General features: G+C 69.1%; 56 protein-coding genes (2 of these 56 cut by a window edge). 31 read left to right on the top strand and 25 right to left on the bottom strand.

Annotated elements, in window-relative coordinates:
- Together ACFYRU_RS32950 and ACFYRU_RS32945 are read right to left on the bottom strand one after the other, a co-directional pair.
- Window positions 1-388: the 5' end (the start) of a serine hydrolase domain-containing protein gene (locus ACFYRU_RS32950; protein ID WP_387665898.1), read on the bottom strand. 890 nt of this gene lie to the left of the window's left edge; the window shows 388 of its 1,278 coding nt (coding positions 1-388); it begins with the start codon at window positions 386-388; its stop codon lies off the left edge, out of view.
- 9 nt (window positions 389-397) lie between these two features.
- The gene (locus ACFYRU_RS32945; RefSeq protein WP_387665896.1) at window positions 398-1,123 is read right to left on the bottom strand and encodes a Clp protease N-terminal domain-containing protein; all 726 of its coding nucleotides are present in this window, start codon (window positions 1,121-1,123) and stop codon (window positions 398-400) included.
- A 200-nt stretch (window positions 1,124-1,323) separates the two neighbouring features.
- Between ACFYRU_RS32945 and mug the strand changes: the two genes are divergently transcribed.
- Complete coding sequence (gene mug / locus ACFYRU_RS32940; protein WP_387665894.1) at window positions 1,324-1,824, top strand: G/U mismatch-specific DNA glycosylase; 501 nt, start codon at window positions 1,324-1,326, stop codon at window positions 1,822-1,824.
- Here mug and ACFYRU_RS32935 read toward each other — a convergent pair.
- A complete protein-coding gene (locus ACFYRU_RS32935; RefSeq protein ID WP_387665892.1) occupies window positions 1,817-2,746 on the bottom strand; it encodes an alpha/beta hydrolase in 930 nt (309 codons plus the stop codon). The genes mug and ACFYRU_RS32935 overlap by 8 nt on opposite strands.
- A gap of 101 nt (window positions 2,747-2,847) precedes the next feature.
- Between ACFYRU_RS32935 and ACFYRU_RS32930 the strand changes: the two genes are divergently transcribed.
- Window positions 2,848-3,420, top strand: coding sequence for a TetR/AcrR family transcriptional regulator (locus ACFYRU_RS32930; RefSeq protein ID WP_387665889.1), 573 nt, complete (start codon window positions 2,848-2,850; stop codon window positions 3,418-3,420).
- A 26-nt stretch (window positions 3,421-3,446) separates the two neighbouring features.
- Window positions 3,447-6,731 carry a hypothetical protein gene (locus ACFYRU_RS32925; RefSeq protein ID WP_387665888.1) on the top strand — a complete coding sequence of 1,095 codons (3,285 nt, stop codon included), beginning with the start codon at window positions 3,447-3,449 and terminating at the stop codon, window positions 6,729-6,731.
- Here the strand turns inward: ACFYRU_RS32925 and ligD are convergent, their stop codons facing one another.
- The 5 genes from ligD to ACFYRU_RS32900 form a co-directional block, all read right to left on the bottom strand.
- A complete protein-coding gene (ligD, locus tag ACFYRU_RS32920) occupies window positions 6,732-7,703 on the bottom strand; it encodes a non-homologous end-joining DNA ligase (protein ID WP_387665885.1) in 972 nt (323 codons plus the stop codon).
- 525 nt (window positions 7,704-8,228) lie between these two features.
- Window positions 8,229-9,296 carry an aminotransferase class V-fold PLP-dependent enzyme gene (locus ACFYRU_RS32915; protein ID WP_387665882.1) on the bottom strand — a complete coding sequence of 356 codons (1,068 nt, stop codon included), beginning with the start codon at window positions 9,294-9,296 and terminating at the stop codon, window positions 8,229-8,231.
- Complete coding sequence (locus tag ACFYRU_RS32910) at window positions 9,293-10,072, bottom strand: acetylxylan esterase (RefSeq protein ID WP_387665879.1); 780 nt, start codon at window positions 10,070-10,072, stop codon at window positions 9,293-9,295. Before ACFYRU_RS32910 ends, ACFYRU_RS32915 begins: the two co-directional genes overlap by 4 nt.
- 69 nt (window positions 10,073-10,141) lie before the next feature.
- Window positions 10,142-11,068, bottom strand: a complete 927-nt coding sequence (locus ACFYRU_RS32905; RefSeq protein WP_387665877.1) for an acetylxylan esterase — start codon at window positions 11,066-11,068, stop codon at window positions 10,142-10,144.
- A gap of 38 nt (window positions 11,069-11,106) precedes the next feature.
- Complete coding sequence (locus ACFYRU_RS32900) at window positions 11,107-12,414, bottom strand: hypothetical protein (RefSeq protein ID WP_387665875.1); 1,308 nt, start codon at window positions 12,412-12,414, stop codon at window positions 11,107-11,109.
- 153 nt (window positions 12,415-12,567) lie between these two features.
- Between ACFYRU_RS32900 and ACFYRU_RS32895 the strand changes: the two genes are divergently transcribed.
- From ACFYRU_RS32895 to ACFYRU_RS32875, 5 genes are read left to right on the top strand one after another with little or no spacing between them, the layout of a single operon-like run.
- Window positions 12,568-13,416: a helix-turn-helix domain-containing protein gene (locus ACFYRU_RS32895; protein ID WP_387665872.1), complete on the top strand. Its 849-nt coding sequence runs from the start codon at window positions 12,568-12,570 to the stop codon at window positions 13,414-13,416.
- Window positions 13,417-13,426: 10 nt separating this feature from the next.
- Window positions 13,427-14,623 carry an FAD-binding oxidoreductase gene (locus ACFYRU_RS32890; RefSeq protein WP_387665870.1) on the top strand — a complete coding sequence of 399 codons (1,197 nt, stop codon included), beginning with the start codon at window positions 13,427-13,429 and terminating at the stop codon, window positions 14,621-14,623.
- 4 nt (window positions 14,624-14,627) lie between these two features.
- Complete coding sequence (locus ACFYRU_RS32885) at window positions 14,628-15,551, top strand: NAD-dependent epimerase/dehydratase family protein (RefSeq protein ID WP_387665867.1); 924 nt, start codon at window positions 14,628-14,630, stop codon at window positions 15,549-15,551.
- A gap of 11 nt (window positions 15,552-15,562) precedes the next feature.
- A complete protein-coding gene (locus ACFYRU_RS32880; RefSeq protein WP_387665864.1) occupies window positions 15,563-15,946 on the top strand; it encodes a PPOX class F420-dependent oxidoreductase in 384 nt (127 codons plus the stop codon).
- Between the two features lie 33 nt (window positions 15,947-15,979).
- Window positions 15,980-16,474: an AAA family ATPase gene (locus ACFYRU_RS32875; protein ID WP_387665861.1), complete on the top strand. Its 495-nt coding sequence runs from the start codon at window positions 15,980-15,982 to the stop codon at window positions 16,472-16,474.
- Window positions 16,475-16,756: 282 nt separating this feature from the next.
- Here ACFYRU_RS32875 and dusB read toward each other — a convergent pair whose 3' ends face one another.
- The 4 genes from dusB to ACFYRU_RS32855 are packed head-to-tail and all read right to left on the bottom strand — an operon-like array spanning window position 16,757 to window position 20,274.
- Window positions 16,757-17,878: a tRNA dihydrouridine synthase DusB gene (dusB, locus tag ACFYRU_RS32870; protein ID WP_387665859.1), complete on the bottom strand. Its 1,122-nt coding sequence runs from the start codon at window positions 17,876-17,878 to the stop codon at window positions 16,757-16,759.
- 1 nt (window position 17,879) lies between these two features.
- Complete coding sequence (locus ACFYRU_RS32865; RefSeq protein WP_387665856.1) at window positions 17,880-18,524, bottom strand: hypothetical protein; 645 nt, start codon at window positions 18,522-18,524, stop codon at window positions 17,880-17,882.
- 2 nt (window positions 18,525-18,526) lie between these two features.
- On the bottom strand, window positions 18,527-19,912 hold the full coding sequence (locus tag ACFYRU_RS32860) for a glycine--tRNA ligase (RefSeq protein ID WP_387665854.1): 1,386 nt from the start codon (window positions 19,910-19,912) through the stop codon (window positions 18,527-18,529).
- A gap of 47 nt (window positions 19,913-19,959) precedes the next feature.
- Complete coding sequence (locus ACFYRU_RS32855; protein WP_387665851.1) at window positions 19,960-20,274, bottom strand: antibiotic biosynthesis monooxygenase family protein; 315 nt, start codon at window positions 20,272-20,274, stop codon at window positions 19,960-19,962.
- A 66-nt stretch (window positions 20,275-20,340) separates the two neighbouring features.
- Between ACFYRU_RS32855 and ACFYRU_RS32850 the strand changes: the two genes are divergently transcribed.
- Genes ACFYRU_RS32850 through ACFYRU_RS32840 form a run of 3 tightly spaced genes read left to right on the top strand, consistent with a single transcriptional unit; the run spans window position 20,341 to window position 24,717 of the window.
- Window positions 20,341-23,307, top strand: a complete 2,967-nt coding sequence (locus tag ACFYRU_RS32850) for an ATP-binding protein (RefSeq protein ID WP_387665849.1) — start codon at window positions 20,341-20,343, stop codon at window positions 23,305-23,307.
- The gene (locus ACFYRU_RS32845; RefSeq protein WP_387665846.1) at window positions 23,304-24,398 is read left to right on the top strand and encodes a class I SAM-dependent methyltransferase; all 1,095 of its coding nucleotides are present in this window, start codon (window positions 23,304-23,306) and stop codon (window positions 24,396-24,398) included. Before ACFYRU_RS32850 ends, ACFYRU_RS32845 begins: the two co-directional genes overlap by 4 nt.
- A 22-nt stretch (window positions 24,399-24,420) precedes the next feature.
- On the top strand, window positions 24,421-24,717 hold the full coding sequence (locus ACFYRU_RS32840; protein WP_387665843.1) for a DUF6703 family protein: 297 nt from the start codon (window positions 24,421-24,423) through the stop codon (window positions 24,715-24,717).
- Window positions 24,718-24,734: 17 nt separating this feature from the next.
- Here the strand turns inward: ACFYRU_RS32840 and ACFYRU_RS32835 are convergent, their stop codons facing one another.
- Window positions 24,735-25,274 (bottom strand): TetR/AcrR family transcriptional regulator, encoded by a 540-nt coding sequence (locus ACFYRU_RS32835; protein WP_387665840.1) that lies wholly within the window; start codon window positions 25,272-25,274, stop codon window positions 24,735-24,737.
- A 90-nt stretch (window positions 25,275-25,364) separates the two neighbouring features.
- Here ACFYRU_RS32835 and ACFYRU_RS32830 point away from each other — a divergent pair, with 90 nt between their 5' ends.
- On the top strand, window positions 25,365-26,588 hold the full coding sequence (locus tag ACFYRU_RS32830; protein ID WP_387665837.1) for an FAD-dependent monooxygenase: 1,224 nt from the start codon (window positions 25,365-25,367) through the stop codon (window positions 26,586-26,588).
- On the opposite strand, the gene eboE is transcribed toward ACFYRU_RS32830, so the two are convergent.
- On the bottom strand, window positions 26,547-27,686 hold the full coding sequence (eboE, locus tag ACFYRU_RS32825; protein ID WP_387665834.1) for a metabolite traffic protein EboE: 1,140 nt from the start codon (window positions 27,684-27,686) through the stop codon (window positions 26,547-26,549). The genes ACFYRU_RS32830 and eboE overlap by 42 nt on opposite strands.
- Window positions 27,687-27,758: 72 nt before the next feature.
- Complete coding sequence (locus tag ACFYRU_RS32820; protein ID WP_387665832.1) at window positions 27,759-29,051, bottom strand: YibE/F family protein; 1,293 nt, start codon at window positions 29,049-29,051, stop codon at window positions 27,759-27,761.
- 52 nt (window positions 29,052-29,103) lie between these two features.
- Between ACFYRU_RS32820 and ACFYRU_RS32815 the strand changes: the two genes are divergently transcribed.
- The 7 genes from ACFYRU_RS32815 (at window position 29,104) to ACFYRU_RS32785 (ending at window position 34,351) form a co-directional block, all read left to right on the top strand.
- Window positions 29,104-30,021 (top strand): metal ABC transporter substrate-binding protein, encoded by a 918-nt coding sequence (locus tag ACFYRU_RS32815; protein WP_387665830.1) that lies wholly within the window; start codon window positions 29,104-29,106, stop codon window positions 30,019-30,021.
- On the top strand, window positions 30,018-30,773 hold the full coding sequence (locus ACFYRU_RS32810; RefSeq protein ID WP_387665828.1) for a metal ABC transporter ATP-binding protein: 756 nt from the start codon (window positions 30,018-30,020) through the stop codon (window positions 30,771-30,773). The genes ACFYRU_RS32815 and ACFYRU_RS32810 overlap by 4 nt, the downstream gene beginning before the upstream one ends.
- Window positions 30,770-31,768 (top strand): metal ABC transporter permease, encoded by a 999-nt coding sequence (locus ACFYRU_RS32805; protein ID WP_387665826.1) that lies wholly within the window; start codon window positions 30,770-30,772, stop codon window positions 31,766-31,768. Before ACFYRU_RS32810 ends, ACFYRU_RS32805 begins: the two co-directional genes overlap by 4 nt.
- A gap of 52 nt (window positions 31,769-31,820) precedes the next feature.
- Entirely contained in the window at window positions 31,821-32,213 is a 393-nt protein-coding gene (locus ACFYRU_RS32800) for a Fur family transcriptional regulator (protein ID WP_387665824.1), read from the top strand.
- A gap of 50 nt (window positions 32,214-32,263) precedes the next feature.
- Window positions 32,264-32,737 (top strand): MerR family transcriptional regulator, encoded by a 474-nt coding sequence (locus ACFYRU_RS32795; protein ID WP_387665822.1) that lies wholly within the window; start codon window positions 32,264-32,266, stop codon window positions 32,735-32,737.
- Between the two features lie 63 nt (window positions 32,738-32,800).
- Complete coding sequence (locus tag ACFYRU_RS32790) at window positions 32,801-33,778, top strand: aldo/keto reductase (protein ID WP_387665820.1); 978 nt, start codon at window positions 32,801-32,803, stop codon at window positions 33,776-33,778.
- A gap of 78 nt (window positions 33,779-33,856) precedes the next feature.
- Entirely contained in the window at window positions 33,857-34,351 is a 495-nt protein-coding gene (locus ACFYRU_RS32785; protein WP_387665818.1) for a GNAT family N-acetyltransferase, read from the top strand.
- On the opposite strand, the gene ACFYRU_RS32780 is transcribed toward ACFYRU_RS32785, so the two are convergent.
- Window positions 34,337-35,278: a sigma-70 family RNA polymerase sigma factor gene (locus ACFYRU_RS32780; RefSeq protein ID WP_387665815.1), complete on the bottom strand. Its 942-nt coding sequence runs from the start codon at window positions 35,276-35,278 to the stop codon at window positions 34,337-34,339. The genes ACFYRU_RS32785 and ACFYRU_RS32780 overlap by 15 nt on opposite strands.
- A 130-nt stretch (window positions 35,279-35,408) precedes the next feature.
- Here ACFYRU_RS32780 and ACFYRU_RS32775 point away from each other — a divergent pair, with 130 nt between their 5' ends.
- The gene (locus ACFYRU_RS32775) at window positions 35,409-36,788 is read left to right on the top strand and encodes an MFS transporter (RefSeq protein WP_387665812.1); all 1,380 of its coding nucleotides are present in this window, start codon (window positions 35,409-35,411) and stop codon (window positions 36,786-36,788) included.
- Here the strand turns inward: ACFYRU_RS32775 and ACFYRU_RS32770 are convergent.
- Window positions 36,739-37,833 carry an S-(hydroxymethyl)mycothiol dehydrogenase gene (locus tag ACFYRU_RS32770; RefSeq protein ID WP_387665810.1) on the bottom strand — a complete coding sequence of 365 codons (1,095 nt, stop codon included), beginning with the start codon at window positions 37,831-37,833 and terminating at the stop codon, window positions 36,739-36,741. The genes ACFYRU_RS32775 and ACFYRU_RS32770 overlap by 50 nt on opposite strands.
- Window positions 37,834-37,952: 119 nt before the next feature.
- Between ACFYRU_RS32770 and ACFYRU_RS32765 the strand changes: the two genes are divergently transcribed.
- From ACFYRU_RS32765 to ACFYRU_RS32750, 4 genes are read left to right on the top strand one after another with little or no spacing between them, the layout of a single operon-like run.
- A complete protein-coding gene (locus tag ACFYRU_RS32765) occupies window positions 37,953-38,834 on the top strand; it encodes an ABC transporter ATP-binding protein (RefSeq protein ID WP_387665808.1) in 882 nt (293 codons plus the stop codon).
- Window positions 38,831-39,640 carry an ABC transporter permease gene (locus ACFYRU_RS32760; protein ID WP_387665805.1) on the top strand — a complete coding sequence of 270 codons (810 nt, stop codon included), beginning with the start codon at window positions 38,831-38,833 and terminating at the stop codon, window positions 39,638-39,640. Before ACFYRU_RS32765 ends, ACFYRU_RS32760 begins: the two co-directional genes overlap by 4 nt.
- Complete coding sequence (locus ACFYRU_RS32755) at window positions 39,640-40,968, top strand: sensor histidine kinase (protein WP_387665802.1); 1,329 nt, start codon at window positions 39,640-39,642, stop codon at window positions 40,966-40,968. The genes ACFYRU_RS32760 and ACFYRU_RS32755 overlap by 1 nt, the downstream gene beginning before the upstream one ends.
- Entirely contained in the window at window positions 40,965-41,606 is a 642-nt protein-coding gene (locus ACFYRU_RS32750; protein ID WP_387665799.1) for a response regulator, read from the top strand. The genes ACFYRU_RS32755 and ACFYRU_RS32750 overlap by 4 nt, the downstream gene beginning before the upstream one ends.
- Here ACFYRU_RS32750 and ACFYRU_RS32745 read toward each other — a convergent pair.
- The 3 genes from ACFYRU_RS32745 to ACFYRU_RS32735 all read right to left on the bottom strand — a co-directional run bounded on the left by ACFYRU_RS32745 (window position 41,603) and on the right by ACFYRU_RS32735 (window position 43,714).
- Window positions 41,603-42,610, bottom strand: coding sequence for a hypothetical protein (locus ACFYRU_RS32745; protein ID WP_387665796.1), 1,008 nt, complete (start codon window positions 42,608-42,610; stop codon window positions 41,603-41,605). The genes ACFYRU_RS32750 and ACFYRU_RS32745 overlap by 4 nt on opposite strands.
- On the bottom strand, window positions 42,610-42,771 hold the full coding sequence (locus ACFYRU_RS32740; protein ID WP_387665794.1) for a hypothetical protein: 162 nt from the start codon (window positions 42,769-42,771) through the stop codon (window positions 42,610-42,612). The genes ACFYRU_RS32745 and ACFYRU_RS32740 overlap by 1 nt, the downstream gene beginning before the upstream one ends.
- Window positions 42,772-42,850: 79 nt before the next feature.
- On the bottom strand, window positions 42,851-43,714 hold the full coding sequence (locus tag ACFYRU_RS32735; RefSeq protein ID WP_387665792.1) for an isoprenyl transferase: 864 nt from the start codon (window positions 43,712-43,714) through the stop codon (window positions 42,851-42,853).
- Window positions 43,715-44,061: 347 nt separating this feature from the next.
- On the opposite strand from ACFYRU_RS32735, the gene ACFYRU_RS32730 reads away from it, so the two are divergent.
- The 4 genes from ACFYRU_RS32730 to ACFYRU_RS32715 all read left to right on the top strand — a co-directional run bounded on the left by ACFYRU_RS32730 (window position 44,062) and on the right by ACFYRU_RS32715 (window position 46,742).
- A complete protein-coding gene (locus tag ACFYRU_RS32730; protein WP_387665790.1) occupies window positions 44,062-44,457 on the top strand; it encodes a hypothetical protein in 396 nt (131 codons plus the stop codon).
- A 308-nt stretch (window positions 44,458-44,765) separates the two neighbouring features.
- Window positions 44,766-45,452, top strand: coding sequence for a hypothetical protein (locus ACFYRU_RS32725; RefSeq protein WP_387665787.1), 687 nt, complete (start codon window positions 44,766-44,768; stop codon window positions 45,450-45,452).
- Window positions 45,453-45,489: 37 nt separating this feature from the next.
- Window positions 45,490-46,065, top strand: a complete 576-nt coding sequence (locus tag ACFYRU_RS32720; RefSeq protein WP_387665785.1) for a hypothetical protein — start codon at window positions 45,490-45,492, stop codon at window positions 46,063-46,065.
- Window positions 46,062-46,742 (top strand): hypothetical protein, encoded by a 681-nt coding sequence (locus ACFYRU_RS32715; RefSeq protein WP_387665782.1) that lies wholly within the window; start codon window positions 46,062-46,064, stop codon window positions 46,740-46,742. The genes ACFYRU_RS32720 and ACFYRU_RS32715 overlap by 4 nt, the downstream gene beginning before the upstream one ends.
- 43 nt (window positions 46,743-46,785) lie before the next feature.
- On the opposite strand, the gene recO is transcribed toward ACFYRU_RS32715, so the two are convergent.
- From recO to ACFYRU_RS32700, 3 genes are read right to left on the bottom strand one after another with little or no spacing between them, the layout of a single operon-like run.
- Window positions 46,786-47,529 carry a DNA repair protein RecO gene (gene recO, locus ACFYRU_RS32710; protein ID WP_387665779.1) on the bottom strand — a complete coding sequence of 248 codons (744 nt, stop codon included), beginning with the start codon at window positions 47,527-47,529 and terminating at the stop codon, window positions 46,786-46,788.
- A 12-nt stretch (window positions 47,530-47,541) separates the two neighbouring features.
- Window positions 47,542-48,384: an SDR family oxidoreductase gene (locus ACFYRU_RS32705; RefSeq protein WP_387665777.1), complete on the bottom strand. Its 843-nt coding sequence runs from the start codon at window positions 48,382-48,384 to the stop codon at window positions 47,542-47,544.
- Window positions 48,381-49,370 (bottom strand): aldo/keto reductase, encoded by a 990-nt coding sequence (locus ACFYRU_RS32700; protein WP_387665775.1) that lies wholly within the window; start codon window positions 49,368-49,370, stop codon window positions 48,381-48,383. The genes ACFYRU_RS32705 and ACFYRU_RS32700 overlap by 4 nt, the downstream gene beginning before the upstream one ends.
- A gap of 153 nt (window positions 49,371-49,523) precedes the next feature.
- Between ACFYRU_RS32700 and ACFYRU_RS32695 the strand changes: the two genes are divergently transcribed.
- From ACFYRU_RS32695 to ACFYRU_RS32685, 3 genes are read left to right on the top strand one after another with little or no spacing between them, the layout of a single operon-like run.
- Window positions 49,524-52,616: an FtsX-like permease family protein gene (locus tag ACFYRU_RS32695; protein WP_387665772.1), complete on the top strand. Its 3,093-nt coding sequence runs from the start codon at window positions 49,524-49,526 to the stop codon at window positions 52,614-52,616.
- Window positions 52,613-53,440 (top strand): ABC transporter ATP-binding protein, encoded by an 828-nt coding sequence (locus ACFYRU_RS32690; RefSeq protein ID WP_387665770.1) that lies wholly within the window; start codon window positions 52,613-52,615, stop codon window positions 53,438-53,440. Before ACFYRU_RS32695 ends, ACFYRU_RS32690 begins: the two co-directional genes overlap by 4 nt.
- Entirely contained in the window at window positions 53,437-54,084 is a 648-nt protein-coding gene (locus tag ACFYRU_RS32685; RefSeq protein ID WP_387665768.1) for an ABC transporter ATP-binding protein, read from the top strand. Before ACFYRU_RS32690 ends, ACFYRU_RS32685 begins: the two co-directional genes overlap by 4 nt.
- Here the strand turns inward: ACFYRU_RS32685 and ACFYRU_RS32680 are convergent.
- Together ACFYRU_RS32680 and ACFYRU_RS32675 are read right to left on the bottom strand one after the other, a co-directional pair.
- Window positions 54,062-55,081, bottom strand: coding sequence for a GNAT family N-acetyltransferase (locus tag ACFYRU_RS32680; protein WP_387665766.1), 1,020 nt, complete (start codon window positions 55,079-55,081; stop codon window positions 54,062-54,064). The two genes, ACFYRU_RS32685 and ACFYRU_RS32680, sit on opposite strands and share 23 nt — an antisense overlap.
- Window positions 55,082-55,121: 40 nt before the next feature.
- Window positions 55,122-55,385, bottom strand: partial view of an ABC transporter substrate-binding protein gene (locus ACFYRU_RS32675; RefSeq protein ID WP_387665763.1) — the end only. Its footprint extends 1,605 nt past the window's final position; 264 of the gene's 1,869 nt are visible here — the last part of the coding sequence; its start codon lies off the right edge, out of view — the gene reads right to left on this strand; it ends in the stop codon at window positions 55,122-55,124.

The raw sequence follows: 55,385 nt of genomic DNA, 5'->3' as shown, positions 1-55,385 counted from the left end.
CCGCGAGCAGGCCGACGTACCGCTGCAGGCAGTCGTCGCCGCGGCCGGTGTCGGTGAACAGGTCGCCGTCGATGCCGCTGGTGTGGGTGAGCAGTTGACGGACCGTGACCCGCGTGTCGACCGGTGCCTCGGGCAACAGTTTGACGATCGGGTCGTCCAGGCCGAGCCGGCCCTCGGCGGCCAGCTGGACGATCATCGACGCGGTCCACGACTTGCTGATCGAGCCGAGCTGGAACAGCGAGTCGGCGGTGGTCTCCACCCCGGTCGTGGTGTTCAGGACGCCGTACGGCGCGAGCGTCGTCTCGCCGTCGTGCCAGATGCCGAGCACCGCCCCGGTGACCTCGGCCGCCACTGCCAACTCGTTCAACCGCGCAGACCAGTCAGGCATGCACCAAACCTACTTGCCGAAGCCGTCCAGGGCCGCACGGATATCCGCCCAGGCCGCCGACTCGTCGAGGCCCTGCTCGAGCAGGATCTTCGTGGCGATGCCCGCCTGGTCGCGGTAGAAGGCGAGCAGGAGATGTTCGGTGCCGACGTAGTTGTGGCCGAGCGTCAGGGCCTCCCCGACCGCGCCTTGCAGGACGTGGGCGGTCCGGCGGGTGTACGGCGGATTCTCCGCGTCGAGCGCCTTCTTGGCACTTCTCGCGTCAGCCGCTGGGGCGGCGGGACTCTTCTCGTCCATCGCGGACCGCACCGTCTCCTCCGTGATGTCGTGAGCCAGCAGCACCTTCGTCGCCACCGAGCCGGGTTCGGTGAAGAGCGCGAGCAGCAAGTGCTCGGTGCCGATGAAGGCATGATTCCGCTCGCGGGCGACTGCCGCCGCGGCCCGTACAACATTGCGGGCTCGCTGGGTGTAGCGCTCGAACGCTGGGCGCGCGGTCCAGGAGTCGGCGAACCGTTTGTGGGCGGCTTGTTTGCTGACGCCGAGGACGGCGCTGATCTCCACCCAGGACTTGCCGGCGCCGCGGGCGCGGTCGACGAAGAAGCCGAGGGCGGCATCGCTGGTGGTGGTCAGTTCGTTGATCGTCGCCGCCGCGGTCGCGAGCTGCGCGAGCTCGTCGTCGCTGCCGGCGTCGGCCTTGATCGTGTTGATCAGTTGCTGCAAGTCAGGTCCCGGAGTCATGCCGTCAACCCTAGGTTGACAACCTCGCTGCGTCAACCTTGGGTTGACGCAGTGGGTCGTGTGCCGAAGAACGGGTAGTGGTGGCCCGATCCAGCCGGGTCAAGCGGCTGGCCGGCGGCCGTGGCGCCGCCGACCGGCACCACTGTGCCGCCCGGCCGGCACCACTGCCCGTTGTTCGGTACAGGTCTAGGGTGTCGCGCGTGGACGGCATTGCGGATGTGATCGCGCCCGGGTTGCGGGTGCTGTTCTGTGGGATCAATCCGGGGTTGATGTCGGCGGCGACCGGGCATCACTTCGCCCGGCCAGGGAACCGGTTCTGGCCGGCGCTGCACTTGAGCGGGTTCACCCCGCGGCAACTGAAACCCGCCGAGCAGCAGGAGTTGCTGGGTTTCCGGCTCGGGATCACCAACGTGGTCGACCGCCCGTCCGCGAAGGCGGCCGAGTTGTCGCGGGCGGAGTTCCTCGCCGGCGGCGAGAACCTGGTGAAGAAGGTGCTCGACGCCCAACCGGAGTGGCTGGCCGTCCTCGGCGTCACGGCATACCGTGACGCGTTCGGCGAACGTACAGCCACAGTGGGCAAGCAGGACCGCACCATCGGCACCACCCGCGTTTGGGTCCTACCGAACCCGAGCGGCCTGAATGCCCACTACACGTTGCCGAAGCTTGCCGCGGCGTTCGCGGAGCTCGAACGGGTTAGTTGAGCGCCTTGCGCAAGGTCGTGATCGCCAGCTCGATCGCGGCGTTCGCGGCGTGGGTGTCACGGAGCGCGTCCAGCATCACGAAGTCGTGGATGATCGCGGCGAACCGCACTGCGGTCGTCGGCACCCCCGCCTCCAGGAGCTTGGCGGCGTACGCCTCGCCCTCGTCCCGCAGTACGTCGGCCTCACCCATGATGACCAGCGCGGACGGCAGGCCCTGCAGCTGCTCGGTCGTGGCGCGCAGCGGTGAGGCGGTGATCTGGTTCCGCTCGTTCTCGTCGGTCGTGTACTGGTCCCAGAACCACTTCATCCCGTCGAGCTGCAGGAAGTACCCCTCGCCGAACTCCTTGTACGACGCGGTGTCGAACGACGCGTCGGTGACCGGGTAGAACAGCACCTGCTGGACGAACTTCACGTCGCCGCGCTCCTTCGCGAGCAGCGTGACGGCGGCCGTCATGTTCCCGCCGACCGAGTCGCCGGCGATCGCCAGCCGCTCCGCGTCCAGACCGTGGTCCTTGCCCGAGGCAATGATCCAGCGGGCGACGGCGTAGTTCTGCTCGAGCGCGTGCGGGTACCGGACCTCGGGCGAGAGGTCGTACTCCGGGAACACGACCGCGGCGCCCGCGCCGACAGCGAGCTCACGGACCAGCCGGTCGTGGGTGTGCGCGTTGCCGAACACCCAGCCGGCGCCGTGGATGTAGAGGATCACAGGCAGTACGCCGGTCGCGCCCCGCGGCTTGACGATCCGTGCCTTGGTGCCGTCCGCGGCGGTCACCCACTCCTCGTCGACCGGGAGCTTCGGGTAGTCGGTGGTCTGCACCTCGTCGACGGCCTTGCGACCCTCGTCCGGGGTGAGCTGGAACAGGAACGGGGGCTTCGCGGTCGCGTCGGCGAAGGCCTGGGCGGCGGGCTCGAGCACAGTCATTTTCTTCCTCCCATTGATGTGAGAACGCTCGTTCTCTCCGGTACTGTAGGAGAACGTTGGTTCTCCGCGCAAGGTGGCACGGATCACGGGAGGTTCGGGAGATGGTGCTGGACACTGCGACGGCGCAGCAGCAGGTGCTGGACGCGGCCGACGCGCTGTTCTACGAGCGCGGCGTGCAGTCGGTCGGGATGGACGCGATCCGGGCAGCGTCCGGGGTCTCGCTGAAGCGGCTCTACCAGCTGTTCCCGTCCAAGGACACGCTGATCGAGGCGTACCTGGACCGCCGGGACGCGCTCTGGAAGTCGATGCTGGCCGAGCACGTCGACGCGGCGATCGACCCGCGCGCGCGGATCCTCGCGGTGTTCGACTTCCTCTACGACTGGTTCCAGCAGCGCGACTACCGGGGCTGCGCGTTCATCAACTCGTTCGGTGAGCTGGGTACGGTCTCGCCGCGGGTCGCCGAGCTGGCTCTCGAGCACAAGGAGGGCTTCCGGCGCGCGCTCGGCGACCTCGCGACCGCGGCCGGCGCCCGGGACCCGGAGGCGCTCGCGGACCACCTGATCCTGCTCAGCGAGGGCGCGATCACGCGCTCGGCGATCTCCGGGACGGCCGACCCGGCGGTCCGCGCGCGCGAGGCGGCGACGATGATCCTGGATGCCTCACTCGGCAGCTGACACCGGTCGTTCGGCAGGATGGGCTCATGCGTCTGCCGGAGCTGCTGCGATCGATCGACGGACTCTCGTACGGGCAACGCGTACGGTTGCTCGCGGACCGGGCGCCGGAACTGGCCGGGCTGCTCGGTGAGCTCGGCCGTGGCAGTTCGTTCGAGCGGGTTCTCGGTCTGCAGATCGCGGAGGTCACGCGGGACACGGCGTACGTCAATCGGATGCTCCGCGACCCGGACCCGTTGGTCCACGGCCGCGCGATCGCCGCTGTACTGCGGGGCGTACCAGTGCCGGACGACGACCTGCGGATCCTGTACGACGACGCGCCGGCGGCTTTGCGGTCCAAGCTGGTGGCGCTGGTACGGCGGCAGCGGCGGGAGCATCTCGCCGTACGGCTGATCGACGAGCACCGGGCGCGCTGGGGTGACGTCGCGGCGACCGGTCTGCTCGACGCCGTGGACGGCGCGACCCTAGCGCGGTTGCTGCCGGAGCTGGCGTACTGCGTGACGCCGGGCAACTGGCGGCGGCTCGCGCGGCATCATCCGGAGCAGGTGCTGACCTTTGCGCGGGAGACGCTGCCGAGCGGTGCGGATCGCGACGAGTGGTGGCGGGGCGTCGGGCACGGCGTGGCTGCCGCCCTTGACTTCGACTTGATCAAGGAGGCGCTGCCGGCGCACGACCTGCCGGTGGCGGTGATCGACGTCATCGGGCCGCTGGCCGATCGCGATCCGGCCGGGGTGCTCGCGTTGTTGCTCGCACCCGACCGGCGGGGCGCCGTATACAAGGCGTTGACCCCGGCGTTGCGGCGTCGGCTCTATCGGTACGCCGACGACGAACTGGTCGAGCTCGGCCGGATCCTCTGGCCGTCGCTGACCGAGCTGCTCCGTGAGCTGGCTCCGTCGCGGCGTGGCCGGTTGTTCGAGGCGGTGACGAAGGACGTCGACCTCGGGCAGGCGCAGTTGCCGCCGGAGTTGCTGCAGGTGTTGCCGTACGCGGTCCGGATCGGCGAGGCGCGGCGAATGCTGGCGTTGCCGGTGGTCGCGGAGGACGGCGCACTGCGGCGGCGGGTGACCGCGTACCTGCCGTACGACGAGGCGTTCGAGTTGCTGTCCGGTGAGGTCAGGGATCCGGAGGCGGCGGTACGTTCGTCGGTCTATCAGGCGGTCATCCGGTCGGCGACGCGGCCCGAGCAGGTTGTGGCGGCGGTGACCTGGGCCGCGGAACGGGTACGGAACGACCAGGACCTGGTCCGTCTCGCCGTCCTGCATACCGTCGCGGATGTGTCGCCGACGCTGTTGACCGCGGCGCTGACGGAACCGCTCGAGATGCTGCTCGAGGATGGGTTGAACGCGCGCGACACGTCGTGGGCGACCCGGCGAGCGCTCGGGCGGATCGCCGAGCGAGCCGTCGTACATGGTGCCCTGGGCAACGAGTCGCGTGTGCTGGAGTGGGGCCTGCGGGCGCACGCGCGGTTGTCGGAGAACATCGGCGAGCTCTCGCTCGACAGGATTGCCGACAATCTTCCGCGTGGGCGTGAGGCCGCCGTCTACGCCGTACTGCGGCCCGCGATCGAGGCGGCGGCTCGGCGGAACGAGTTCGCACTCGCGTTCGCGGTCGCGCAGGCGTTCGGGCGGCGGGCGTGGCGGATCGACCACTTGCAGGACGTCCTCGAGCAGGCGGTGTGGTCGAACCAGGAGTACACGGTCGAGCGCGCCTGCCGGTACTGGCTGGATGCGCCGTCGACCCGGTCGGAGCGGGTCGAGCGGATCATCCGCCGGGATGTGCGGCTCGCGCGATGGCACCCGGTGTGGTGGCTGGTGACCGAACTGCGTACCGATCTGCTCGATCCGGTGTTCGACGCCGCGGACACCATCCGGCGGTTCGATCGGAACAGTCCGTCGTGGGAGGTGCCGGACTACGCGCTGCGGTTGTGGCTTCCGCGACAGCAGGCCCGGTACGCGGCGTTGCTGGTCGGCGTTGCTCGTGATCACGGGATGCCCGAGTGGTACCGGGCGGCCGCGGTGAAGACGCTCGGGCATGTGCCGACCGCCGGTCGGCCGGTATTGGACGAGTTCTTGGCGAGTGACGATGTGCTGCTGCAGGAGGCTGCGCTGGCAGGACTCGCGTGGACGAACCGCCCGGACCAGGCGCTGCCGTTGTTGCTGTCGCATGCGGGCGATGATCGGGCGCGGATCGCTGTGTATGCGGCGGCCCGCGCGGCGCGGTTCGTACGGCCGAGCTTGTTGCCTGGGTTGTTGCAGCCGGTGCTGACTCGCGACGGCGTGAAGGTGACGGCACGGAAGGAAGCAGTACGGCTGCTGGGCGAGCTGCGGGCGCCTGGGGCGGGTGCGGTGCTCACGGAGACGTGGGCTGGAGCGCATCGGGATGTGCGGGCGACGATTGCTCGTACTGTGTCGCAGTACTTGCTGTACGACCCCGCGGCGTGGGCCGTGCTGGAGCAGGCGGTGCATGACTCGCCGGCGACTGCTGTGGTGCTGGGTGCACGGTCCGCGTACGACGTGCCGCTTGCCTATCGGTCGCGGTACGCCGACCTGCTGATCGCGGTGACGACCCGCTCGGAACCGGAGGTCGTCGGTCCGACGTTGCTCGCGTTGCGGGGGTGGGCACGGTACAGCCCTGCTGCTGCAGGGGTTTGCGCGGACTTCGTCACCGACCTGTCGCTCCGCAGCCGCGTGTGGTCGGACGCGATTTACGCTCTGGTGTCGATCGTTGCGTCGAACCCGCCGGACGGTGTGCGGGAACTTGTCGACGCCGTCCGGCTACTGGTTCGGCTCGAGGAGGATCCGGCTCTTCCGAACGCCGCCGCGGACCGGGATCGTCCAGCGCGCCAGCGGTTGAGGCAGCTGGTGGGCCAGCTCACCGGTCAGCTGGCGGGTCGCTCGGCCTCCGCTCGCAGCCACCTGTCGCCGGTCGCCGCTGAACTCGCCGCACCCGACTACCTCGGGTTGCGGTTGCCGATGCTCCTGCTGGCAGCACCTACTGCTGCCGACGCCGTACCCGCACTACACGAGGCCGTCGCGGACGACCTGCTGGCCGCGAGTGCCGCGGCCGAACTCCTGCGCGCGCGTCTGCAGGCAACGGACGCCAACTGGGAGCCGGCCGACCTACTCCCCCTGACCGAGTCCTTGACCCAGGCAACCGATCCGGCAGCTGCTCTGCTGGCCCACGCCTTGCTGACCACCGCGGCTCCCCGGGCAGGCTGGCCGGTCGCCTGGCGCCGGCTGCTAGTTGCCTTGCGCAACAACCCGGATCCGGGAGTCCGCCGTGCCGCACTCGACCTGACGAACGCCCCGGAGTAGTCAGCTGTCCTTTGCCTGTGCCTCGCGGGCTCGTTTGCGGCGCTTGCCTTCGTGCATGGCCGCGACCCGGGCGACCGGGATGGCGCGGCCCTCCTCGAGTACGTCCGCGGGGATCTCCTGCGGCGCCGGCAACGCCTCCGCCCACGGGTCGCGGTCCCCGAGCAGCTCAGGCGCCGTACGTACGGTGAAGTCCCGCGGCGACACGTTCTCCAACTCGTCCCAGCTCACCGGGAACGACACCGTCGTACCAGGGCGGACCCGCGGGCTGTACGCCGCCACGATCGTCGCGCCGCCCGAACGGGTCGAGTCGACGAACACCTTCCCGTGCCGGTCCTCCTTGATGTACGCCGTGGTCGCGACCTCCGGATCGAGCTTCTCCGCCCGGGCTGCGATCGCCCGCGTGGCGGCCGCGGCGTCCTCGATCGTCACCGTGTCGACGATCGGGACGATCACGTGTACGCCCTTCGCGCCGCTCGTCTTCACCGCACCTGACAACCCGGAGTCGGTGAGCGCCTGCCGGACGAGCAGCGCCGCCTGGACCGCCATCGTGAACGTCTCGCCCTCCGGCGGGTCGAGGTCGAGCACCAGGTGCGTGACGCGGTCCCAGCGGTCGGCGCGCATCAGGGTCGGGTGGTACTCGACGGCGCGCTGGTTGGCGAACCACAGCAGCGTCCGTCGGTCGTCGCACAGCGCGTACGACACTTCGCGCTTGGACGCCTCGGCCCACACCTGCACGGTCTTCACCCACTCGGGCGTGTACTTCGGGACGTTCTTCTGCATGAACTTCGGCTGCCCCGGGCGGATCCGCACCACCGACAGCGGCCGCTCCCGCAGCTCGGGCAGGATCCGCCCGTGCACCGCGTCCAGGTAGTCGACCAGGTCCCGCTTGGTCGCCTCCGCCCCGTCGAACAGCGGCTGATCCAAGTTGGTCAGGTCGACACCGTCCCGCACCTCATCCGGCTTACTCGCCATCCCCCGAGCTTAAACGCCCCCCACCCCACCCACCGGAACCCCACCCGCCGCAACCCACCCGCCAGGCAACCCACCCGCCAGGCCCACCCTCGCCAGCAAGCCCGCTCCACTGGCAGGTTGTTGCGCGCCTACCGCGTTGTAACCCGCTGGCAGGTTGTTGCGCGCCTACCGCGTTGTAACCCGCCACCCGTCAAACAACCCGCCACCGAGGACCCCGGCACGTACCGCAGCACGTGCGGGGTGCGGCGCAGGCGGGGGTGCACCGCGGGACCGGGCGCACGACGGAGGCGCGCGGTGCGGGTGGCCCGCGGCGCAGGCAGCGCAGGCGGAGCAGGTGGGGCAGGCGGCGGGGGCGGGCATACGGCGGGGGCGGGAGCTGGCGGGGGTGCACCGCGGGACCGGGCGCACGACGCAGGCGCGCGGTGCGGGTGGCCCGCGGCGCAGGCCGGGCAGGCGGGGCGGGCGGCGGGGGGTTGGGGGGTGGGGCATACGGCGGGGGTGGGAGCTGGTGGGGGTGCCTGAGGGTTAGTGGGGTGGGGTGAGGTGGTTGAGGAGTGCTTCGAGGACTTGTTTTTCTTCGCCGGGTTGGAGGGTTTGGGGGTTGAGGGCGATGGCGTCGGCGGGCAGGCCGTAGGTGCCGACGGAGATTCGGGGGTCGCCGGCGAAGAGTTGTTGGACCAGGTCGTCGCGGTTTCTGGTGAGCCGGAGTACGGCGCGGCTGTGCGGTTGACCCGCCTCGCTCGGGTAGCCGCGCTCCACCACCACGCCCGGGAGACCTTGGAGCCCGGCGATCCAGCCGTCCACCACGCGTTCGTAGCCGGCGAGCAGTTCTTCCTCGTCCTGCTGCAGCGTCCACTCGACCGCGGCGAGCAGACCCATCAGTTCCTCCTTGCCGACCTTCATCCCACGCCCGATCTCGTGCAGCGGGGACGTGTGCGCCCGTACTCGTTCCACCAGCCACCGCTTCCCCAGCACCAACCCGCTGGCTTGCGGTCCGCGGAGCCCTTTCCCGCCGCTGACGAGAACCGCGTCCGCTCCGAGATCCCGCGTGAACCGCCACAGGCTAGCCACCGGCGGGATCTGCGCGGCCGCATCGACCAGTACCGGTACGCCGGCCTCCCGGGCAACCCGCACCACGTCCTCGATCGGCAACGCACCCGCGGCGTAGTGCGCACCGGCGAACCACAGCACACACGCCGGCTTCCGGGCGAGCGCCGTACGCAACGCGTCCTCCGTCGGCCCGATCTCGACGATCCGCACCCCCAGGAACCGAGCCGAGTAGTCGTAACCGTTCCGCTGACTCGCGAACATCACCACCTCAGCCCCGAGTGGGAAGGCCTGCGAGTCGGTCGTGATGCAAGCGGCGACCGCCAGGGTGATCGCCGCGGCGGCGCCGGAGGTCACGTAGGCGGCCTCGTTGTGGGTCAGCTCAGCGAGGCGCTCCCCCACGCGCGTGTTCAGCTCCGGCAGGTCGACGAACTGCGCCGCCGCGTCCGCCATCGCCTGCACCACCGGCGGCGGCATCAGCGAACCGCCCAGCACCGTGACCGTCGCGTTGGCGTTGATGACGGGCCGCACCCCCAGCGGATTCATGCGACGAACTTCGACATCGCCGGCACACCGGACCGCCCCGCCAGCCACGCATCGAGGAAGTCGTTGTCCGTCCCGTCGAGATGCGTCGCCTTGTAGACCTCAGCATCAGGCAATGCCGTGATCAACGCCTGGCACCAGTCCTCGTCGTCCACGGACAGCAACGTACGCCCCGCGACCGCCGGAGCATGCCGCGCGGGATCGTAGTACGAAAGGGTTGTCGACAATCCGATTGTCGACGCTCCACCGCGCACGTGGTCGTTCAGCTCCTCCAGCGGATACAGGCACGACCTGAGCCGCGCCTCCATCGCCCGGTAGAACAACAGGTCCGTCACCCGTACCGAACTGAACCCGGGCCGCCGCGCCGCCGTCAGCACCGCGAGGTCGTCACCGGTCACCGCGACCCGCGCCGGATCCACCTCCGCCAGCCCTGTCAGGAACTCGGCGGCGCGGAGGCAGTCGGCCGCGATCCCGCGGTAGATGTACGTCGACGGGTCGTCGATCCCCATCGTCAACAGTCCCGGGTACGCGGCCGCGAACCCCTCGTCGGCGAGCCGCTGGCCACGGTGCATCAGGCTGAGGACGACGTACCGGCTCCGGTCGTTCGGGTGCGGGATGTTGTTGACGCTGCCGTACCGCGGCGTGATCAGCAAGCCCGGGAACGGTCCGTCGCCGGTCGGGATGCTCAGGTTGCCGTACACGCGGTACGGCCCGGTGCTGGTGATCCGCAGCGAGTAGAACGTCGCCTCGTCGGTCGTACGCGCCGGTACCACGTCCATGACCGGCCGGCCGGGGATGGCCGCGACTCTTCGTCGACCGCGGCCCAGTAGGCATCGAAGGTCATCAGGTCAGCGTCCCGGGGTGAGGTGTTCGGCAAGGAAGTCCTCCACGACTCGCATCACGTCCGGCAGACCGGCGTGGTGCGCGCAGTGCGGGTACGTACGCAGGGTCTTCTCGCACGTCAGCACCCGGTGCAGCGCGAACCCGGTCTCGGGCGGGCAGACGTCGTCCTCGAGGCCGAGGTACAGCAGCGTCGGCGCTTGTACCTTCGGGGCGAAGTTCAGGCCGTCGTAGTACGCGACGGTTTCGCGGACGCGGTCGACGTCCTTCGGGTGGATCCGCAGGTACTCGTTGATCTCCTCGTACGGGTACGACCGCGTGAGCGTCGGCGCGGTCATGATTCCGCACAGGTACGGCGCGCCGGCCGCGACGCAGCGCATCACGCCGGGCATCAATGCGGCCGTGGAGATCCCGAGACCGCCGCCCTGGCTGGAGCCCTGGAGACCGATGCGCTGATTGTCGATCTCCGGACGATCCAGCAGTACTTCGACGGCGCGGACGACATCGAGGTAGAACCCGCGGTACCCGTACGTGTTGTGGTCAACGATGTTGTGCGTGAGCAGACCCGGGTAGCCCGGGTTGAAGACGTCGTTCGAACGGAGCTTGCCGCGCGGGGCGATCGCGAGCGTGGCGTAGCCGAGCTCGGCCCATTCCTTCGGCACGGTCGGCTCCGAGATATACCCGGGGATCGTGACCAGGCCCGGTAGTGGTCCGGGGCGATGGCGCGGCACCGCGTACCAGCCGGCGATCCGGAGACCGCCGTAGCTGGTGAAGCGCAGATCGTAGACAATCAGACGATCCGTGGACAGGGCCGGGATTTCGGTGAGCACCGGGTCGAGCGGGTACGACGCGCAGTCCGCGAGGCCGGCCGCCCAGAAGTCGTCGAAGTCCTCGGGCAGGTCGACCTCGACGGTCGTGTTCTCGGGGTCTCTCAAGGGCGTTCCTTTCACCGGGGCACTTGGGAGCCGGCGGGTCAGCTCCATGGTTGTGCCTCCAACGCTTGGGCGATGCGCAGTCGGTACAGACGCGTCGGGCGTCCTTTGGGGTGGTGCTGGGCGGTTCCCTCGGCGCTCACCAGGCCGCCGGCGTCGAGGGTCCGGATCAGGCGGCGTCCGCTCTGGTCCGTGATTCCGAGATGACCGGCAAGCTCTCCAGGCGAGAGCGTGCGGCCTTGTAGTTCGTGGTCCAGCGCGGCCAGCCGCGACACGGTGACGGCGCTCAGACCGACGTACTTCGCGAGGTGTTCGACGTCGTCGCCGTGGGAACGGTACGAGTACCGCAACGCCTCGCCCGCCGTTCCCATCGGGCCGATCACGACGCCGCTGTCCTCGAACAAGTACGCGCAGGACTCGCCGGCCAGCTCGGCCCGCGCGGCGGCCTGCTCAGCGAGCAGGACACAGTTGCGGGCTGAGACACCGACGCCGAAGCCGGCCGAGAGCTGCGCGCCGAGTGCCGTGGCGGCCTCGGCGAGCGCCGGTACGGCGACCCAGTTGCGGGTGATCCGTTCGAACAACGCCTTGTGGGCGAAGACGACGACACCACGGCGTCCGCGGTTCTCGATCCAGGCGCCGGCGAACTCGGGAGTGTTGTGCACGTGGTTCATCAGCCCGATCCGGGCCCGTTCCACGTCCGCCGCGTCCGAGATCAGGAAGACGCCGGCCGCGAACCGTTGCGCGCCGGCCCGCTCGGACTCGATCCGCAACGCGAGCTCGTGCAGCTCGGTCCGGATCGTGGCCGGCACCGGCATCCCGCTGATGATCGGGAGCTGCCCGGCGAGTTGCTCCCGTACGGCGGCCCGCACGCTGATCACATAGCTGGTGCCGCCGAACCGGGCGTACGCATCCCGGTGGAAGGCGGCGATCTCGTCAACGGTCTGGGTCGGTGCATACGGCAAACAGTCGATCTGGTCCTGATCGAGGTCCAGCGCGCTGGCCACCGCTTCGACCGCTTCGGCCGGGAACGTATCGATGCTGACGGGCGTACGGCCCCAGCCGTGTTCGCGGGCGCGGTAGAGCGCGAGCGTCAGGTCGAGCGCCGACGATCGGATCACGCCGACCGGCAGGCCGGGTGGAAGGAGTTCCTGGCTGGCGGTGTACGGCACGGGACCGGCGAGGAACCCATCGAGGTGCGTCGTGCTCAGGAACTCGGCGACCCGGTCGCGGATCTCGTCCTCGTGGTCGTAACTGACCCATTCGACGTCCACACCGCTCAACGTGCGCGCGGCGTCGTGAAACAACTCGCGATGCGTCACGTGCATGACGACGCCGATCACGATGTCCACGGACACTCCTTTTACGAACCACGTTCGGAAGTGATTCGTAATTGCGTTGCCGTCCAAGGTCCCTGGAATCCGCTGCCAGGTCAAGGGATCGGCAGCTTTCGAGCACAGTCGAACCCTTTGACACGTCCCCGCTGACAGCCGTTGAGTGCGAACGTGTATCTCGAACGAGCACCGGTCCCCGGGCTGTCCGCGGTGGTCCGGACGGTCTGGATCCAGCGCACCGGGGCGACCGACCACGTGCACCGGCACCTGCCCACCGGCGGCGTCGAGCTCCACTTCCCGATCGGCGGGCGCCCGCACCTGCTCGGTCCGTTGACCGGGCCGGCGATCGAGGTCATCCCGGCGCGGACCACATTGGTCGGCGTACGTTTCCATCCCGGGACCGCGCCGCCGCTGCCGGCCGTACTCGACGACCTGGTCGATCAGCGGCTGAGCTTGGCCGATCTCTGGGGCGCCACGGTGGAACGGCTTGTGGATGCGATCGCCCGGGCGACGACTCCCGAGCGGGCGCTGATGTACCTGCAGGCACACCTGCTGAACGAGTTCCGCATCGCGGGCCGGCCCGATCGGCTGGTGCGGGAGGCCGTACGGGCACTGATGCCTTGGCAGCCGGTCGCCATCGACTCGGTCGCCTCGCAACTGTCGCTTTCCACCAGCCAGCTGCGCCGGCGCTGCCTGCACGCGGTAGGTACAACGCCCAAGGTCCTGCAGCGGACCTTGCGCTTCCAGGGTTTCCTGGCGCTCGCGCAGGCCGGTGCGACACCTTCCGGCCGGCGCGGCGTCGACGGTACGGCGGGGCTCGCGATCGACGCCGGCTACGCGGATCAGGCGCACCTCAGCCGGGAGTGCCTGCGGCTGACGGGTCTGACCCCGACCCAACTGCTCGGCGAGAACCTCGACCGCTGCGCCTGCGAACACGACCACTCGGGGTCGTACCTGCCGTTCCTCGCGGGCCTGAGCATGCACGATTTGTTCAAGAATCCGAGGGTGCGCCGCTCCTAGTCTCGGGCACATGATCTCGCGACAGACCCGGGCGACCACCGTGGCGGAGGTCGCCGCCGCCGTCATCCAGGCTCATGCCGCGGGTGAGCACCTCGTGCCACGGGGCGGCGGCCACTGCTTCGCCGGGCGGTCCTCGGCCGGCGACGTCATCTTGGACCTGACCGGACTCGACACGATCTCAGTAGCTGCAGACGGGACAGCAACCATCGGCGCCGGCGCGCTGCTCGCCCAGGTCTACGACGAACTGCACGCGTACGGCCGCGCGCTCCCGGCCGGCTGCGGTCCGACCGTCGGCATCGCCGGACTGGCCCTCGGCGGCGGCATCGGGCTGATCGGGCGCAAGTACGGTCTCACCTGCGATCGGTTGGTCGGCGCGCAGCTCGTGCTCGCCGACGGCAGCGTCGTCGAGACCGACGAGACCCGCGAACCCGACCTGTTCTGGGCGCTGCGCGGTGCCGGTGGAGGGCAGTTCGGCGTGGTCACCGTGCTGCGGTTCGACACCGTGTCGGCCCGGCCGATGACGCGCATCGCTGCGGACTGGGTCGTACGTGCGCCGGAGGAGTTGGTCGCCGCGTGGCAAGCCTGGGCGCCTGACACACCTGACGACCTGACAGTCAACCTCACGCTCGTCTCCCAACCGGGTCGAACAGTCCGGGCCGTCGTCACTGGAGCCAGCCTGCTCGCGGAGGACCCGACCCGGGAACTGCTGCAGGAGCTCGGCGACCTGAGCGGTACGCCCGTGCCGTTCGAGCTTCACGGCGGAATGTCGCTGCGCGACCTCAAGCGCAGCCTCGCCGATCCGTCGGATTACACGACCCGTCGGATCAGGTCGGAGTTCTTCGGACAAGCGCTGACCGACGGCGTTCTCTCCGCGCTGCTGACCCAGCTGCGAACCGGCGGAGAACGTCAGCTGTCGTTCACCGCGATGGGCGGCGCGTACAACCGGGTCGGGGTGCACGCCACGGCATTTGCCCACCGCAACGAACGCTTTCTGCTCGAGCACGTCGCCGTACGGGCGGATCCCTGGATCGACGCGTCGTGGACGACAGCGCATGCCGACGGCAGCGGGCACGTCTACCCGAACTTCCCCGATCCGGCGCTGGCCGACGCACCCACGGCGTACCACGGCGCGAACCTGGCGCGTCTGCGCGCGGTCAAGAACGCCTACGACCCCGAGCACTTCTTCCACTTCCCACAAGGACTGTGAGCCAATGACGATCCTCATCACCGGCGGACTGGGCATGATCGGCGCCCACACCGCCCGCGCACTGACCGACCTCGGCCACCAGGTCGTTGTCACTTCGCACCGCGCCGCCGACGTACCGTCGTTCCTTCGGGGACGCGTCACGGTGCAGTCCCTGGACGTCACCGACCGGGAAGCGTTCCTTGCCTTGGGCAAGCAGTACGACGTCACGGACATCGTCCACCTGGCCGGCAGCATCCCCGGCGACGATCCGGTCGCGTACTTCCGGACCGACCTGACCGGGCTGCTCAACGCCCTCGACGCGGCCCGTGCCTGGGGCGTCCGGCGGTTCGCGGTCGCCAGCAGCATCGGCAACTACCTCGGCCAACCGGACGTCCCCTGGCATGAGGACCTTCCGCTGCCGACTGTGGACCTGCCGCTGCTCATCGTCGCGTTCAAGAAGGCCGTCGAACCGCTTACCACGCACAGCCTTCAGGACACCGGTGTACAACCGGTGCTGCTGCGCATCGGTAGTACGTGGGGGCCGTTGATGGACCCGGAGTCTCCGTTCAACCCGATGCCGCCGTACATCAGCGCCGTACTGCGCGGTGAGAAGCCACCGGCCCTGTACGCCGACGACGGCGGCGACTGCTGCTACGCGCCGGACGCCGGCCGGGCGATCGCGCTGCTCACCGTGGCCGACAACCTGCCCCACACGGTCTACAACGTGTCCAGCGGACGGCCCGTCACGAACCGCGGGTTCGTCGAAGCCGTCCAGAGCATCCGCCCGGACCTACCACTCGATCTGCTCCCCGGCCGCTCCCACGGCCCTGGTCAGGACCCGTACCTCGACATCACCCGGCTCTCTCGCGACACCGGGTTCGCACCCGCCTACGACATCACCACCGCCGTCGCCGACTACGCCGCCTGGCGCACCGACAACGCCCGCTGAAGGAGTACGCCATGCTCGACCCCGCTGTCCGTGCGGTCCTCGAGACCGCCTCGTACGGTCACCTCGCCACCCTGCTGCCCGACGGATCGCCGCACAGTACGCCGGTCTACGTCGGCGCACACGACGACCACATCGCCTTCTTCACCGGACCCGGCATGCGCAAAGCCCGCAACCTACGCCGCGACCCACGCGTGGCACTGTCCATCGTCCCGGCCGACAACCCGTTCGAACCAGTCACCATCCGCGGCCGAGTCGTCCAATGGATCGAAGGCGACGAGGCCTGGCCAATCATCGACCACCTGGTCGCAAAGTACATCGACCTCAAATACCCCCGCGACCAGGAGCGAGTCGTCCTACTCATCCAACCCGACCACCAAAAGACCGGCATGAGCTGAGGATCCGCGCCGGCGGGATGGTTGGATGCAGGTGTGCTGGTCTTGTTGTGCGGGCTCTCGTTCTCGGGGAAGAGCACTGTTGCGCAGAAGCTCTCCCGGCAGCTACCGGCGCACGTCGTGAGCCTCGACGAAATCAACGCGCGCCGCGGCCTGTGGGGCGGCGACGGCATCCCCGTCTCGGAATGGGCCCAAACCCATCAGATCGCCTCAACCGAGGTGCGGGAGTTGTTGACTTCGGGCGCGACGGTGGTGGTTGACGACACCAGCTCCCCACGATTCCTACGCGACGCGTGGCGCGCACTGGCGGCGGAGACCGGCGTCGAGTTCGCCCTGGTGTACGTCAAGGCCGACGAAGCAACCATCCGCACCCGCCGAGTCCAGAACCAAGCCTCCCCCTCCCGCCCCGACGTCACCGACCCCGTCTTCAACCACCACCTAACCACCTTCGACCCCCCCACCCCAGACGAAGCCGCCCTATCCGTCGACCAAGTGCTGACCAGCAGATGCGGCGTACCGAAGGACGGGTAGTCGTCAACAACCCCACCCCAACCGCGCAACTCCTCACCCTGTACCACCACCCGCCCCCACCACCACTACCCGCCCTTCGGTACACAACCTGACGGACGCACCACAACACGCATACCCAGCACCTTCCCCACGAACCGGCAGCACACCACCGCAGGCCGTGACCGCTCGGCCACCAGATCCCCAGGACGTAGAACAGCCACACGCACGCCGGTGCTTCACGGGCGAGGCGGTAGCACGCCGCCGGAGGCGGCCAAGAGAACAGCCGCCGCGAAGTGGTGTCCTTTAGCCGCCGGAGATGCCTATTTCGGCGGCGGCTAGGTCGGCGGTTAGGCCGTCGGTGTCGTTCAGCCAGCCTTCGGGGAGGATTACGTGGTCTCGGGGGCTGCCTTGGCGGCCTCGGGGGGCGCCTAGTTCGGCGACTGGGAACGGGGCGGTGGGGTCGAGCTGGGAGAGGAGTTCGTCCAGGTGGGCGAGGGTGTCGACCATGCCTAGTGCGGCGCGGAGTTCGCCGCCGGCCGGGAAGCCCTTCAGGTACCACGAGACGTGCTTGCGGAAGTCGCGCAGCCCGCGCTGCTCCCCCATCAGCTCCGCGAGCAGCTCACCGTGCCGCCGCATCACAGCAGCGACCTCGCCGAGGGTCGGCAACTCGAGGACCTCGTCCCCGGCGAAGGCCGCCGCGAGGTCGCGGAACAACCACGGCCGCCCGAGACACCCGCGTCCGACGATCACGCCGGCGCAGCCGGTTTCCGCGACCATCCGTAGCGCGTCCCCGGCCTCCCAGATGTCCCCGTTCCCGAGTACGGGAATTGAGACGTGCGAGACAAGCGCGGCGATCGTCGACCAGTCCGCCTGACCTGAGTAGGCCTGCGCGGCCGTACGTCCGTGCAGCCCGATCGCCGCCGCGCCCGATTCCTCCGCGATCCGCCCGGCGTCCAGGTACGTCTGGTGCGAGGCGTCGATCCCGATCCGCGTCTTCATCGTCACGGGTACGCCGTACGGCGTCGCGGCCTGTACCGCGGACCGCAGGATCGCGCCGAGCAGGTTCCGCTTCCAGGGCAGCGCTGCGCCACCACCCTTGCGGGTCACCTTCGGCACCGGGCACCCGAAGTTCAGGTCGACGTGCGCGACCCCGTACGAATCACAAAGGATCTGCACCGCCCGCCCGACGTAGACCGGGTCCACGCCGTACAACTGCACGGACCGCACCGTCTCGCTCTCCGCGAACGTGAGCATGTCGAGCGACTTCTGATCGCCCTCGACGATGCCGCGCGACGTGATCATCTCGCACACGTACAACCCGGCGCCCTGCTCCGCGCACAGCTGCCGGTACGCCGCGTTGGTGATGCCGGCCATCGGCGCCAGCACCACCGGCGTCCCGATGGTCAGATTGCCCAGCTTCAACACGTCACGCCTTCTCCACCTGGACCTGGCCGTTGCCGGTGACCGAGGCCTTGTACGGCTGGACGGCGTTCGCCGTCGTGGTGACGTCGCACCCGATCGGCGGCCCGTCGTGAACGACGATACCGATCTCGTCCATGTCGCAGGTGACCTTCGAGGCGCCGGCCGCGGTCCGCAGCACCGCGTCGACGACCTTGGCGCGGACGATCGCGACCTGCGCCGAGGTGAACTTGTACGACGCGCTGTACTGCTTCGCGTCGACGGTCAGCTTCCCCGTGAACGACTTCCCGGAGTACGTGACGGTGCAGTCCAGCGAGTGCTGCCCGGCGGTCTCGACCTTGTCGATGCCGGGGCACTTCACCGTCGTCCGTGCGGCCCGTCCGGCCGCGATCTGGGTCTGCTTGGCGATCGCGAACGTGATCCGTTCGGCCAGCGGCGCGTCGTCGGCCGGCGCACCCGTGACGGTCGGGGTCGGCCAGGGCTTCGAAGGCGTCGGCAACGGGGTCAGCGACGGCGTCGACGCGGTCGGAATGGACGATTCCCCCACGGTAGGAGCAGTCGAAGGGGACGACGAACCGGACGGCTTGCTGTCCGAGCACGCCGCCAGCGCGAACACGGCCAGCCCCACCAGCAGCCCCCGTACAACCTGCATGCTCAGCAGCCCACCAGGTGCTGGGCGAGGTACCCGGTGACCTCGGTGAGCGCGACCCGCTCCTGCTTCATCGAGTCCCGCTCGCGGATCGTCACGGCGTGGTCGTCGAGGGTGTCGAAGTCGACGGTGATGCAGTACGGCGTACCGATCTCGTCCTGGCGGCGGTACCGGCGGCCGATCGCGCCGGCGTCGTCGAAGTCGACGTTCCAGTTCTTCCGCAGCTCACCGGCCAGGTCGCGGGCCTTCGGCGAGAGGTCGGCGTTCCGGGACAGCGGCAGGACGGCCGCCTTGACCGGCGCGAGCCGCGGGTCGAACCGCAGGACCGTCCGCTTGTCGACGCCGCCCTTCGCGTTCGGCGCCTCGTCCTCGGTGTACGCGTCGAGCAGGAACGCGAGCACGTTGCGGGTCAGTCCGGCCGCGGGCTCGATCACGTACGGCGTCCAGCGCTCGCCCTTCTCCTGGTCGAAGTACGACAGGTCGGCGCCGGAGTGCTTGGAGTGCGTGGTCAGGTCGAAGTCGGTGCGGTTCGCGATCCCCTCGAGCTCGTCGAACTCCTTGCCGCCGAAGTTGAACCGGTACTCGATGTCCACGGTCCGCTTCGAGTAGTGCGACAGCTTCTCCTTCGGGTGCTCGTAGAACCGCATGTTGTCCGGGTTCAGCCCGAGGCCGGTGTACCAGTCCCAGCGCGCCTTCAGCCAGTACTCGTGCCAGTCCTCGTCGGTCCCCGGCTCGACGAAGAACTCCATCTCCATCTGCTCGAACTCGCGGGTCCGGAAGATGAAGTTGCCCGGGGTGATCTCGTTGCGGAAGCTCTTGCCGACCTGCGCGATGCCGAACGGCGGCTTCTTCCGCGCGGTGCCCATCACGTTCGCGAAGTTGATGAAGATGCCCTGCGCGGTCTCCGGCCGCAGGTAGTGCAGGCCTTCCTCGGACTCGACCGGGCCGAGGTACGTCTTGAGCAGGCCGTTGAACATCCGCGGCTCGGTGAAGGTGCCCTTGTTGCCGCAGTTCGGGCAGGCGATCTCGGCGAGCTGGACCGTCTCGGGGTCCTTGTTCTTGCGGCGCGCGAAGTCCTCGCGGAGGTGGTCGTCGCGGAAGCGCTTGTGGCAGGACTGGCACTCGGTCAGCGGGTCGACGAACTCGGCCAGGTGGCCCGAGGCCTCCCAGACCTGGGTCGGCAGGATCACCGAGGAGTCCAGGCCGACGATGTCGTCGCGGCCGGTCACCATGGTCCGCCACCACTGGGTGCGGACGTTGTTCTTCAGCTCGACGCCGAGCGGACCGTAGTCCCAGGCCGACTTGGTACCGCCGTAGATCTCGCCGCACGGGTAGACGAAGCCTCTCCGCTTGCTGAGGCTGACGACGGCATCGACGGTTTCCACGGGCACTTTTGGACTCCAGAACAGGTACAGACAGATCTTTGGAAGCAACCAGGCTATCGGTCGCGGGCGCCGCTATCGAATCCGTGCCGACCCGGCAGATCCTCGTACGCCGTCGGCTCGTCGATCGCCTGCGACAGCAGCGGTACCGCGGTGAGCTTCACCTCGTACGGCGAGAGCGCGCGCCGGTAGCTGCCGATGTTCTCGAACTCGAGCGTCAGCGCGAGCAGTTCCGGGTCGTCCACGTTCCGCCCGGTCCGGGCCGCGACGAACCCCTTCTGCCGCGCGAGCACGTCGACGGCGGTCTGCAACCGCTCTCCGAACCCGGCCTGCTCGGACTCCCCCACCCGGAACCTGATCACCACGAACACCCGGGTCACCCTACGGTAAGCGATCAGCACTTCCCCCCACGGCTGCCGCCGCCGCACAGTGGCGGTATGCCCGAGCGTGTGGTCGGCCGGACCCGGGAGCTCAGCACCCTGACCGGCCTGCTGGACGAGGTCGAGCGCGGCCGCGGCCAGGGCGCGCTCGTGATCGGCGACGCCGGGATCGGCAAGTCGACCACAGCGGCGGTGCTCGCGGACACGGCGCGGAGTCGTGGGTACGCCGTCGCGTGGGGCCGCTGCCCGGAGACCGAGGCCCTGCCGTACTGGCCGTGGCGGCAGGTGTTCCGCGCGTTGGGGCTGTCCATCGAGCCGGGCGACGGCGCTCGTACGAGCATGTTCGCCGCGGTCGCCGATCAACTCACCACAGCGACGGCCGCGCAACCGGCCGTGATCATCGTCGAGGACATCCACCTCGCTGACGGGTCGACGCTGGCCCTGCTCCGGTTCGTCGTCGGTCTGCTTCCGGAGCTGCGTTGCCTCTTGCTCGTCACCAGCCGCGACAACGCGGTCGACGTACCTGAGCCGGCGGCGGATGCGCTTCGGGCGCTGCCGCCTTCTTTCGTACGGGTGCCGCTTGGTGGACTGGATCGCGCGGAGACCGGTGAACTGGTCGCGCAGGTGGTTGGTGACGCGGACAGCACCTACGCGGACGCAGTACACGCACGGACCGGCGGGAACCCGTTCTTTGTGCAAGAGCTCGCGCGGTGGGACGCCGCGCGGGGTACTACATCCACGGAGACACCGACTGGCGTACGGCAGGTGTTGGAGCGGCGGCTGGCGCGACTACGGCAGCACACGTACGACGTACTCGCGGTAGCGGCTGTACTGGGTGAGGACGTGGACCTCCGACTGCTTGCTGCGGTTGCCGATACGGGCGATGTGCTCGCGGTGCTTGGTGATGCAGTGGCCGCTCGGTTGGCCTCTGTGTCTGAGGACAGGCTGCGGTTTGCGCATTCACTGGTACGTGAGGTCGTTTACGGCGGTCTTGGTGTGCATCGGCGGTCTGAGTTGCACTTGCGTGCTGCCGAGTTGCTGGCCGGTCAGAACGATGCGGGGCAGGTCGCTGCGCATTACCGGAGTGCCGGAGTGGTTGCCAGGTCGCAGGAGTTTGCTCTTGTGGCGGCTCGGGCTGCCCGTGATCAGTCTGGGTACGAGCAGGCGGTGCGGTTCTACGGGTGGGCCGATCTGGACGACCCTGTGGTGCGGGTGGAGCTTGGTGCGGCACAGGTACTGGCCGGGGAGTTGACGGCCGGGCGGGACACGCTGCGGGCTGTGGCTCGTACTGCAGGTGATCCGGAGACTGTGGCGCGGGCCGTCCTGGCGATGGGCGGTGGGGTCGGTGGGTTCGAGGTAGACCTCGGCGACGAGGAGTCGACGGCGCTGCTGGAGCGGGTGGTTCCACAGTTGCCCGACGATGCGCTGAAGGCTGCGGCTCTTGCGCGGCTCTCTCTTGGGAAGCTGCAGTCGGACAGGGGCGACCGTCCGCGTCAGTTGGCCGATGAGGCGGTGCGGCTCGCGTCGGCGGCAGGAGATGCAGCAGCTGAGGTCGCTGCGCTGGCCGTGTGGTGCGACGTCTTCTCCGGGCCCGATCACGTTGCGGAACGAATGACAGCCGCCGAACGGATGCTCGTACTCGGCGCCGGTGATCTGGGGTCGGTCCTGCTGGCTCGGCGGTTGCTGGTGGTGGGTCTGCTCGAACAGGGGCGGTTCGTCGAGGCGGACGTGCAGATCGCCGCGTACGCGCGGGCTGTGTTGCCGTTGCGGCTTCCGTTGTACGGGTGGTTGGTGCCTGTGTGGCGCGGTATGCGGGCCCTGATGGCTGGACGGCTGGACGAGACGCGCAGTTGCATCGAGGAGGCGACGCAGCTTTCCGACGACGCCGACAGTCCGAACGGGCGCCTGATGGTGTTCGCGTTGCGTGCCGCGCATGCCGATGTGACCGGCGTGATTCCGGAGCTGCGGACGTACGTGGAAGGGGTAATGGGTCCATTTGTCGGCAATCCGATGGTTGACGGTCCTTCGGCGTACTACTTCGCACGGACCGGGGCGACCGAGCAGGCGCGGAGGACCGTGCGGCGCCGGGTGCGTGCGGGGCTGGACGAGATTCCGCGGGACGCCGAGTGGTTGGAGTCGCTCGCGTTTCTGGGCGAGGCGGGGCGGGTGCTGGGCGAGGACTCGGTCGCGCAGGTTGTTTACGACGCACTTAGGCCGTACGCCGGACTGTGGGTGATCGACGGGATCGGTGGAGCCTGTCTGGGCAAGGTGACGCTGTTCCTCGGCCGGCTCGCCGCCAAGCTGAACCGCCCCGAAGCCCGTCAGCTCCTTGAGGATGCCCTCGAAGCACATCGCGCCGCCGGCGCGGAGACCCTGGTCGCCGAGACGGAGAAGTCGCTGACCGAACTCGGCGCAGAACCTGTCGCTGCCTTCGGTGGTGCGGGTGAGGTCGGGGCCCTCAAGTTGGTGGGGCTCGGGTGGGAGGTTTCTTGGCGCGGGGTTACGGCGCAGGTGGCTGATGGCAAAGGGGTTCGAGATCTTGCGGTGTTGCTGGGCCGGCCGCGAGTGGCGGTGAGTGTGGTGGAACTCTCGGGGCAGACACCTGGTGGGGATCTCGGGCCGGTGATCGACGGGCAGGCGCGGGCGGCTTATCGCGAGCGGGTGCGCGAGCTGGAGGCGGAACTCGCCGAGGCGGAGGACGGGAACGATCTCGGGCGGGTGGAGAAGCTTCGGGTCGAGCGGGAGTTCCTGGTTCGGGAGTTGGCGGGTGCGCTCGGGCTCGGTGGGCGGGCGCGGGTCGCGGGCGATCCGGTGGAGCGGAGCCGGAAGGCGGTGTCGATGCGGATCGGCGTCGCGGTGAAGGCGATCGAGCGGGTGCATCCCGCGCTCGGCCGGCACCTGCGCGCGTCGATCCGGACCGGCCGCCAGTGCGTGTACGAACCGGAGAACGACGTCACCTGGCATTGCCAGTCCACACCTGGCGCCCAAGGGATGAAAGCAACCACACAAGGAGGGGCACCATGACCACGACAGACATCCCGACTGCGGAAACCGAAGCCGCGGGGGCACTGATGGGCCGGATGTTCGGGGCGGCGCTGGGGGCGGCCGAGTTGTTCACGATCTATCTCGGGGACGTGCACGGGATCTACCGGGCGATCGACGAGGCCGGGCCGCTGACGGCGAGCGAACTGGCGGAGCGGACGGGGCTCGATCATCGGTACCTCGTCGAGTGGCTGCAGTCGCAGGCGATCAGCGGATTGTTGACAATCAGCGGAACCGACGTGTGGACCGACGAGTTCGCGCTGGCGCCAGGTGTTCGGGAGGCGTTGCTGGAGCCGACGAGTCCGGTGTACGCCGGCGGGCTCGCCGCCATCGTGCCGGCGGTCGGGCGGGCGTTCCCGCAGTTGGTGGACGCGTTCAAGAGCGGCGCCGGTGTGCCGTACTCCGCGTACGGGGAAGAGGCCGTCGGCGCGCAGGAGCTGCTGAACCGTCCCGCGTACGTGAACGACTTGGCGGCCGAGTGGATCCCGAACGTGCCCGGGCTGCACGACCTGCTCACGAAGGGCGCGCGCGTCGCGGACCTCGGCACCGGCGCCGGCTGGTCGGCGATCGAGCTGGCGAAGGCGTACCCGGCGGTGCAGGTGGACGGGTACGACAACGACGAGGACTCGATCAGCCGGGCGCGCCGGAACGCCGCCGAGCAGGGTGTCGCGGACCGGGTCGGCTTCGAGGTGCGCGACATCACCGAGGTCGTCGCGGGCGGTACGAGGTACGACCTGGTCACGTTCTTCGAGTGCGTCCACGACTTCGCGCACCCCGTCGAGGCGCTCGTCGCGGCCCGTACCGCGCTCGCACCCGGCGGTCGCGTGCTCGTGATGGACGAGCGAGCCGACGAGCAGCTCACCGCGCCCGGCGACGAAGTACAACGATTCCTCGCCGCCGCCAGCACCATCTGGTGTACGCCGCAAGGCCGGGTGGACGAGGACTCCGACGTCGTCGGCGCCATCATGCGACCGCACCAGCTCCGCCACCTCGCGGACCACGCCGGCTTCACCAAGGTCGACGTACTACCGATAGACCACCCGTTCTGGAGGTTCTACGAGCTGATCCCCTGAATCGACCTGGAACAATAGGCGCATGAGCACCCCCAGCAGCCCGCTGCGGCAGCGGATCACGAAGGTCAGTTATCCGTACGTCGCGAAGCTGCACGCCGCGCCCAAGCTGACCCTGCCGGGCATCACCCTGGTACTGGCGCTGGCGGGGGTGTTCGCGCCCGTAGTGGTCGGTGTGCCCGCGCTGGTGTTGCTGGCGCTCCTGCTGGGGTGGCTCGCGTTCCTGTCCTGGCCGGCGGTCACCGGCGGCCCGAAGTTCCTGCGCATCTTCTCGATCGTGCTGATCCTGCTCTTCGCGGTCTCCCGGATCGCCAACGGCTAACGGCTAACGGCTAACGGCTAACGGCCGAGGCTGTCGTACGCGGCGTCGACGGCAGCCTCGCGCAACTCTGCGACCGGTGTGTGCTCGATCATCACCGCACAGTCGGACAACCCGCCCAGCGCGACCATGCACCGAACCACGTCCCGCAACGACGGCGACGGACCGATCAGCAGCTCCGCGAGCGTCCCGCGCCACTCGATGAACCGGTCGGCGAGCTTCAGCTCGTGCAGCACCGACAGGTCGCGGATCGCGAGCTGGATCATCGCCCGGTGCCGGTAGGCGAGGTCGAAGTACGACCCGAGCAACTCGCGCGGCGACACCGGAGCGGCCACCCGAAGACCTTCGGCGTACGCCTCGAAGTCAGCGATCATCGGCTCGACCAGGCTGTTCAGCAGGTCCTCGCGGGACGCGAAGTGGTAGTACAGCGCCGGCTTGGTGACGCCCAGCCGGTCGGCGATGTCCTGCAGGCTGGTCTGCTGCATCCCCTGGACCGCGAACAGTTCGAGCGCGGCCTGCTGGATCCGCGCCCGGGTGTCACCGGTTCGTTGTCTCGGCATACCGGAAAGATTATCTGACCTTCCGTTAAGTAAGCCATTGACAACGCCGTCCTTGTTTACTTACCTTCCGATAAGTAAGGAGGGTGAGAGATGAAGATTCTGATCTCAGGGGCGAGCGTGGCCGGTCCGGTGCTCGCGTACTGGCTGCGCCGCTACGGCTTCGAGCCCACGGTCGTCGAACGCACACCGGCCGCGCGGCACGGGCTCGGCGGGCACGCGGTCGACCTGTTCAGCTCGGCCGCCGAGGTGACCCGGCGGATGGGCTGCTGGGACGCGATCGAGGCGGCCCGGACCCGGCTCGACGCGATGACGATCGAGCGGTTCGGCAAGCGCCCGGTCGAGGTCGACCTGAGCCGGATGTACGCCGGGATCTCCAGCCGGCACGTGGAGATCCTCCGCGGCGAGCTGACCAGGATCCTGTACGGCGCGAGCCGCGACAGCGCGGAGTACGTCTTCGGCGACTCGATCGCGAGCCTTGCCGACGACGGCGCCGGTGTCGACGTCACGTTCGACTCCGGGCTGGAGCGCCGCTTCGACCTGGTGATCGGCGCCGACGGCCTGCACTCGAACGTCCGCCGCCTCGCCTTCGGACCCGAGGAGCAACTGAACCGCCCACTCGGCGGCTATCTCGCGGTGTTCTCGATGCCCGACGTCTTCGGCCTGGGCAACCACACGCTCGCGCACCTCTCGGTCGGCAAACTCGTCGGCATCTACGGCGTGCGCCAGACCGGCCAGGTCCGTGCGGGCTTCCTGTTCCGCGGGAACTTCCAGTACGACCACCGCGACAAGGACGAGCAGAAAGCCTTGCTGGTCAAGGAGTTCGGGGACTACGGGTGGAAGGTGCCGCAACTGCTGGAGCATCTGGGGGCGGCGGATGATTTCTACTTCGACGGGATCGCCCAGATCACCCTGGACTCTTGGACATCCGGACGGGTCGCGCTGGTTGGGGATGCGGGGTATTGCCCTGGGCCGGCTGTTGGTGGAGGGACGAGTCTTGCTGTTGTGGCGGCGTATGTCCTTGCCGGGGAACTGGCGAGGGCGGGTGTGGACGGGTTGCGTAGTTATGAGCGACTGATCCGGCCGGTCGTGGAGCAGAGTCGGCGGCTCAGCCCGAAGGTGATGGGCACGATCATCCCCAACAGCAAGCTGGCACTGCAGCTGATGCCCGTGGCAGCAGCCGCACTCCCGAAGCTGCCCACAGCAGTACAGCGCTTCATCTGGTCGCAGAACGCGGTAGGCAAGGCACTGAGCTCAGTGCCGCTTCCTGACTACTCAGACCTGGTCCAGCCCGAGCGCAGTCAGCCGATCGCGTAGCCACGACAGCTCCTTGGTGATCCGTTTCGCCAACGCCTGCTGGCTTTTGGGCACACGTGGCCACACGTAGACCTCTGACTCCAGGTGATGCGTCAGCGGATGCCCGCCACCAACCAGACGAGCCAGGCAGTCGTCCAGTACGCCAGTAGTCGCGCTGAGCGGATCTGGTGGCGCAGCGTGCGCCGCCAGGTGCGCATGCATCCGCCAGGCCGCGTGGCCGGACAACTGTGACGACTGCGCCACGTCGTCGACCCCGGGCCCGCCCCACTCGCGTACCTGCCTCAGATAGCGAGGTACGCCGAGCTGGCCGAGCACGTACCGCCCTGAAGCATCACCCGGATCCACCAGCGTCGGAGCAACCGACAGCTGCGCCTTGACCACATCCACGCCCGCTCGCCACAGCAGCTCGAAGGACTCGGCAGGGTCCTCGAACTGGACGGCGAGATGACACGTGTCCAGCCCGAGCCCGATCAGCGACGCTCCGCCGTACGGACTCGAGTAGCGATCCAGCCACGCGGCAGCCTGTCCGATCATCTCGAGCACGCACCCGGGCTCGGTCTCGACCGCGATCCGGATCCGCCGGCCGGTACGGGCCTCCGTACGCGCCAGGTGCTGCTCCACCCGGTCGAACGCCTCCCGCGCGGCAAGGTTGCGCGCCTTCGACCACGGCACCCGCCACGCGAGCGGAACGGTCGAGATCGAGCCGTACGGCGCATCGCCCGGCAACAGGTCCGCGAGTACGTCGATCAGGTCGAGGGTGTACCGCAGCCGCTCGGGGTCGGTCCAGTCCGGGCAGTACAGGCTGGTCCCGGTCAGGCCGCCCGCGTGCGGGATTCCGTTCAGCGTGACGACCTCGAGCCGGTTGCGGTGCAGCGCGCGCCGGAGCTTGCTGAGCGATGCCGGCGAGTTCGCCAACCGATCGGCCAGCCGGTGCGGGAACCACAGCCCGACGCCGAGCACAGATACGTCGAGACCGGACCGGACCGCGCTCGCACAGCCGTCGAGCCCCGCGACGAGCTCGTCCAGGTCGGCAGCCGGATGCGCGGTCGAGCAATACCCCAGCTGGACGGTCGAACCGTCCCGATGACGGAACCTCATCAGCACTCCTCACCCCGTTAAGCCACGGACGGTGATGATGGGCGGACGGTCCGTGACCTACCTGAAGAGTACCTACGTAGCAGGCGTGGCGACCAGATCGCGGGAACGGTCGGCGACCGCCATCGCGGCGAGGGCAGTCGTGAGCGGGACCGCCGCGATGATGCCGAGGCTGCCGACCAGACCGCGGACGACCTCCATCGCGACCGCCTCGGTGGAGATCACCGACAGCATCGGCAGGTCCTGGATCGCGAACACGAGCAACACCGGCATCGCGGCTCCGGCGTACGCGAGCACCAGCGTGTTGACCACGGACGCGACGTGCGTACGGCCGATCCGCAGACCGGCCGACATCAGCTCGCGCCGGCTCGCGGCAGGATTGGCGGCGGACAGCTCCCACACCGCGGCCGCCTGGGTGACCGTGACGTCGTCGAGGACGCCGAGCGCGCCGATCACCATCCCGGCCACCAGCAGCCCGGCCAGGTCGAGGTGCGGCGAGAACGACTGCGCCTGCGTCGCCCCCTCGGCGGCGAAGCCGCTCAACTGCGAGAGGTCGGTGAAGAACCAGCCGAGCAGCACGGTCAGCCCGAGCGCGGCGATCGTCCCGGCGAGCGCGATCGAGGACTCCGCATTGATCCCGTGGGTCAGGAAGACGGCGATCGTCATGATCACCGCGCCGCCCACGACCGCGACGAGCAGCGGGTTCGACCCCCGGAGGATCGCCGGCAGGATGAACTGGGTGAGCATCACGGCGGTCACCGCGAGCGCGATCAGGGCCGCGAACCCGCGCCACCGGGACAGCGCGACGACCGCGATCGCGAAGATCACCGAGAGGATCAGCAGCGGCTTGACCCGGTCGTGGTCCACGTACTGGTACTTCTGGTCGGGCGGCGCGTCCTTCTCGATGGAGAGCATCACCATCTGGCCGACCTCGACCGGGATCGGCGCTCCCCCGGCCTTCGGCACCTGCACCGGCACCGACTTCCCCTTGTCCGCGGTGTTGCTCAGCTTCACGGTGGCCAGGTTGCACTTGTCCCGGGCGTCCGCGCAGGGCTTCAGCGCGGTGATCTCGCCGCGTGCCGTGCTGGTCTGGTACGAGTCGACCTTCACGTCGCCGCCCGGCCACAGCACGATCAGCGACACCACCGCGGCCACGATCAGCGGGACGAGGACGGCGGCGACGACGATCCGGACGCGGCGCGCGACGACCGCGTCGGAGTCCACCACCGAGGTGTCGACGACATGGTCGCCAGGCCCGTGACCATGCCCGTGGCCATGCCCGTGCCCGTGGCCGTGCGGAACTTGGAGCGTCCGGCGGCGGTTCGGTCTACGGTCGGCACGGCGTCGCCCGACGTTGCGGCTGGCCATCGTGAACTCCCTGTTTTGACAATCAGTTCCAACTAAGATGAAAATGATTGTCATGAGATCTGGTCTTCGAGCAATTATCGCCGGTGCCGCTACCGTGGCCGCCGTCGCCCTCGCCGGGTGCAGCGGCACCGCCGCCAACGGCGCCGCGAACGGGAAGCTCGACGTCGTCGCATCGTTCTACCCACTCGAGTTCATCGCCCGCACGGTCGGGGGCGACGCGGTGAACGTGACCACGCTGACCGCTCCGGGCGTCGAGCCGCACGACCTCGAGCTGACTCCGAAGCAGGTCGCCACGATCGCCGAGGCCAAGGTCGTCGTGTACGAGAAGACCCTGCAGCCGGCTGTCGACGAGGCCGTCGCGCAGAACGCGAAGGACGCCGGCTTCGACGTCGCCCCGGCCGCCCAGCTCGAGGACACCGGCGCGGACTTCGAGGGACATGAGAAGAACGCGCTCGACCCGCACTTCTGGCTCGACCCGGTGCGGTACGCCGCGGTCGTCAAGGCCGTCGAGGACAAGCTCGCGAGCGTCGACAGCAAGAACGCGGCCGGCTATCACCAGCGAGCGCAGGCGTTGCTCGCCCAGGTCGGCAAGCTCGACACCGAGTACCGGACCGGTCTGGCGAACTGCAAGCTGAAGACGTTCGTGACCAGCCACGAGGCGTTCGCCTACATGGCCAAGCGGTACGGTCTGACGATGGTCGGGATCGCCGGTTTCACGCCGGACGCGGAGCCGACGCCGACCCGGATCAAGGAGGTCCAGGACATCGTGAAGGCCCAGCACGTGACCACGATCTTCTACGAGGAACTGGTCAGCCCGAAGGTGGCCGAGACGATCGCGAACGACGTCGGCGTCAAGACCGCCGTACTGAGCCCCATCGAGGGCCTGTCGAACGCCAACTCCAAGGAAACGTACCTGACGCTCATGCAGGAGAACCTGCGCGAGCTGCAGACCGCGAATGCTTGCTCATGACAACTGAAAACGCCAAGGCCGTCCAGGTCGACGATCTGTCCGTCGACCTGGGCGGCCGCCTGGTGCTGCGAGGAATCGACCTGCGGGTCCGGCAGGGCGAGGTCGTCGCCGTGCTCGGCACCAACGGGTCCGGTAAGTCCACGCTGATCAAGACCGTCGTCGGCCTGTTGCCCGCGGCCCGCGGTGAGGTCCGCCTTTTCGGTACGGCGGTCCCCCGCTTCCGCGACTGGCGCCGCGTCGGGTACGTACCGCAGCGGATCACCGCGGCCGGCGGCGTACCGGCCACCGTGTACGAGGTGGTCTCGTCCGGGCTGCTGTCCAAGCGGCGGCTGTTCGCGCCACTCGGTGCCGCGGGCAAGCAAGCGATCGAGGACGCGCTGCAGGTCGTGGACATGGCCGACCGGCGCAAGGACGCGGTCGCCGAGCTGTCCGGCGGGCAGCAGCAGCGGGTACTGATCGCGCGGGCGCTGGTGTCCGACCCGGAGCTGCTGATCCTCGACGAGCCGACTGCCGGGGTCGACCTGGCCAGCCAGCAGATCTTCGCCGACGCGGTCCGGGAGCGGGTCCAGCGCGGGACGACCGTGGTGATGGTGAGCCACGACCTCGGTCCGATGGACGCGCTGATCGACCGCTCGGTGGTGATGCGCCGCGGCCGGATCGTGTACGACGGGCCGCCGCACGCCTCCCAGACGCACGCCCACGTCCACCACTCGCACACCGCCGACGACGAACCGGGGTGGCTGCCCTCATGACGATCTTCCAGCTCGAGTTCATGCAGCGGGCGCTGATCGCGGGCCTGCTGACCGGTCTGTCGGCGCCCGCGATCGGGACGTACCTGGTGCAGCGCCGGCTGTCGCTGATGGGTGACGGCATCGGCCACATCGCGATCACCGGCGTGGCGCTTGGTCTGCTGACCGGGAGCGCTCCGGTGCTGACCGCGGTGATCGTCTCGATCGCGGGCGCAACCGCGATCGAACTAGTACGCGCCCGCGGCAAAGCCACCGGCGACGTAGCACTCGCCCTGCTGTTCTACGGCGGCATCGCGGGCGGTGTGCTGCTCATAGGACTCGCGGGTCAAGGCGCGGCGACCCTGAACACGTACTTGTTCGGTTCGCTCACCACGGTCTCCCAGAGCGACCTGTACGTCGTCGTCGGCCTGGCCGTCGCCGTACTGGTCGTAGCGATCGGCCTGGGACCGCAGCTGTTCGCGGTGTGCCAGGACGAGGAGTTCGCCCGTACGACGGGACTCCGGGTCCAACTGCTCAACCTGGTGATCGCCGTGATGGCCGCGGTCACGGTGACGGTAGCTATGCGCACCGTGGGGCTGCTGCTCGTCAGCGCGCTCATGGTCGTACCTGTGGCGACAGCGCAGCAGATAACGCGGTCGTTCCGCAGTACGTTCGTCAGCGCGTGCATCATCGGCGTACTGGCGTGCCTGGCCGGCATCGTCACCTCCTACAACGCCAACGTCGCACCGGGCGCGACCATTGTCGTACTGGCGTTGGCCGGCTTCGTAGTGGCCGCAACGGTCGGTACGTTGCTCCGCCGCCGGTCGACGCGTCCGCTCGCGGACGAGGAGCCCGAGGTCGGCGTACCGGCGCCAGAGCCGCATGTGATGAGCGCCGGCCACCCGCACGCGCACAGCCAGGACTGTGGTCACAAGAAGGTCGAGCACGGCGACCACGTCGACTACGTACACGACGGGCACCTGCACGCGGCACACGGCGATCACTGGGACGAGCACTAGGTTGCTGACTTCTGAGAGACTGGAGGGCGGTATGGAGACGACAGGAGGAACGGTGGCTATCGGAACACGCTCGACCCGTCAGCGCGCGGCGGTCGCGCACGCGCTCGACAAGATCGACGAATTCCGGACCGCCCAGGAGATCCACCTGGAGCTCCGGTCCGCCGGTGAAGCCGTCGGCCTGACCACGGTCTACCGCACCCTCCAGGCGCTTGCGGACTCGCGTGAGGTCGACGTACTGCGAACGGCCGACGGCGAGACGGCGTACCGGCGCTGCTCGAAGGGGCATCACCACCACCTGGTCTGCCGCAACTGCGGCCGCACCGTCGAGGTCGAGGGCCCGGCCGTCGAACGCTGGGCCGACAAGGTCGCCGCCGAGCACGGCTACGCCGACATCAGCCACACGCTGGAGATCTTCGGCACCTGCAGCGAGTGCCAAGCGAAGTGATGTAGCTCACCTTTGCCTTTGAGCGCACTCGAAGGCATACCGTCGTACCCATGAACACGACAGAGCTGCTGGACCGCCGCGCCGCGATCGCCGCGTACAACCCGGAGCTCGATCCGGTGGATCCCGACCTGCTCTGTCTGCTGGAGCTGCCGGAGGACCTGCCCGACGACCTGTCGATCGCAGAGGCCGCCGAGCTCACCGGCCTGACCGCGCACACCCTGCGCTACTACGAGCGCATCGGCCTGGTCGACGTACGCCGGGACTCAGCCGGGTACCGCAGCTACAGCCCCCGGGCGATGTCGCGGATCGTGTTCATCAGCCGGCTGCGCGCCTCGGGGATGTCGATCGGCGCGATCAGCCACTACCTGGAGCTGGTGCTCGAAGGAGATCACACCGAACCGCAGCGGCTCGCGCTGATGCAGGAGCACCGTGCACGCATCCAGCAGCAGCTGCGAGACCTGCAACTCGCTCTTGCGGTGACCGACTACAAGATCGCCGTCTACGGCGGCACTGCCGCTCCGTAACCGACAACTGGATCCAGCCGACCGTCGCGCACGGCTCGGCCGGTTTGTGATGGGAGAAAACAGATGAAACTGGGTAACCAAGGCGCCGAGGTCAGCCGGCTCGGACTCGGCTGCATGGGCATGAGCTTCGCGTACGGCGAGGCCGACGAGAACGAGTCGGTCGCGACCCTGCACCGCGCCCTCGACCTCGGCATCACGTTCCTCGACACCGCCGACATCTACGGCTTCGGCGCCAACGAGGAACTCGTCGGCCGGACGATCGCGGACCGTCGCGACGAGGTGTTCCTCGCGACCAAGTTCGGCATCACCGGCGATCCGCTGGACCCGGCGGGAACGCGCGGCATCGACGGTTCGCCGGAGTACGTGCGGTCCGCGATCGACCGGTCGCTGCAGCGGCTCGGCCTCGACCACGTGGACCTGTACTACCAGCACCGGATGGACCCGACGGTGCCGATCGAGGAGACCGTCGGCGCGATGGCGGAGCTCGTCCAGGCCGGGAAGGTCCGCTACCTCGGGCTGTCCGAGGCGTCGGCGGAAACGATCCGGCGGGCGCACGCCGTCCACCCGATCACCGCCGTCCAGAGCGAGTGGTCGCTGTTCAGCCGGGACATCGAGGAGTCGGTGCTGCCGGCCCTGCGCGAACTCGGCATCGGCCTCGTCCCGTACTCGCCGCTCGGGCGTGGCATGCTCACCGGCGCGCTGCCGTCGGAGCTCGCGGCCGACGACTTCCGCCGTACGCTGCCGCGGTTCGCCGGCGACAACCTCGACGCGAACCTGCGGCTGGTCGAGGAGATCTGCGCCGTCGCAACCCGGTACGACGCGACGCCGGGCCAGGTCGCGCTCGCCTGGGTGCTTGCGCAGGGCAACGACGTGGTGCCGATCCCGGGGACGAAGCGGCGCAAGTACCTGGAGGAGAACTGGGCGGCGCTCGACGTCGAGCTGTCCGCGGCCGACGTCGAGGCGCTGTCGAAGCTGACCCCGGCCGGCACCCGGTACGCCGACATGACCTGGGTCGCCGGGCAGACCGCGCCGCAGAACTGATAAACTGCTCAGCAGTAAGCCTTCCACCGGACTTCCGGCGGGAGGCTTTTCTGCGTTCACATTCCGGTGAGGAGAGCAATGTCTGATCTGCTGGTACGCCGCGTGCAAGCGTCCGATCGCGTTCTGATGGAGCGGCTGTGGCTGATGTTCCGGCACGACCTGTCCGAGTTCCAGGGCCAGCTGCCGCGGCCCGACGGCAGCTACCGGAGCGAGTGGCTGGAGAACGTGCTCAAGGGCCACCCGGAGTGGGCCGGCTACCTGGTCTCCCTCGGCGAGGTCCCGATCGGCTTCTGCTTCATGCGCGCGCTGCAGCAGCCGGTGCACGTACTCAATGCGTTCTTCCTGGTCCGTCCGGCTCGCCGGCGCGGGTACGGCCTGCAGGCCGTGCAGGAGGTGCTGTCCAACCACCCCGGTCCGTGCGATGTGGCGTTCCAGCGGAACAACGAGACGGCTGTCCGGTTCTGGCAGCGGGTCGCGACCGAGGTGTCCGGGGACGCCTGGCGGCAGGAGGAGCGCCCGATCGTCGGCAAGCCGGACGCCACCCCCGACCTGTGGATCTCATTCCAGGTCTAGCGGCAGCCCGAAGTACGCAAAGAGCTCCCGCTCGAAGAAGACCACGTTGTGCGTGATGCCGGCCTTGGCGACGGTGAACACCTGCAGGCTGTGCGCGTGGAACCGGCCGTCGTCGCCGCGCACGTAGGCGCCGATGGCCGGCTGGTCGTTGGCCACCGTCGGCACCAGTCGCCAGTCCGGGCCGCGCATCGCGTACACCCGCTCGATGAACGCGCCGTACGCGTCGCGGCCGACGAACCACAGCGGCGCGGGCGGCATCTCGAGGACGACCTGGTCGGTGAGCAGCCGGGTCAGGCTGCCGACATCCGCGGCCTCGAAGGCCCGGATGTAGTCCTCGATGACGGACTTGATCTCGCGGTCGTCCGGCTCGGCGACGTCGTCCTCGGTGAGGTCGATCTCGGCGAGCTTGGCCCGCGCCCGCTGCAGCGCGCTGTTCACGCTCGCCGACGTGGTCTCCAGCGCATCGGCGATGTCGGCGACCGGCCAGTCCAGGACGTCCCGCAGTACGAGCACCGCGCGCTGCCGGGCCGGGAGGTACTGCATGGCGGCGATCAGCGCGAGCCGCAGACTCCCCTGCGCGACCATCGCCGACGCGGGATCGGTCGGGAACGGCTGCAGCCAGGACACGTCCGTCGACAGCTCGATCGATACCTGCACGTCCTCGGACGCACTGACCAGCCCTGACGGCAGTGCACGCCGGCCTCTGCCCTTCAGGGCACTCAGACACGCGTTGGTGGCGATGCGGTAGAGCCAGGTCCGCATCGACGCCCGCTGCTCGTCGTACGTGTCCGAGGCGCGCCACGCCCGCAGCAGAGTCTCCTGCACCAGGTCTTCCGCGTCGTGGATCGATCCGAGCATGCGGTAGCAGTGCACCAGCAGCTCGTGCCGGTGCGGCTCGGTCATCCGGTCGAACTCGTCACGGTCCATCGTCGTCACCCTCCCACAGGTCACTGGTACGTACCGCGCAACGTCGCGAAAATCATCGGTCCGCGACCGATGAATCTCGCGGACCCGCCAGGTATACACCCACGTCCCGTGCAGACGAGGGAGAAACCTGATGACCGCTGTAACCGTTGACCGCTCGGCCGGATCCGAGACCCGGCGCGGGCTGATGCTCGCCGTCCTGCTGCTCGGCCAGTTCATGGCACTGCTCGACACCTCGATCGTGAACATCGCGATGCCGGCCATCGGCGCCGGCTTCCACGCCTCCGGCGCCTGGCTGCAACTGGTGGTCGGCGGCTACGTGGTCGCGTACGCGATGACCCTGATCACCGGCGCCCGGCTCGGCGACCTGTACGGCCGCCGCCGGATGTTCCGGACCGGCGCGATCCTGTTCACGCTCGCGTCGCTCGCCTGCGGACTGGCGCCGGCCGTGCTGCCGCTGGTGCTGTTCCGGTTCGTCCAGGGCGTCGCCGCGGCGATCATGGTGCCGCAGATCATGAGCCTGATCCAGGCCCACTTCGCCGGACCGGCCCGCGCCAAGGCGCTGTCGGCGTACGGCGTGACGCTGTCCGCCGGCCAGGTCGCCGGGCTGATCGCGGGCGGCCTGCTCGTCGGCGCGAACCTGCTCGGCTCCGGCTGGCGCCCGGTGTTCCTGGTCAACGTTCCGGTCGGCATCTGCCTGGCGGTCCTGGTCCCGCGGGTGATCCCGGCGGACCGTCCGGCCGCGACCCGCCGCCTCGACGTGATCGGGCTCGCGTTGTCGACCTGCGCCGTACTGCTGATGGTGCTGCCCGCGGTGGTCGGTCACGAGATCGGGTGGCCGCTGTGGACGTTCGGCTGTATGGCCGCGGGTGTCGTACTCGCAGTGGTCTTCGTCCGCTTCGAGCGTCGTACGGCGGACCCGCTGCTCAACCTGGAGGTGCTGCGCGCCCGCGGGCTGCCGGCCGGATTGTTGACGATGGCCTGCACGCTGCTGGCGCTCGGTGGGTTCCTGTTCGCGTTCACGCTGCACCTGCAGACCGAGCTCGGCGAGTCGGCGATGCGGTCCGGGCTGACCTGGCTCCCGTTCGCGGTGACGTTCGGGCTGGTCGGATACTTCTGGCGGACCGTCCCAAGCCGCTTCCACCACCTCGTCGTACCGGCAGGACTCGTACTGTGCGCGCTCGGCTACGCGGGCATCGAGGTGGCGCGCTGGCCCGCACTGGTCCTGGCCGGCGCGGGCATGGGGTTCGCGGCGAGCCCGCTCGTCACGCAGGCCCTCGTCCACGTACCGCTCCCCCGCGCCGCCGACGCGAGCGGCATCCTGACCACCGCGATGCAGCTGGCCCAGGTCGGCGGCGTCACGATCTTCGGCACGCTCTACCTGTCCTCGCACTCGTTCTCGACCACGAGCCTGGCGGTCGCGCTGACCGCGGCGGCCGGAATCGTCGCCGCCGGGTTCCTCGCTAGAACAGCACGACCGACCGCAGTACGTCTCCGTGGTGCATCTTCGTAAACGCGTCCTCGACATCCTCCAGCGCGATCGTCTCCGACACGAACCGGTCCAGCGGCAACCGCCCCTGCAGGTGCAGGTCGATCAGCAGCGGGAAGTCGCGGGTCGGGAGGCAGTCGCCGTACCAGCTGGACTTCAGCGAGCCGCCGCGGCCGAAGAAGTCCAGCAACGGCATGTCGAGCCGCATGTCCGGCGTCGGCACGCCGACGAGTACGACGGTGCCGGCCAGGTCGCGGGCGTAGAACGCCTGCTTCCAGGTCTCGGGCCGGCCGACCGCATCGATCACGACGTCGGCGCCGAACCCGCCGGTGAGGTCCTGCACCGCCTCGACGACGCCGTCGTGGTCAAGGTCCTTCGAGTTGATCGCGTGGGTCGCGCCGAGCTCCCGCGCGATGGCCAGCTTGCGTTCGTCGAGGTCGATCGCGATCACCTTCGCGGCTCCGGCGAGCCGCGCTCCGACCACGGCCGCCGTACCGACGCCGCCTGATCCGATCACCGCGACCGTGTCGCCGCGACCCACGTTGCCAGTGTTGAGCGCGGCGCCGAGGCCGGCCATCACACCGCAACCGAGCAGCCCCGCGACCTCGGGCTTCGCGGCCGGGTCGACCTTCGTACACTGCCCGGCCGCGACCAGCGTCTTCTCCGCGAACGCCCCGATGCCGAGCGCCGGGCTCAGCTCGGTACCGTCCGCGAGCGTCATCTTCTGCTTGGCGTTGTGCGTGTTGAAGCAGTACCAGGGCCGGCCGCGCAGGCAGGCGCGGCAGTTGCCACAGACCGCCCGCCAGTTCAGGACGACGAAGTCTCCCGGCTGGACGTCGGTGACGCCGTCGCCGACCGCTTCCACGATCCCGGCCGCCTCGTGGCCGAGCAGGAACGGGAACTCGTCGTTGATTCCGCCCTCCCGGTAATGCAGGTCCGTGTGGCAGACCCCGCAGGCCTGCACCTTCACGACCGCCTCACCGGGACCGGGGTCCGGGATCGTGATCTGCTCGATCGTCACCGGCGCACCCTTGGCCGCCGCCACCACACCACGCACCGTCTGAGCCATGTCCCAGAACCTAACCGCCCCGGCCCTCCGGCGTACACCCTTCTGTCCACCGGTCGGGGGACAAGCAGTCCTCCGCCCGGTGCTCCCGGTGGACCTGGCTGTGACGGGAGAGTTGAGGCATGGAGAACGACAACGCAGTGAGGGTGCGCGGCCTGGTCAAGCGGTACCCGGACAAGGTCGCGGTCGACGGTGTCGATCTGGACATCCACCGGGGCGAGGTGTTCGCCCTGCTCGGCCCGAACGGGGCCGGTAAGACGACGACCGTGGAGATCCTGGAGGGGTATCGCCACGCCGACGAGGGACACCTCGACGTCCTCGGGTCGGACCCGGCGCACGCCGACCGGGTCTGGCGGTCGCGGATCGGTATCGTCGCCCAGACCACCCGGGACGAGGCGGTGCTGTCGGTCGCCGAGATGGTCACGCACTTCGCCGGCTACTACCCGAACCCGCGCGACCCGGAGCAGGTGATCGCCGCGGTCGGGCTCGAGGAGAAGCGCAAGGCCCGGGTCCGCAGCCTGTCCGGCGGCCAGCGCCGCCGGCTGGACGTCGCGCTCGGCGTGATCGGCAACCCGGAACTGCTGTTCCTCGACGAGCCGACCACCGGGTTCGACCCGGAGGCCCGCCGGCAGTTCTGGACCCTGATCGAGGAGCTCCGTACCGAGGGCACCACGATCCTGCTCACCACCCACTACCTGGACGAGGCCGAGCACCTGGCCGACCGGGTCGGCGTGATCGCCGACGGCCGGATGATCGAGGTCGCGACGCCGGAGACCCTCGGCGGCCGCGGCGCCCGGACCGCACGCGTCTCCTGGCTGTCCGCCGACGGGATGCGCGAAGTACGCACCGACCGGCCGACCGCCGAGGTGGCCCGGCTGATGGCGTCGTTCGGGGGGTCGGAAGTGCCGGAGCTCGAAGTACGGCGACCGAGCCTGGAAGACATCTACCTGGAACTGATCGGGTCGGTCACCGCCGCGCCCGCACTGGAAGGAGCCTCGAAGTGAGCGCCGTACTCCCCTCGCCGCTGAAGGTCGGCCTGTCCCGCACCGGGATCGAGGTGAAGGAGTTCTTCCGCGAACGCGAGCAGCTGATCTTCACGTTCTTCTTCCCGATCATCTTCCTCGGCATCTTCTCGGCCGTGTTCAGCGGCACCGACTTCTCCGGCGGCGTCACCGCGGCCACCTACTTCACCCCCGGGATGATTGCCTCCGGCATCTTCCTGACCAGCTTCCAGTCGCTGGCCATCGCGATCGCGATCGAGCGTGACCAGGACGTGCTGAAACGGCTCCGCGGTACGCCGATGTCGCCGCAGTCGTACTTCATCGGCAAGATCGGGATGGTCCTGATCACCTCGGTCCTGCAGTTCGCGCTGCTGCTCGCGATCGCCGGCCTGGCGCTCGGCGTCGACATCCCGACGTCGCCGGCGAAGTGGCTGAACTTCCTGTGGATCTTCGTCCTCGGTACGGCGTCCGGGTCGGTGCTCGGTATCGCGTTCTCCGTCGTACCGAAGTCCGGGCGGGCCGCGTCGGCGGTCGTCACCCCGGTCGTCCTGCTGCTGCAGTTCATCTCCGGCGTGTACTTCGTCTACAGCAGCCTGCCCGGGTGGATGCGGACCGTCGCGGAGTTCTTCCCGCTGAAGTGGCTGGCGCAGGGGATGCGGTCGGTGTTCCTGCCGGACGGGTTCGAGGTGCACGAGCCGGGCGGGTCCTGGCAGCTCGGCACCGGCGCGATCGTGCTCGGCGTCTGGCTGGTCGTCGGGCTGTTCCTCGCCCAGCGGGTGTTCCGCTGGACCCGGCGGGACGCGGGCTGATGAGCGGGCTCCTGCGGCGTGGCGGGCTCGTGCTGCCTTCCGCCGAGGAGCCCGCGGCGCCCGCCTGGGGCGGACCTCGGCTGTGGATCCTGGTGTGGAGGAAGATGGGGTCCGTGCAGAACTCACGCGGTGGCGCCGGGCAGCCCGTCTGGTCGCGGACCCTGATCGGGTGGCACATCGTGTTCTGGGTGCTGCTCGGGATGACGCTCGCGCTGTCGTTCCTCGGCCGTCTCGGCACGGTCCGGCAGATCGCGTTCGCCGGTACGGTCGTGGTGCTCGGGGCGGCGTACCAGTTCATCGGCCTGCCCGCGATCAGGTCCCGCCGGGCGCTCCCGTCGTACGCGTACCGCCTGGTGCTGATCGCCTGCCTGGTCGCGCTGATCGGGATCTACCCGCAGTCGGTGTTCCTGATGTTCATCGCGTCGGCGCAGATCTGGCTGCTCTGCGAGGACGTCCGGGAAGGGATCGGCCTCAGTCTGCTGCTGGTACTCGGCGTCGGTACGGCCCAGTTGTGGGGCGCGGGCTGGGGCTGGGCCGCGTTCTGGGAGATCCTGCCGTGGATGCTGGTCAGCCTCGTCGTCAGCCTGCTGTTCGGGATCTGGATCGAGAAGGTGATCACGCAGAGCCAGCAGCGGGCCGACCTGATCGAGCAGCTCGAGTCGGCGCGCGACGAGCTCGCGGAGGCGCACCACAGCGCCGGCGTGATGGCCGAGCGGGAGCGGATGGCGCGGGAGATCCACGACACGCTCGCACAGGGGATGACGTCGATCGTGATGCTTTCCCAGGCCGCCGCGGCCGAGCTTTCCCAGGGCGGAGGGGCCGGGGTGGCGGCTCGGCTCGCCGCCATCGAGGACACCGCGCGGGAGAACCTCGCCGAGGCGCGCGCGTTGGTTGCCGCGTTCACCCCGGTTGCGTTGTCCGAGGCAACGTTGACCGAAGTACTGCGGCGGCAGGCGGAGCGGTTCGCCGCGGAGACGGGGGTCGACGTACAGGTCTCACTCGACCTGCCCGACGACGAGGTCGCGGCGCTGCCGCAGGCGCAGCAGGTGGTCCTGTTGCGATCGGCTCAGGAGGCGCTGGCCAACGTACGCAAGCATGCGGCCGCGACGCAGGTACTGATCACGCTCGGGCTGTCGGACGGCGGGGTGTGGATCGAGATCCGCGACGACGGGTCCGGCTTCACGCCGGGTTCGTCGTACGGCGGTTTCGGCCTGAACGCGATGCGGGGCCGGGTCGAGGAGTCGGGCGGTACGGTTCAGATCGAAAGCACTCCGGGCCGCGGCACGCGAGTTCAGGTTCTGATCCCAGCGGTGCAGGAGGACGTGTGATTCGGGTACTGGTGGTCGACGACCATCCGGTGGTGCGGTCGGGCCTGTCCGGCATGCTCTCGGTGACCGACGACATCACGGTCGTCGGCGAGGCCGGTGACGGTTCGGAGGCGCTAGCACTCGTCGACTCGACATCGCCGGACGTCGTACTCATGGACCTGCGGATGCCCCGGATGGACGGGGTCGCGGCGACCGGGGCGATCGTGTCGTCACACCCGTCGACACGCGTCCTGGTGCTGACGACGTACGACACCGACACCGACATCCTGCACGCCGTCGAAGCGGGCGCCGCGGGCTACCTCCTGAAGGACACCCCGCACGCCGACCTGCTCAACGGCATCCGGGCCGCCGCCCGCGGCGAGACGGTCCTCGCGCCGCCGGTCGCAGCCCGGCTGATGTCCCGCCTCCGTACGCCGGCCCCACCGGCCGCCGCGCAGCCTTCACCACGCGAACTGGAAGTACTGGCCGCCGTGGCCCGCGGCCTCAGCAACGCCGAGATCGGCCGCGAACTCTTCATCGGCGAAGCAACCGTGAAGACCCACCTCCAACGCCTCTTCGCCAAACTGGACGTCGACGACCGAACCCACGCCGTCACCGTAGCCATCGAACGAGGCCTACTCCCGTCCCCGGGCCGCTAGCGCTCGCTACCCCGCTCGTTCCGCTGCCCGGCCTTCTCCTGCGCCTTTGCCGGCATCATGTAGTCGATCCGCGGATCCACCGGCTTGGGCGCCTCCCCCGTACCCGCCGCCGGCCCAGGCGCCGTACCCGCATGCATCGAGTGCGCCAGCTCAGGATCGCTCGCCGCGCCACTCTGCGCGCCGGCTGCGACCTGCCCGCCCTCGCCCGCGGCCTGTTCAAGTGCCGCGCGCTCGGCCTGCTGCTGCGCCGCCTGGTTGACGTTGAACGCATCGATGCCGAACTGCGCCGCCTGACCGGCGTTCTGCCTGCCCTCGTAGATCGCGGTCCCCGTGCTCTGGAGCGTGCTACGAGCCTTCATCACGTCAGCGGCGACCGACTCTCCCGCCGAATTGATCGCCTGGGAATGCCGGAACTCACCGATCTGCACGTTGCCTCTCTCGAAGCGGTTCGCCGCCCGCCGCGCGAGGTCGAGGCTCCCGATCGTGCTGTCGATGCCGGCGTCGGCCTGCGCCGTGGCCTGCTGGAGGTGCTCGATCGCGGCCCGCAGACCTGACGCCTGGTCCGATCCGGCGAACTCCGGCAGCCGGTCCAGCGCCTCGAGGTGCGCCATCGCCCCCTTGAGCCTGCCCTGGCTGAGATCGAGGTCGTCGCCCAGCTCGGTGAGCGCGCGCTGCCCGCCGCCGATCTGTGAGGACAACTCACCTGCCACCACCTGGGACCTGCCGAACTCGGCACGTACCAGCGTGTCGGCGTCGTTCCACTTCTCCATGTGATCGTGGTCGCGGGTCGTCCGGGCCATCTGGCCGTACCACTCGGACTGCCTCTCCGCGGCCAGCACGTTCTGTGCGCTCCCGGACAGCTTCTGCAGCTCGGTCAGGTGCGTGCCGATCGTCCGGTCGGCCGTCTCCAGACCCTGCAGTACGTCCCGCAGCGTCCGGTTCGCCTGGAACATCGCGTCGGCGATCAGCCGGGTCCGGCCGGCGATCTCTGCTTCGTTCGCCATCAGTGCTCGTCCTTCGTCCCGTTCTCCGACTCGGCCTGCGGCTCGTCGTCCGCCAGTGCGGCGCGTAGCTGTTCGGATACTCTCCGGACCTGCTCCTGCGCGGCGCGTAGTTCCCGCTCCACGATCTGTTGCGGAGTCTCCTCCGTCGGCTGGTCCGGCACGCTGCATCACCCGTTCATGTCGTTGACACTTGCAACGAGCCTAGACGTTACGGGGTCGAGTTCCGTTCCCTGTAAGGCGTCAGCTGAGCGGCGGCTCAGGTTGCGCGGTCACCACGTTCGGCACCGCACCGCCGTACCGCCGGTCGCGCTGCGCGTAGATCTCAATCGCCCGCCACAGGTCCCGCCGGTCGAAGTCCGGCCAGAGCGTGTCCAGGAACACCATTTCCGCGTACGCCAGCTGCCACACCAGGAAGTTGCTGGTCCGCTGCTCGCCCGACGACCGGACGAACAGGTCGACCTCCGGGATGTCCGGCGCGTACAGGTGCCGCGCGATCGTCTTCTCGGTGATCCGGTCCGGCTTGAGCTTGCCGGCGGCAACTTCCGCCGCGATCGACTTCATCGCGTCCGCGATCTCCGCCTGGCCGCCGTAGTTCACGCAGAACTGCAGGGTGATCGTGTCGTTGTCCTTGGTCCGCTCCTGCGCGTACTCCAGCTCGTCGATCACGCTCTTCCACAACCGCGGCCGGCGCCCCGACCACACCACCCGTACGCCCATCGCGTCCAGCTCGTCCCGCCGCCGGTGGATGACCTCCCGGTTGAACCCCATCAGGAACCGCACCTCTTCCGGCGACCGCGCCCAGTTCTCCGTCGAGAACGCGTACGCCGAGATGTACTTCACCCCGATCTCGATCCCGCCCTTGATCACGTCCAGCAGGCTCGCCTCACCGGCCCGGTGCCCCTCCGTCCGCGCCAGCCCCCGCTGCTTGGCCCATCGCCCGTTCCCGTCCATCACGATCGCCACATGCCTGGGCACCAACTCCCGCGGAATCTCCGGCACCCGAGCCCCCGAAGGATGTGGATCCGGCGCCACCACCACCTTCTCCCCCGCCCGGTCCCCCCGCGACCCGCGACCCCGCTCCCGACGACGACCAATAGGCGACATGCCCGAAGTCTCCCATCCCACCCACCTGCAACAACCTGCAACCTGTGGATAACCCACCCCCTCGAACACCCTCCGTATGCAACCCTTAACCCACAACCCATCAAGATCGGAGCCCCATGCCCCGCCGACCGGCCCTCATCACCGCCACAGCAGCCCTCTGCGCCGCCACCGCGCTAACCGCCTGCCAAGGCTCCCCCGAGGCCGGCCACCCCAACACGACCCCCACCTCGACCTCCGTCACACCAAGCCCGACCCCGAGTGAGCCTTCGGGTACGCAGTCGACTCCGGCGTGGACGTCCGAGCAGGAGACAGCCATCGCCGGCGCGAAGGCAAGGTACGTCGCGGCGATGGCCGGGATCGACAAAGCCTTGGCAGATCCAACTCGCCCCAGCCGCCCGACACTCGAGGCAGCCGGCCTGAGCGACAAGCGGATGGTCGACGCAATCGCGGATGCGCGCTCGCTTCGCGACAGCGGCTGGTATCGAGCAGGCAGGGCTCAGATCCGTTCGTTGATTCCGTCTGCTGTCGATCTCACCGCGGAACAGCCGAAGGTAACGCTTCGATCATGCTTGGACCTCTCGGCGACGGTGCTGCGTTTCCAAACGGACCAGAAGGTCGTTCCCATATCAGCGAGCAGTAGTAAGCGGGTCGCCTTTGCCGCCGAGCTCAGGTACGCAACTCGACCCGCCACGTCCGTCAAGATGTGGTTCCTGACAGACGAGAAGGCACTCGGCTCATGCTGAGGACCTGCCGCGTCCTGGTTGTCGCCATCGGCATCGTGCTCAGCTCGTTGGCAGGTGCCAGACTTGCCGCCGCGGATCCGACCTCTTCCATTCCGCCGAGGCCAAAGGGAGATGTCGTCCTCCGCTACGTCCAGGGCATCTACATATGGGTCCCACGAACGACTATTCCTGGCCAGACGAAGCCAACGACACCCGGCCAGCCTCCTAAGAAGGCGACGCACGTCAAGACTGTGTGTGAGTTCAATGGCGCAGTGCAGCCGTGCGTCGACCCCGATCTTGGAAATTGGTCGAACAGTCACCAGTGCTACATGAAGCAGGAGCTTCCACCACCGCCGCTGGACGACTATCGCTGGCAGGGCCACACTGACGGGTCGATCTGGGCGTGCACGCGGGAGTCCGGTTACGATCAAGGCAAGCACATTGTCACCGAATGGGTCTGGCTTCCAGGCAAACCAGACACCGTGGTGCCGGATCCCATGACGCTGGTGTACGAGGCGATTGCCGCGATGCAGCTCGCCCCTCCCCTGATCAGGACTGCGCCGGCCGCAGGTCAGGTCGGGCTCGTGAACATGCCAGTCTGGTTGTGGGTATCCAAGACGGAGAACACCTGGGGTCCGATCGTGCGGGGTGCCAGTGTGCCGGGCCTGTCAGTCACTGCGACAGGTCGTGTCAAGGCGATCAATTGGACCATGGGTGACGGCAGCACGGTGAGATGCGATGGCCCCGGTACGCCGTACGACAAATCGAAGCACATTGCCGGCTCTCCCACCTGTGGCCATAGGTATGCCACTACGTCACACAAGCTGCCCAACTGCAAGTACCCAGTGACCGCCGTCGCGCAATGGGAAATCACCTGGCAGAGCACGATGGGGGACGGCGGACAGATTGCTACAACCCAGCAATCCACTACCCAATTGCGGATCGGTGAAGCGGTTCCGGTGATTGTGGATCCGGATGGTGGGGGTGCGACGGCGGCGCCTGTGGCGGGATGCTGATGGGGACCGGTGTCGGTGGTGGGGAGGGGTTCGGGGGATGACGACTTGGCTTTCGGTTGGGGTGGTTCGGGGGGATCTGGCGGGGATACTTGCGCGGTTTCGGGGTGGGCACACCTGGGCGTTCAGCTTCGGGGACGGGGCGCCGGAGGTTGTCGTGCTCACGTACGACGAGTTCGAGGACCTCGGCGGGGAGAACAAGTTCGCCGTGCCGTACGAGGTCGTCGGGGTCACTGAGGTCGCCCGGCGGCTGGAGGAGTTCGTCGAGGCCGCGCGGAGCGGCGGTGGGGCGCCGGTCGTGTGGGGCGAGTACGGCGAGCCGGAGGCGGTGTTGTTGTCGACGGCGCAGTACCGGGAGCTGCGTGGCGACGATCAGCCGCCGGCCGGGGTGGTCGACGACCCGACGGTGCGTGTGTACGCGACAGAGCCGCTGCCCGGCAGCCGACCGCTGGACCTGGACGAGTTGGCCGCCGACGATCCGTTGACCCGCGAGCTGCTCGACGAGATCCGGGCCGAGAAGAAGTCCGAGGCCGAGAAGAAGTCCGAGGCCGAGAAGAAGTCCGAGGCCGAGAACAGGTCCGAGGCCGAGAACAGGTCCGAGAGCGATGGCCGATGACGGGAAGTACCAGGTCGTCGGCCTCGAGAAGTTCCACCAGGACCTGTACTTCCTCCGCCCGGCAGGCCAACGCGTCCCCAGCGGCCCGCCACCTGTACCGCGAGGTTCTGCGAGAGATCGAGAACCTTCGCGACGGATCGACCGACGGGCATCACGCCCTCGGATACGAACGGGGCAAGGGCGATCTTCGCGACTGCGTGACGGCGTACGTCCGCTCCGACCCGTCCCGCAAACCGGACTATCGCCTGGTGTTCCGCGAGGTTGGGCCGTCCGCTACCGGTCAACGGCCGCGGCGCGAACTGCTCGCGATCAAGCCCCGGCACGGACGGAACAACATCTACATGCACGTCTGCGCCCGGCTCAACAGGCACCCGAACGATCGACAGCCCGGCCTCAATCGCTTCGGAGAGAGACGACCGGATGCGCGCGGCAGCCAGTCGGCCCGGCAGGCCGTGCTCGACGCCAACAGAGCGATCGCACATGCCTGGAGCGGTCTGCTCCCGCCCGGGGCGACTCGCGCAGTCAGCGGACAGCGCCGCACTCCTGAGCAGTCGGCGGAGCTGGGGCGGTCGAGCAAGCCCGTGGCGACGTCCGGTCGCGGCCGCTCGGTGAACGGCTACCCGCGACAACAGCGGACAGGATCGGAGCCGACCGGCTGGCCTCGAGGGAACCACTAGCTCGCTCTCCTGCCGTGAGGTCGAGAGGGAGCTGCGGCCGGGATCAGCTCTTCCCTGAGGTGAGGTCGAGGTGGGGGAGGGAGCGGAGTTGGTTTTCTTGGTGGTAGGTGAAGAAGGCGGCTATCAGGCCGGTGGATTCTCGGCGGGTTCTGGGGTCGGCTCGGAGGGCTGTGGGCCAGTCGCCGGTGAGGAGGGCGGCCAGGTGGGTGACGGTGGACTGGGAGGGCATGGCTGAGGCCGGGGGGCGGCAGGTGGTGCAGACCATGCCGCCGGCGGCGGGGTTGAAGGCGCGGTGGGGGCCTGGTTCGCCGCAGCGGGCGCAGTCGTCGAAGGACGGCGCGTAGCCCGAGATCGACAGCGAACGCAGGAGGAACGAGTCGAGTACGAGGTCCGGCGAACGTTCGCCGGTGGAGAGCACGCGGAGGGCGCCGGCCAGCAGCAGGTGTTGCTGGGTGGCGGGTTCCTTCTCCTCGACGACGAGGCGGTCGGCGGTCTCCAGCAGCACGGTGCCTGCGGTGTACCGGGCGTAGTCGCCGACGATCCCTTCGCCGTACGCCGCGATCGACTCGGCCTGGGTGACGACGTCGAGGGTGCGGCCGGTGGCGAGCTGCAGGTCGACGTGGCTGAACGGTTCCAGCCGGGCGCCGAAGCGGGACGACGTCCGCCGTACGCCCTTCGCGACCGCGCGGACCTTGCCGTTCGCGCGGGTCAGCAGCGTGGCGATCCGGTCCGCCTCACCCAGCTTCTGGGTGCGCAGCACGATCGCCTGATCCCGGTAGAGCGGCACCGCACAAGTGTCTCACTGAGCACGGACATACTGTTCCAGGCTGGTCGGCTCGACTCCGGTGATGTCGCGCACCGCCGTGGACACGTGGCTGAGTTCGCCGCTGGCGATGGCGGCGTACGACGTCACCCAGCCGGCAACCTCCCAGGCGGCAGCGCCGTACGACTCCCGCGAGCGGTACGCCTCGTCGAGGGTCTCCGGCTCGTAGCGGATCGTGCGGCCCCAGGCGTCGGTGAGGAGCGCGGCGGCCTCGGCGAGGGTGAACGCCGAGGGACCGGTGAGGTCGTACGTGGCGCCCGAGTACTGGTCGAGTCCGGGCGAAGCACCGGCGGTGCGGAGGACCGCGGCGGCAACCGCGGCGACGTCGTCGCGGGTGACAGCGGCGGCTCGCCCGTCCCCCGCCGGTCCGCGGATCACGCCGTCCGCGCCGACGAAGCCGGGAACGAAGTCGAGGTACAGGTTGTCCCGCAGGAACGTGAAGTCCACGCCGGTCGACCGGATGTGCTGCTCGGTGTGCCAGTGGTCCCGCGCGAACGTGAACGTCGCTCCGGGCGCGGCCCCGGCGAACGACGTGTACACGATCCGCTGTACGCCGGCCGCGACCGCCGCGTCGACGGTTGCCTTGTGCAACGCGACCCGATCCGCCGACTCCGTTGCGCTGAGCAACATCAGTACGTCGACGCCGTCCAGCGCCGACAGCAGCGCGGCGTGTTCGCCGTACGCCGCCCGCGCCACCGACGCGCCCGGCACCGAGGGTGCCCGGGCCGGGTCGCGGACGACCAGCCGCAGCGGCTGGCCGGCCAGCCGGGAGACGATCCGCGATCCGAGCTGCCCGGTCGCGCCGGTGATGCCGATCACTTGCCCACCAGGTCCATCCCGCCGGATCCGTACCGCTGCCCGGCGACCGCGTCGGGCGGGAACGCCGCGTCCAGCGCGGCCAGCTCGTCCACCGACAACTCGACCTCGAGCGCACCCAGGTTCTCCGACAGGTACGTCCGCCGCTTGGTCCCCGGGATCGGCGCCACGTCATTGCCCTGGGCAAGCAGCCACGCGAGCGCGAGCTGACTCGGCGTCACCCCCTTGGCCGCGGCCAGCGCTTGTACCTGCGCGACCAGGTCGAGGTTGCGCTGGAAGTTCTCCCCCTGGAACCGCGGCAGTCCGCGCCGCATGTCGTCCTCAGGAAAATCGGCCGGCGACTTGATCTGCCCGGTCAGGAACCCGCGCCCGAGCGGGCTGAACGGCACGAACCCGATCCCGAGCTCCCGCAGCGTCGGCAGCACGACGGTCTCCGGGTCGCGCGTCCACAGCGACCACTCGCTCTGCACCGCACTGATCGGGTGTACGGCGTGGGCCGTACGGACGGTGTCGCCGTTCACCTCGGACAGCCCGAGGTACCGCACCTTGCCGGCCTGCACCGCCGCCGCCATCGCGCCGACCGTCTCCTCGATCGGCACCTGCGGGTCGCGCCGGTGCAGGTACCAGAGGTCGACGTGGTCCACGCCGAGCCGCTGCAGCGACGCGTCGAGCGCACGGGCCGCGTACTCCGGGGAGCCGTCGACGACAGTCGGCACGTCGGACGCCGCGGCGGGCCGCTTGAACCCGAACTTCGTCGCGAGTACGACCTCGTCGCGGCGACCGGCCAGCGCCCGGCCGACGAGTTCCTCGTTCGCGCCGTCGCCGTACACGTCGGCGGTGTCGATGAACGTGCAGCCGGCGTCGATCGCCGCGTGGATGGTCGCGATCGACTCGGCGTCGTCGGCGCGCACGCCGTACGACTGGGACATCCCCATGCAGCCGAGGCCGAGGCTGGAAACGGTCAGGTCACCGAGCTGGGAAGAACGCATGTGCCGAACCTACCGCCGCCGCGGCTCGGCGCGGCACGGACCCCAGCGGATTCCTGTCTGGACAACATTCATGTGACATTTTGCCGCCGCCCGGCACAGCCACCGAAACATTCCGTACATTCGGCGGGCAGTACAGACCGGTGGGGGTGGAACGTGTTCCTGAGACGGGCGCTGCGGTACCGGTGGGCGCAGGCGCTGGTGCTCACCGGCATCAGCCTGCTGATCGGTACGTGTGCTGTGTTCGGACCGTGGTTCGCGCGCGCCGTGGAGCAGACCGTGATGACGGAGACACTGTCCGGGCAGCGGCTGCCGGCGTCGTGGCTGATCGTGTCCCGCACGACGCGGCTCGACAACAGCCCGACACTGCAACCGGAGCAGCTCGACAAACTCTTGCCGGACGACCTGAAGTCGCACTTCACCCCGCCCGTACACGGTTACTACAGCGACATCTCGTGGCGCGCCAAGCCCACCGACGACCGTACGGCGACCCGCCTGCGCTGGCGGGACGGGTACTGCGCCCAGCTCACCGTGGTCGAGGGCCGCTGCCCACGGGCGGCGAACGAGGTGATCGCCTCGGTGATCGACCGGTCGTTCTGGGACCTCCGTACCGGCCAGGACGTGAGCGCCGGCGCGAGCGACAACTCCCCCGACCAGCCGCTGCGGATCGTCGGCTTCTACCGGCCGAACGAGGCCCGCGGCGACTACTGGTTCGGCGACTACCCGCTCGGGCACACCCGGAAGCCGACCGACAAAGACCCCGGCTGGGCGAACGAGCTGTTCACCGACCGTACGACGTTCACCGGCAGCACCAAGTTCGCCGCGAAGGTCACCTCCGACACCCGCCCGCTGCCGGGCAAGAACCGCCTCGGCGACCTGGACCGCCTGCAGGACGCGACCCGGACCGTGAACGGCAACGCGACCGAGCTCGGCATCCCGGCCGACGTGACGTCCTCGCTGCCGACGCTCGTCGACCAGATCCGGTCGGAGCGGAAGCAGGCGACCACGATCATCCCGCTGGTGATGGTGCAGGTCGCGCTGTTCGCGGTCGTCGTACTGGCGCTCGCACTGGCGGCCGTGGTCGACCAGCGGCGGCCGGAGATCGCGCTGTCCCGGTTGCGCGGGTCGTCGGCCCGCCGTACCCATCGCGTACTCGCCGTCGAACTGGGGTTGCCCGTACTGGTCGGCACGCTGCTCGGTGGCGTGGCCGGCTTCGGCATCCTGACGATCGTGCGCGCGACCTGGCTCCGCGGCGGGGCTCCGTTGGAGGTGCCGTGGACGGTGCCCGCGGCGATCGTGGCGGCGGCCGTGGTCGCGTTGACCGTGGTCGTGGTGCAGGTGCGGACGACCGTACGGCGTCCCATCTCGGCGCTGCTCCGCCGGGTCGCGCCGCGCGGGCACGGCCGGGCGATCGGGGTGGCCGACCTGTGCATCATCGTGTTCGCCGTCGCCGGGTTGATCGCCGCGCTGACCGGGAACGGGCGCGGGCCGCTGCCGGTACTCACTCCCGCACTGCTCGGGCTCGCCGCGGGTCTCGCCTTCGCCCATCTGTTGCTGCCGTTCGCCGGCCTGATCAGTCGCGCGGCGTTGCGCCGCGGGCGGCTGGGCCTCGCGCTGGGGGCGTTGCAGGTGTCCCGCCGACCCGCAGTGACCCGGATCGTCGCCGCGGTCGCGGTCGCCGCCGCGCTGCTCACGTTCGCCGGTCAGGCCGCGTCGGTCGGCACCCACAACCGGGAACTGCGCTCCGGGTACGAGACCGGCGCGGAGGGCGTACTGCGGATGAACTCGCTGTACTTCGCCGACTTCCTGAGCGCCGTCGACAAGGTCGACCCGGACCGGCGCTGGCTGACGCCGGTGGTGATCTCGCGGCCGGGCTCCCCCGACTCGCTGCAGACCGAGATGATCGAGCCGGACAGCTTCCGGCGGAACGCGTTCCAGGGCGAGCAGCTCACCGACGCCGCCGGGTGGCAGGCCCTGAAAGCACCGGCCGATCCGCCTCCGATCGAGCTCCGCGGTACACAGCTCACCGTCACGCTCTCGACCGGCGCGATCAAGGCGACCGTCCAGAAGAGCCAGAACGGTACGGCGATCGACAGCGGCCGTCCGAAGTCCGTCGTACTGCGTGCGAACGTGGTCAGCCACCGCGACGGCTCGCGCTACCTGGTGACGTTCCCGGCGCTGAAACTTCCGGCCACCGAACCCGCCGTACTGCGAACCGCCGTGGAGTGTCAGGCCGGCTGCGACCTGCTCCGGCTGGGCGTCGGCCGGGAAGTGGACGACCAGACCGGGATGGAAGGCCAGTTGACGATCAGCACGCTGTCCAGCGACGACCAGCCCAGCATCCCGCTCGGCACACCGGACGACTGGAAGACGGTCCGGACGGTCGGCGGCGACCCCGGCTCGGTCACCGCCGAGCGAGGCGGATTGTTGACAATAGGAATGAAGAGCTTCGGCAACGACCAGTTCCTGCAGTACGGGACCGTGCCGGTGGCGGTACCGGCACTGATCACGCCGGAGTTCCGGTACGGCGACGACAGCACCGCGCCGGGCGTCGACGGATCGCCGATGTTGCTGGACCGCCTGCAGCGGCTGCGCTCGCCGGTGAACCGGTACGGCGTCCGGACCGCGGTCGTCGACCTGGAGACGGTCCGCCGGCTCGGTGGTGCCGTCGACGAGGGCGGTACGGACTTCGAGGTCTGGCTGAACAAGGACGGGATGTCGAACGTCGACAACATCGTCGAGCAGTTCACCAGGGCCGGGCTGAACGCGGAACTCGTCGACCGGCGCGACGACCGGATCGCGTCGTACGGCCGGTCGGCGAGCGCGCTGGCGCTGCAACTGACCCCGGTGGTCGGCATCGCCGCGTGGGTGCTCGCGCTCGTCGTACTTCTGTTGACCATCGTCACCTCGTGGCGGTCGCGGGCGCAGGACTACGCGAGCCTGCGGCTGACCGGCGTACCGGCGAGTGCGACCGGACGGGCCGCGCGCTGGGAGCAGACCGGACCGGTGACGCTTGCCGTACTACTGGGAAGCGCGTGCGGGTTGGTCGGTGCGCATGTGGCGCTGCCGTTGATACCGCTGTTCGCGAGCGGCGACAGTCCGGTACCGCTCGATCTGCGGGCCAACTGGCCGGTCGCGATCGCGCTCTGGCTCGCAGGTACGGCGATCCTCGCGGCCGCGACGCTGTTCCTCGGCAGCGGTGTGAACAGACGCTCCGGCTACAGCCGCATCCGGGAGGAGCTGACATGAGTGGCCTCGCGATCAGTACGACAGGGCTCGTGCACATCTATCGGGCGCACGGGCACGACGTCGCGGCGCTGTCGGGGATCGGGATCACCGTGCGGCCGGGGGAACTCGTCGGGCTGCTCGGGCCGTCCGGCGCGGGCAAGTCGACGTTGCTCCAGTTGTGTGGTGGGTTGCTGACCCCCAGTGCGGGACGGCTGCAGATCGGCGAGCACAACGTCGCCACGATGACCGAGGCCGAGCTGGACCGGATGCGTTCCGGTGACGTCGGTATCGTGCTGCAGGGCGCCGGGCGGAATCTGATCCCGTACCTGACGCCGGCCGAGAACGTCCGGTACGCCCAACAGGCCGCGCCGGCTGGCCGGGACCTGCCCGAGCCACAGACGATTCTCGAACTCGTTGGCCTCGGCAACCACTCGACGTCCGAGCTGACCAGGCTCACCCCCGGCCAGGTACAGCTGTGCGCGGTCGCCGTCGGGATCGCGACGCTACCCGGTCTGCTGCTCGCGGACGAGCCGACCAGCCAGCTCGACCATCACGCCCGCGACGAAGTACTCGAAGCGCTCCGTACGGTCAACCGCGAGACCGGGATGACCGTGCTGCTGGTCACGCACGACCCCGAGGTCGCGGCGACCCTCCCCCGGACGATCACGATCCGGGACGGCCGGATCGCCTCCGAGGGACGCTCCGGCGAGGAGTACGCCGTGGTCGCGGTGGACGGATCGCTGCCGCTGCCACCGCATGTCGCCGAACTGCTTCCGGCCGGCACGCTCGTACAGGTGACCACCGAGAACGGCGAGATCCGGCTCACCCCTGTGGAGCAAGAATGATCAGCCTCAGCCAGGTGACGGTGCGGTACGGCGACCTGACCGCGGTGTCGGACGTGTCGTTCACCGTCCCGCCCGGGTTCGTACTCGCGGTCAGCGGCCCGTCCGGCGCCGGCAAGAGTTCGTTGCTGTGGGCAATCGCCGGCGCGGTACCGTTGGCGAAAGGTCAGGTGGAGATCGACGGGCTGGTGATCCTGGACCGGCCGGCCGCGGCGCAGCACGGCGTCGTACTGATCCCGCAGGGGAACGGGCTCGCACGGGTGCTGACCGCGCGGGAGAACTTGACGATTCCGTTGCTCGCGGCACACAAGCCCGGCGAGGAACTGGACCGGCGGATCCAGCAGGCGCTCGAAGATGTCGGGCTGGCGGAGAGCGGCGATCATCTGGTCGAGGAGCTGTCCGGCGGTGAGCAGCAACGCGTCGCGGTCGCGCGCGGGATCGCCCAGCAGGGCAGGGCGGTCCTCGCGGACGAGTCCACCAGCGAGCTCGACAGCACCAACCGCCAACGCGTCCTCGACCTCCTCCACGAGGAGGCTCGTCGCGGCGCCGCCGTCGTCATCGCCACCCACGACCCGACCGTCGCCGACAGCGCGGACGGTCACGCGCTGATGGACGAAGGCCACCTCAGCTGGCTGCGACGCCTCTGACCGGCACGGGCAGGTGGAGTTCCAGTTCGCGGTGCTGTTCGATCGTGCGGAAGCCGAAGCGGGCGTTGACCTTGCGCATGGGGGTGTTCGTCAGCGCGGTCCAGGTGTGCAGGTAGCGCTGGCTCGTGCGGTGCTTGGCCAGTTGGTCGAGGTTCGCCAGTTTCAGGTGGGTGCCGAGGTTGTGGCCGCGGTGTTCGCGGAGGACCAGGGTGTCGTCCTGCTGGCCGTGTTCGGTGTTTGCCCGCGGCAAATAGATGAGCGTGTACCCGGCCGGTGCCCCGTCGAGCGTGTGCGCCATCGTCACCAGCGCGAGGTAGTTCCGGTCGACCCGCGCCTCGCTCGCCTCGAGTTTCTCCACCGTCCACGGCACGACCTCACGGGTCATGCCACCGGTCGGTACGTCGACATCCATCGCGCTGTGCAGATCCGCGTACGCCTGCTGGTGCTCCGGCGGGCACACCCCCGCCCACGACGTCAGCCGGTACCCGTCGAGCCGGCCCGCGGCCGTACGGAGGTCCTCCAGCAGCAGTTCGTCGTACGGCAGCGGCACGACGAGATGCTCCTCGACGTGCTCGACCGCGAACCCGAGCCGCTCGGCGAAGAGCGCGCCGGGCCACGGGTCCGACGGTACGGCGAGCTCGGTCTGGACGATGGTCCGCCCGAGCTGCTCGGCCCGCGTCACCGCCCACTGCCACAGCTGCGTGCCGATGCCCCGCCGCCGGTGCTCCGGCGGTACGTCGATCTCGGCCTCTACCGTGTCGAGGTTGTCGGTGAGCCGGTACTCGAACAGCATCCCGCCGAGCACCCGGTCGTCCTCGAACGCACCGACCGCGATCCGCTGCTTCAACGGCCCCGGGTTGCGCAGCGAGTACGCCAACGCCGAACGGGCCTCGATGATCGGCGCCTCGCGTCCGGCGACCGCGCCGGCCCGGAAGGCGTCGTACCACTCGTCGAACAGGGCCAGGTCGGCCGGGTCGATCTCACGTACGTAGATCACCCGGCCGACCCAATCAAACAATCTCCTCGGACGCCAACTGTTAAACCGGCGCGACCTTGCCCTGGTACATGTACATGATCACGAAGTTGTCCGCGTACGGCGCGTTCTTCAGGATCGGGTCGTCGTCGGCCGGGAACTTCGCCACCCGCTTGCCCTCGAGCGCCGGGTTGTTACCGTAGCGCTCCCAGAGCGGGATGATCGGCAGCAGTTCGTTGAAGGCCAGCGCCGCGGCGGTGACGTTCTTCTTCTGCTCGTCGAGGTTCAGGCCCTGCGCGGACTTGTCCACCACGGACTGCAGGTCGAT

The sequence above is a fragment of the Kribbella sp. NPDC004536 genome (assembly GCF_042873835.1).
Classification (GTDB): domain Bacteria; phylum Actinomycetota; class Actinomycetes; order Propionibacteriales; family Kribbellaceae; genus Kribbella.
The sequence above is the reverse complement of the archived record's forward strand: the minus strand, read 5'-3'. Positions and strand labels throughout refer to the sequence as shown.

Bases quoted from the DNA above. Each gene is read 5' to 3' on its own strand.
- ACFYRU_RS32945 (WP_387665896.1), bottom strand. From the start codon at position 1,123: ATGACTCCGGGACCTGACTTGCAGCAACTGATCAACACGATCAAGGCC.
- ACFYRU_RS32935 (WP_387665892.1), bottom strand. From the start codon at position 2,746: ATGACTGTGCTCGAGCCCGCCGCCCAGGCCTTCGCCGACGCGACCGCG.
- ACFYRU_RS32930 (WP_387665889.1), top strand. From the start codon at position 2,848: ATGGTGCTGGACACTGCGACGGCGCAGCAGCAGGTGCTGGACGCGGCC.
- ACFYRU_RS32925 (WP_387665888.1), top strand. From the start codon at position 3,447: ATGCGTCTGCCGGAGCTGCTGCGATCGATCGACGGACTCTCGTACGGG.
- ligD (WP_387665885.1), bottom strand. From the start codon at position 7,703: ATGGCGAGTAAGCCGGATGAGGTGCGGGACGGTGTCGACCTGACCAAC.
- ACFYRU_RS32915 (WP_387665882.1), bottom strand. From the start codon at position 9,296: ATGAATCCGCTGGGGGTGCGGCCCGTCATCAACGCCAACGCGACGGTC.
- ACFYRU_RS32910 (WP_387665879.1), bottom strand. From the start codon at position 10,072: ATGGACGTGGTACCGGCGCGTACGACCGACGAGGCGACGTTCTACTCG.
- ACFYRU_RS32890 (WP_387665870.1), top strand. From the start codon at position 13,427: ATGATCTCGCGACAGACCCGGGCGACCACCGTGGCGGAGGTCGCCGCC.
- ACFYRU_RS32885 (WP_387665867.1), top strand. From the start codon at position 14,628: ATGACGATCCTCATCACCGGCGGACTGGGCATGATCGGCGCCCACACC.
- ACFYRU_RS32880 (WP_387665864.1), top strand. From the start codon at position 15,563: ATGCTCGACCCCGCTGTCCGTGCGGTCCTCGAGACCGCCTCGTACGGT.
- ACFYRU_RS32865 (WP_387665856.1), bottom strand. From the start codon at position 18,524: ATGCAGGTTGTACGGGGGCTGCTGGTGGGGCTGGCCGTGTTCGCGCTG.
- ACFYRU_RS32850 (WP_387665849.1), top strand. From the start codon at position 20,341: ATGCCCGAGCGTGTGGTCGGCCGGACCCGGGAGCTCAGCACCCTGACC.
- ACFYRU_RS32845 (WP_387665846.1), top strand. From the start codon at position 23,304: ATGACCACGACAGACATCCCGACTGCGGAAACCGAAGCCGCGGGGGCA.
- ACFYRU_RS32840 (WP_387665843.1), top strand. From the start codon at position 24,421: ATGAGCACCCCCAGCAGCCCGCTGCGGCAGCGGATCACGAAGGTCAGT.
- ACFYRU_RS32835 (WP_387665840.1), bottom strand. From the start codon at position 25,274: ATGCCGAGACAACGAACCGGTGACACCCGGGCGCGGATCCAGCAGGCC.
- ACFYRU_RS32830 (WP_387665837.1), top strand. From the start codon at position 25,365: ATGAAGATTCTGATCTCAGGGGCGAGCGTGGCCGGTCCGGTGCTCGCG.
- eboE (WP_387665834.1), bottom strand. From the start codon at position 27,686: ATGAGGTTCCGTCATCGGGACGGTTCGACCGTCCAGCTGGGGTATTGC.
- ACFYRU_RS32820 (WP_387665832.1), bottom strand. From the start codon at position 29,051: ATGGCCAGCCGCAACGTCGGGCGACGCCGTGCCGACCGTAGACCGAAC.
- ACFYRU_RS32815 (WP_387665830.1), top strand. From the start codon at position 29,104: ATGAGATCTGGTCTTCGAGCAATTATCGCCGGTGCCGCTACCGTGGCC.
- ACFYRU_RS32810 (WP_387665828.1), top strand. From the start codon at position 30,018: ATGACAACTGAAAACGCCAAGGCCGTCCAGGTCGACGATCTGTCCGTC.
- ACFYRU_RS32805 (WP_387665826.1), top strand. From the start codon at position 30,770: ATGACGATCTTCCAGCTCGAGTTCATGCAGCGGGCGCTGATCGCGGGC.
- ACFYRU_RS32795 (WP_387665822.1), top strand. From the start codon at position 32,264: ATGAACACGACAGAGCTGCTGGACCGCCGCGCCGCGATCGCCGCGTAC.
- ACFYRU_RS32790 (WP_387665820.1), top strand. From the start codon at position 32,801: ATGAAACTGGGTAACCAAGGCGCCGAGGTCAGCCGGCTCGGACTCGGC.
- ACFYRU_RS32785 (WP_387665818.1), top strand. From the start codon at position 33,857: ATGTCTGATCTGCTGGTACGCCGCGTGCAAGCGTCCGATCGCGTTCTG.
- ACFYRU_RS32780 (WP_387665815.1), bottom strand. From the start codon at position 35,278: ATGGACCGTGACGAGTTCGACCGGATGACCGAGCCGCACCGGCACGAG.
- ACFYRU_RS32775 (WP_387665812.1), top strand. From the start codon at position 35,409: ATGACCGCTGTAACCGTTGACCGCTCGGCCGGATCCGAGACCCGGCGC.
- ACFYRU_RS32770 (WP_387665810.1), bottom strand. From the start codon at position 37,833: ATGGCTCAGACGGTGCGTGGTGTGGTGGCGGCGGCCAAGGGTGCGCCG.
- ACFYRU_RS32765 (WP_387665808.1), top strand. From the start codon at position 37,953: ATGGAGAACGACAACGCAGTGAGGGTGCGCGGCCTGGTCAAGCGGTAC.
- ACFYRU_RS32755 (WP_387665802.1), top strand. From the start codon at position 39,640: ATGAGCGGGCTCCTGCGGCGTGGCGGGCTCGTGCTGCCTTCCGCCGAG.
- ACFYRU_RS32745 (WP_387665796.1), bottom strand. From the start codon at position 42,610: ATGGCGAACGAAGCAGAGATCGCCGGCCGGACCCGGCTGATCGCCGAC.
- ACFYRU_RS32735 (WP_387665792.1), bottom strand. From the start codon at position 43,714: ATGTCGCCTATTGGTCGTCGTCGGGAGCGGGGTCGCGGGTCGCGGGGG.
- ACFYRU_RS32730 (WP_387665790.1), top strand. From the start codon at position 44,062: ATGGCCGGGATCGACAAAGCCTTGGCAGATCCAACTCGCCCCAGCCGC.
- ACFYRU_RS32725 (WP_387665787.1), top strand. From the start codon at position 44,766: ATGAAGCAGGAGCTTCCACCACCGCCGCTGGACGACTATCGCTGGCAG.
- ACFYRU_RS32720 (WP_387665785.1), top strand. From the start codon at position 45,490: ATGACGACTTGGCTTTCGGTTGGGGTGGTTCGGGGGGATCTGGCGGGG.
- ACFYRU_RS32715 (WP_387665782.1), top strand. From the start codon at position 46,062: ATGACGGGAAGTACCAGGTCGTCGGCCTCGAGAAGTTCCACCAGGACC.
- ACFYRU_RS32700 (WP_387665775.1), bottom strand. From the start codon at position 49,370: ATGCGTTCTTCCCAGCTCGGTGACCTGACCGTTTCCAGCCTCGGCCTC.
- ACFYRU_RS32690 (WP_387665770.1), top strand. From the start codon at position 52,613: ATGAGTGGCCTCGCGATCAGTACGACAGGGCTCGTGCACATCTATCGG.
- ACFYRU_RS32685 (WP_387665768.1), top strand. From the start codon at position 53,437: ATGATCAGCCTCAGCCAGGTGACGGTGCGGTACGGCGACCTGACCGCG.